General features: G+C 72.0%; 48 protein-coding genes and 1 tRNA gene. 15 read left to right on the top strand and 34 right to left on the bottom strand.

The features are described from left to right. Positions 1-456: 456 nt before the first annotated feature. From tyrS to infC, 15 genes are all read right to left on the bottom strand, one after another. A complete protein-coding gene (gene tyrS / locus HWD93_RS10625; RefSeq protein ID WP_071295802.1) occupies positions 457-1,770 on the bottom strand; it encodes a tyrosine--tRNA ligase in 1,314 nt (437 codons plus the stop codon). 49 nt (positions 1,771-1,819) lie between these two features. Further along, a complete protein-coding gene (locus tag HWD93_RS10620; protein ID WP_071302041.1) occupies positions 1,820-2,515 on the bottom strand; it encodes a DNA-3-methyladenine glycosylase in 696 nt (231 codons plus the stop codon). Continuing rightward, the gene (argH, locus tag HWD93_RS10615; RefSeq protein ID WP_261646801.1) at positions 2,512-3,963 is read right to left on the bottom strand and encodes an argininosuccinate lyase; all 1,452 of its coding nucleotides are present in this window, start codon (positions 3,961-3,963) and stop codon (positions 2,512-2,514) included. The genes HWD93_RS10620 and argH overlap by 4 nt, the downstream gene beginning before the upstream one ends. A 49-nt stretch (positions 3,964-4,012) precedes the next feature. Then, entirely contained in the window at positions 4,013-5,209 is a 1,197-nt protein-coding gene (locus HWD93_RS10610; protein ID WP_071302043.1) for an argininosuccinate synthase, read from the bottom strand. A 15-nt stretch (positions 5,210-5,224) separates the two neighbouring features. Then, positions 5,225-6,208, bottom strand: a complete 984-nt coding sequence (gene argF, locus HWD93_RS10605; protein WP_261646800.1) for an ornithine carbamoyltransferase — start codon at positions 6,206-6,208, stop codon at positions 5,225-5,227. Then, entirely contained in the window at positions 6,205-7,443 is a 1,239-nt protein-coding gene (locus tag HWD93_RS10600; RefSeq protein ID WP_261646799.1) for an acetylornithine transaminase, read from the bottom strand. Before HWD93_RS10600 ends, argF begins: the two co-directional genes overlap by 4 nt. Then, complete coding sequence (argB, locus tag HWD93_RS10595; protein ID WP_261646798.1) at positions 7,440-8,477, bottom strand: acetylglutamate kinase; 1,038 nt, start codon at positions 8,475-8,477, stop codon at positions 7,440-7,442. The genes HWD93_RS10600 and argB overlap by 4 nt, the downstream gene beginning before the upstream one ends. Continuing rightward, positions 8,477-9,676 carry a bifunctional glutamate N-acetyltransferase/amino-acid acetyltransferase ArgJ gene (gene argJ / locus HWD93_RS10590; protein WP_261646797.1) on the bottom strand — a complete coding sequence of 400 codons (1,200 nt, stop codon included), beginning with the start codon at positions 9,674-9,676 and terminating at the stop codon, positions 8,477-8,479. The genes argB and argJ overlap by 1 nt, the downstream gene beginning before the upstream one ends. After that, on the bottom strand, positions 9,673-10,770 hold the full coding sequence (locus tag HWD93_RS10585) for an N-acetyl-gamma-glutamyl-phosphate reductase (RefSeq protein ID WP_071295808.1): 1,098 nt from the start codon (positions 10,768-10,770) through the stop codon (positions 9,673-9,675). Before HWD93_RS10585 ends, argJ begins: the two co-directional genes overlap by 4 nt. A 77-nt stretch (positions 10,771-10,847) precedes the next feature. Then, entirely contained in the window at positions 10,848-13,340 is a 2,493-nt protein-coding gene (gene pheT, locus HWD93_RS10580; protein ID WP_261646796.1) for a phenylalanine--tRNA ligase subunit beta, read from the bottom strand. Beyond that, the gene (gene pheS / locus HWD93_RS10575) at positions 13,340-14,380 is read right to left on the bottom strand and encodes a phenylalanine--tRNA ligase subunit alpha (protein ID WP_070419380.1); all 1,041 of its coding nucleotides are present in this window, start codon (positions 14,378-14,380) and stop codon (positions 13,340-13,342) included. Before pheS ends, pheT begins: the two co-directional genes overlap by 1 nt. Positions 14,381-14,450: 70 nt before the next feature. After that, a complete protein-coding gene (locus tag HWD93_RS10570; RefSeq protein WP_070417881.1) occupies positions 14,451-15,296 on the bottom strand; it encodes an RNA methyltransferase in 846 nt (281 codons plus the stop codon). A gap of 66 nt (positions 15,297-15,362) precedes the next feature. Beyond that, complete coding sequence (gene rplT / locus HWD93_RS10565) at positions 15,363-15,746, bottom strand: 50S ribosomal protein L20 (protein ID WP_022908516.1); 384 nt, start codon at positions 15,744-15,746, stop codon at positions 15,363-15,365. 28 nt (positions 15,747-15,774) lie between these two features. After that, complete coding sequence (rpmI, locus tag HWD93_RS10560) at positions 15,775-15,969, bottom strand: 50S ribosomal protein L35 (protein WP_022903519.1); 195 nt, start codon at positions 15,967-15,969, stop codon at positions 15,775-15,777. Between the two features lie 61 nt (positions 15,970-16,030). Then, the gene (gene infC / locus HWD93_RS10555; protein ID WP_070417880.1) at positions 16,031-16,696 is read right to left on the bottom strand and encodes a translation initiation factor IF-3; all 666 of its coding nucleotides are present in this window, start codon (positions 16,694-16,696) and stop codon (positions 16,031-16,033) included. A gap of 283 nt (positions 16,697-16,979) precedes the next feature. Between infC and HWD93_RS10550 the strand changes: the two genes are divergently transcribed. Beyond that, on the top strand, positions 16,980-17,327 hold the full coding sequence (locus tag HWD93_RS10550; RefSeq protein WP_071295810.1) for a DUF1844 domain-containing protein: 348 nt from the start codon (positions 16,980-16,982) through the stop codon (positions 17,325-17,327). A gap of 102 nt (positions 17,328-17,429) precedes the next feature. Here HWD93_RS10550 and HWD93_RS10545 read toward each other — a convergent pair whose 3' ends face one another. After that, the gene (locus HWD93_RS10545; protein ID WP_261646795.1) at positions 17,430-18,701 is read right to left on the bottom strand and encodes a phosphotransferase; all 1,272 of its coding nucleotides are present in this window, start codon (positions 18,699-18,701) and stop codon (positions 17,430-17,432) included. A 192-nt stretch (positions 18,702-18,893) separates the two neighbouring features. Here HWD93_RS10545 and HWD93_RS10540 point away from each other — a divergent pair, with 192 nt between their 5' ends. From HWD93_RS10540 to HWD93_RS10530, 3 genes are all read left to right on the top strand, one after another. Beyond that, a complete protein-coding gene (locus HWD93_RS10540; protein WP_071295812.1) occupies positions 18,894-20,435 on the top strand; it encodes a CHAD domain-containing protein in 1,542 nt (513 codons plus the stop codon). A 4-nt stretch (positions 20,436-20,439) separates the two neighbouring features. Further along, a complete protein-coding gene (locus HWD93_RS10535; RefSeq protein WP_070417876.1) occupies positions 20,440-20,895 on the top strand; it encodes a MaoC/PaaZ C-terminal domain-containing protein in 456 nt (151 codons plus the stop codon). A 76-nt stretch (positions 20,896-20,971) separates the two neighbouring features. After that, a complete protein-coding gene (locus HWD93_RS10530; protein ID WP_261646794.1) occupies positions 20,972-22,834 on the top strand; it encodes a glycoside hydrolase family 2 protein in 1,863 nt (620 codons plus the stop codon). A gap of 156 nt (positions 22,835-22,990) precedes the next feature. Here the strand turns inward: HWD93_RS10530 and HWD93_RS10525 are convergent, their stop codons facing one another. Then, the gene (locus HWD93_RS10525; RefSeq protein ID WP_261646793.1) at positions 22,991-23,839 is read right to left on the bottom strand and encodes an alpha/beta fold hydrolase; all 849 of its coding nucleotides are present in this window, start codon (positions 23,837-23,839) and stop codon (positions 22,991-22,993) included. 125 nt (positions 23,840-23,964) lie between these two features. Here HWD93_RS10525 and HWD93_RS10520 point away from each other — a divergent pair, with 125 nt between their 5' ends. Continuing rightward, positions 23,965-25,164, top strand: coding sequence for a hypothetical protein (locus HWD93_RS10520; RefSeq protein ID WP_261646792.1), 1,200 nt, complete (start codon positions 23,965-23,967; stop codon positions 25,162-25,164). Between the two features lie 165 nt (positions 25,165-25,329). On the opposite strand, the gene HWD93_RS10515 is transcribed toward HWD93_RS10520, so the two are convergent. Then, on the bottom strand, positions 25,330-26,370 hold the full coding sequence (locus HWD93_RS10515; RefSeq protein WP_261646791.1) for an amidase domain-containing protein: 1,041 nt from the start codon (positions 26,368-26,370) through the stop codon (positions 25,330-25,332). Between the two features lie 73 nt (positions 26,371-26,443). Between HWD93_RS10515 and HWD93_RS10510 the strand changes: the two genes are divergently transcribed. Beyond that, complete coding sequence (locus HWD93_RS10510) at positions 26,444-26,827, top strand: hypothetical protein (RefSeq protein WP_071295815.1); 384 nt, start codon at positions 26,444-26,446, stop codon at positions 26,825-26,827. A gap of 59 nt (positions 26,828-26,886) precedes the next feature. On the opposite strand, the gene HWD93_RS10505 is transcribed toward HWD93_RS10510, so the two are convergent. The 4 genes from HWD93_RS10505 to galU form a co-directional block, all read right to left on the bottom strand. Continuing rightward, positions 26,887-26,959: transfer RNA gene (locus HWD93_RS10505), tRNA-Ala, on the bottom strand. Between the two features lie 51 nt (positions 26,960-27,010). Further along, on the bottom strand, positions 27,011-28,129 hold the full coding sequence (locus HWD93_RS10500; RefSeq protein WP_261646790.1) for a hypothetical protein: 1,119 nt from the start codon (positions 28,127-28,129) through the stop codon (positions 27,011-27,013). A 126-nt stretch (positions 28,130-28,255) separates the two neighbouring features. Continuing rightward, a complete protein-coding gene (locus HWD93_RS10495) occupies positions 28,256-28,915 on the bottom strand; it encodes a GNAT family N-acetyltransferase (RefSeq protein WP_261646789.1) in 660 nt (219 codons plus the stop codon). Between the two features lie 70 nt (positions 28,916-28,985). Next, positions 28,986-29,876 (bottom strand): UTP--glucose-1-phosphate uridylyltransferase GalU, encoded by an 891-nt coding sequence (galU, locus tag HWD93_RS10490; RefSeq protein ID WP_022907539.1) that lies wholly within the window; start codon positions 29,874-29,876, stop codon positions 28,986-28,988. Positions 29,877-29,990: 114 nt separating this feature from the next. Here galU and HWD93_RS10485 point away from each other — a divergent pair, with 114 nt between their 5' ends. From HWD93_RS10485 to mscL, 3 genes are all read left to right on the top strand, one after another. Further along, positions 29,991-30,575, top strand: coding sequence for a 5-formyltetrahydrofolate cyclo-ligase (locus HWD93_RS10485; protein WP_070417869.1), 585 nt, complete (start codon positions 29,991-29,993; stop codon positions 30,573-30,575). Between the two features lies 1 nt (position 30,576). Beyond that, positions 30,577-30,891 carry an FmdB family zinc ribbon protein gene (locus tag HWD93_RS10480; protein WP_261646788.1) on the top strand — a complete coding sequence of 105 codons (315 nt, stop codon included), beginning with the start codon at positions 30,577-30,579 and terminating at the stop codon, positions 30,889-30,891. A gap of 72 nt (positions 30,892-30,963) precedes the next feature. Continuing rightward, positions 30,964-31,467, top strand: a complete 504-nt coding sequence (mscL, locus tag HWD93_RS10475) for a large conductance mechanosensitive channel protein MscL (RefSeq protein ID WP_261646787.1) — start codon at positions 30,964-30,966, stop codon at positions 31,465-31,467. Positions 31,468-31,581: 114 nt separating this feature from the next. Here mscL and HWD93_RS10470 read toward each other — a convergent pair whose 3' ends face one another. From HWD93_RS10470 to HWD93_RS10460, 3 genes are all read right to left on the bottom strand, one after another. After that, positions 31,582-32,169, bottom strand: coding sequence for a CDP-alcohol phosphatidyltransferase family protein (locus HWD93_RS10470; RefSeq protein ID WP_070417866.1), 588 nt, complete (start codon positions 32,167-32,169; stop codon positions 31,582-31,584). A 19-nt stretch (positions 32,170-32,188) separates the two neighbouring features. Then, the gene (locus HWD93_RS10465) at positions 32,189-32,419 is read right to left on the bottom strand and encodes a hypothetical protein (RefSeq protein ID WP_261646786.1); all 231 of its coding nucleotides are present in this window, start codon (positions 32,417-32,419) and stop codon (positions 32,189-32,191) included. 65 nt (positions 32,420-32,484) lie between these two features. Further along, on the bottom strand, positions 32,485-36,351 hold the full coding sequence (locus tag HWD93_RS10460) for an ATP-binding protein (RefSeq protein ID WP_071295819.1): 3,867 nt from the start codon (positions 36,349-36,351) through the stop codon (positions 32,485-32,487). 130 nt (positions 36,352-36,481) lie between these two features. Between HWD93_RS10460 and HWD93_RS10455 the strand changes: the two genes are divergently transcribed. Genes HWD93_RS10455 through HWD93_RS10440 form a run of 4 tightly spaced genes read left to right on the top strand, consistent with a single transcriptional unit; the run spans position 36,482 to position 40,057 of the window. Beyond that, the gene (locus HWD93_RS10455; RefSeq protein WP_261646785.1) at positions 36,482-37,372 is read left to right on the top strand and encodes a CoA ester lyase; all 891 of its coding nucleotides are present in this window, start codon (positions 36,482-36,484) and stop codon (positions 37,370-37,372) included. A 10-nt stretch (positions 37,373-37,382) separates the two neighbouring features. Further along, positions 37,383-37,853: a DUF6264 family protein gene (locus HWD93_RS10450; RefSeq protein WP_070417863.1), complete on the top strand. Its 471-nt coding sequence runs from the start codon at positions 37,383-37,385 to the stop codon at positions 37,851-37,853. Positions 37,854-37,887: 34 nt separating this feature from the next. Next, positions 37,888-39,138: an FAD-dependent oxidoreductase gene (locus HWD93_RS10445; protein ID WP_261646784.1), complete on the top strand. Its 1,251-nt coding sequence runs from the start codon at positions 37,888-37,890 to the stop codon at positions 39,136-39,138. 40 nt (positions 39,139-39,178) lie between these two features. Next, entirely contained in the window at positions 39,179-40,057 is an 879-nt protein-coding gene (locus tag HWD93_RS10440; RefSeq protein WP_261646783.1) for an aldo/keto reductase, read from the top strand. A gap of 65 nt (positions 40,058-40,122) precedes the next feature. On the opposite strand, the gene HWD93_RS10435 is transcribed toward HWD93_RS10440, so the two are convergent. Further along, on the bottom strand, positions 40,123-40,587 hold the full coding sequence (locus HWD93_RS10435) for a hypothetical protein (protein ID WP_261646782.1): 465 nt from the start codon (positions 40,585-40,587) through the stop codon (positions 40,123-40,125). A 108-nt stretch (positions 40,588-40,695) separates the two neighbouring features. Continuing rightward, entirely contained in the window at positions 40,696-41,592 is an 897-nt protein-coding gene (locus tag HWD93_RS10430) for a polysaccharide pyruvyl transferase family protein (protein WP_261646781.1), read from the bottom strand. A gap of 86 nt (positions 41,593-41,678) precedes the next feature. Here HWD93_RS10430 and HWD93_RS10425 point away from each other — a divergent pair, with 86 nt between their 5' ends. Next, a complete protein-coding gene (locus tag HWD93_RS10425; RefSeq protein WP_261646780.1) occupies positions 41,679-42,644 on the top strand; it encodes an NAD(P)H-quinone oxidoreductase in 966 nt (321 codons plus the stop codon). Here HWD93_RS10425 and HWD93_RS10420 read toward each other — a convergent pair. Next, positions 42,641-43,273, bottom strand: a complete 633-nt coding sequence (locus HWD93_RS10420) for a TetR/AcrR family transcriptional regulator (protein ID WP_261646779.1) — start codon at positions 43,271-43,273, stop codon at positions 42,641-42,643. The two genes, HWD93_RS10425 and HWD93_RS10420, sit on opposite strands and share 4 nt — an antisense overlap. Before the next feature lie 80 nt (positions 43,274-43,353). Between HWD93_RS10420 and HWD93_RS10415 the strand changes: the two genes are divergently transcribed. Further along, entirely contained in the window at positions 43,354-44,796 is a 1,443-nt protein-coding gene (locus HWD93_RS10415; RefSeq protein WP_261646778.1) for a DHA2 family efflux MFS transporter permease subunit, read from the top strand. A gap of 39 nt (positions 44,797-44,835) precedes the next feature. Here HWD93_RS10415 and HWD93_RS10410 read toward each other — a convergent pair whose 3' ends face one another. The 6 genes from HWD93_RS10410 to HWD93_RS10385 form a co-directional block, all read right to left on the bottom strand. Continuing rightward, positions 44,836-45,606, bottom strand: a complete 771-nt coding sequence (locus HWD93_RS10410) for an amino acid ABC transporter ATP-binding protein (protein WP_261646777.1) — start codon at positions 45,604-45,606, stop codon at positions 44,836-44,838. Further along, a complete protein-coding gene (locus HWD93_RS10405) occupies positions 45,603-46,481 on the bottom strand; it encodes an amino acid ABC transporter permease (RefSeq protein ID WP_070417856.1) in 879 nt (292 codons plus the stop codon). The genes HWD93_RS10410 and HWD93_RS10405 overlap by 4 nt, the downstream gene beginning before the upstream one ends. 4 nt (positions 46,482-46,485) lie before the next feature. Further along, positions 46,486-47,310 (bottom strand): ABC transporter substrate-binding protein, encoded by an 825-nt coding sequence (locus HWD93_RS10400; RefSeq protein ID WP_261646776.1) that lies wholly within the window; start codon positions 47,308-47,310, stop codon positions 46,486-46,488. A gap of 83 nt (positions 47,311-47,393) precedes the next feature. After that, positions 47,394-47,891 (bottom strand): cupin domain-containing protein, encoded by a 498-nt coding sequence (locus tag HWD93_RS10395; protein ID WP_261646775.1) that lies wholly within the window; start codon positions 47,889-47,891, stop codon positions 47,394-47,396. Next, the gene (locus HWD93_RS10390; RefSeq protein WP_261646774.1) at positions 47,888-49,258 is read right to left on the bottom strand and encodes an amidohydrolase family protein; all 1,371 of its coding nucleotides are present in this window, start codon (positions 49,256-49,258) and stop codon (positions 47,888-47,890) included. Before HWD93_RS10390 ends, HWD93_RS10395 begins: the two co-directional genes overlap by 4 nt. Further along, the gene (locus HWD93_RS10385; RefSeq protein ID WP_261646773.1) at positions 49,255-50,943 is read right to left on the bottom strand and encodes an adenosylhomocysteinase; all 1,689 of its coding nucleotides are present in this window, start codon (positions 50,941-50,943) and stop codon (positions 49,255-49,257) included. The genes HWD93_RS10390 and HWD93_RS10385 overlap by 4 nt, the downstream gene beginning before the upstream one ends. Positions 50,944-51,018: the final 75 nt, after the last annotated feature.

The following is a 51,018-nucleotide window of genomic DNA, read 5'->3' as shown; positions in this document are numbered from 1 at the left end:
AGTCACGGGGTCAATAAATTGGCATTGACAATGTGCACGCTGTTGAGTTCTCAAGGACCAGACGCACTCCCCACTCGACCCCGAAAGAGGTTCCGCCAGAGAGGCTTTCGTTCTTGGTTTGACCACCGGTGTGTCGTCGGACCCTGAGGCCCAGTGGCTCATCCCGTAGGAGAGAACCGGTGGAGTAGTCATCCTAGGCGTCGAAGCGATCCAGCGCAAGGCCAGATCTGAACTTCAGTGGAGGATGGTCCCGCTTGAGGGCCGGCGTGCTCTGGGCTTTCGCTCCAGCCGCTCCGCCGCACCTTTGGGGTGACGAGTAAGAACTATACGCAGCGTTCAGCGGGTGCGCCAAGACGGGCCACATCCCGGGCGTGTCGCGTTGTGCAACACGTGCGGCCCGGACGCAGCGATGCCCGGCTCCCACCAGGGGAACCGGGCATCGACGAGCGGCGACGATCAGGAGAGCGTCACGCCGGCCAGGGTCTTCTTGCCACGACGGAGGACGAGCACTCCCCCGGGCAGGGCCAGGTCGGACAGCGGCGCGGTCGGGTCCTCGGCGCGGGTGTTGTTCACGTACACACCACCCTGGTCGATGGCGCGACGGGCTTCGCCGAGGGACTTCACCAACTCGGTGTCGACGAGCGCTCGGGCCACGTCCGCATCACCGGGCAGCGCTACCGACCCCGGGAGCTCCGCGATCGCCGACCGCAGGGTGGTGGCGTCGAGCGCGCCCAGGTCGCCGTTGCCGAACAACGCCGCGGAGGCATCGATCGCCGCCTGCGTCGCCTCGACCCCGTGCACGACCGCCGTCACCTCGAACGCGAGGGTCCGTTGCGCCTCGCGCCGGAACGGCTCGTCGGCCACGGCCTGCTCGAGCCGCTCGATCTCGGCACGGGACAGGAACGTGAACTGGCGGAGCCGGGCGATCACGTCGGCGTCCGTCGTGTTGAGCCAGAACTGGTAGAACGCGTACGGCGAGGTCATGTCCGGGTCGAGCCAGATCGCGTTGCCCTCGCTCTTGCCGAACTTCGTGCCGTCGGAGTTCGTGATGAGGGGCGTCCCCAGCGCGTGCACCGTCGCCCCCTCGGCACGACGGATGAGTTCCGTCCCCGAGGTCAGGTTGCCCCACTGGTCCGAGCCGCCCGTCTGCAGGGTGCACCCGTACTGGCGGAAGAGCTCGCGGTAGTCGAGGCCCTGCAGGATCTGGTAGCTGAACTCGGTGTAGCTGATGCCCGAGTCGGAGTTCAGGCGCGCGGCGACGGCGTCCTTCTTGAGCATCGAGTTCACGCGGAAGTACTTGCCGATGTCGCGCAGGAAGTCGATCGCGGACAGCGGTGCCGTCCAGTCGAGGTTGTTCACCAGCCGCACGCCGTTCTCGCCGTCGGGGCTGAGGAACCGCGACACCTGGCCCTGCAACCGCGTCACCCACTCCTGCACGGTCTCGCGGGTGTTGAGCGTCCGTTCGGCTGTCGGCCGCGGATCGCCGATCAACCCGGTGGAACCACCGACCAGTGCGAGCGGCTTGTGCCCGGCGAGCTGGATCCGGCGCATGGTGAGCAGCTGCAGCAGGTTCCCGCAGTGCAGGGACGGCGCCGTCGGGTCGAAACCGCAGTAGTACGTGATCGGCTCGCCGTCGAGGGCCTCCTTGAGCGCCGTCTCGTCGGTGGAGACGTGCACCAGATCACGCCAGCGCAGTTCGTCCCAGACCGAGGCGAAGGTCGGGTCGTTCTGCTGGCGCGTCAGGACATCGTGAGCGGATTCACTGGACACCCAGCCATCGTAGCGGCGCACGCGGTCCAGGAGGCGCGGGTCGACTCCGTCAATCGAGGGCACCCTTGTGCCGCCGGTACGCCGACACCGTCGGGTCACCGGTGAGCCAGAAGCGCCAGGGGAAGCGCGCGCCGCCGGCGATGCCGCCGACGCCGGTGCGCGGCCCTCGGGAGATCCGCGGGACCGGACCGGTCGCCGCCGGACCGGGCACGGTCTCGGACAGGAGTTCCTCGACGACGCGCGTCGGTCCGACGGCGGCGAGCCGCGCCTCCAGGCCGGGAGCCAACGTCAGCACGTACGGGCCGGAGCCGTCGAGGAGTCTGCTGCCGTCGTCCTCGCCGAGCACCGCACCGAGCGCGCCGCCGAGGTTGCCGGGACCGCGCGCGAGCGCGACGTCCGTGACGGAGCCGCCGCGTCGGGAACGGGCGGTCTCGAGGCCCTCCACGACCTGCGCGCCCCGCAGCAGCGATCCCGACGACGTGCCCTCCGGCGCACTGACGACGTTGACGCACGTGTGGATGCCGTAGGAGCGGTAGGCGTAGAGCGTCCCGGGCGGTCCGAACAGGTGCCGGTTGCGCGGCGTCGGACCACGGTGGCCGTGCGAGCCGGGGTCGGTGGGGCCGAAGTAGGCCTCGACCTCGGTGATGCGCAGGGTCACGCCCTTGCCCGCGATCGTCGCACCGAGCAACGCCGGCGCCGAGACCGGCGCCGGTTCGGACAGCAGCGCGAGCGTGGGGTCGGTCATCGGGTGAACGGCACGCCCTCCGCCAGGTCGTGGACGCGACGGGTGAGCGACGCGAGCTGTTCGGCGACGCGGTCCGGCGCGGTGCCGCCGATGCCGGCGCGCGACGCGACGGAGCCCTCGATGGTGAGGACGCCGCGGACCTCGGGCGTGAGGTGTTCGGACACCGTCCGGTACTCGTCGTCGGTGGGGTCGTCGAGTTCGATCCCGCACTCCTCGCAGTACCGGACCAGCGCGCCGGACACCTCGTGCGCGTCGCGGAACGGCACCCCCTGGCGGACGAGCCACTCGGCGACGTCCGTCGCGAGCGAGAAGCCCTGCGGCGCGAGCTCGGCCATGCGGTCGGTGTCGAACGAGAGGGTCGCGACCATGCCGGTGAAGGCGGGGAGCAGGACCTCGAGGGTGGCGACCGAGTCGAAGACGGGCTCCTTGTCCTCCTGCAGGTCGCGGTTGTACGCCAGCGGCAGGCCCTTGAGGGTTGCGAGCAGGCCGGTCAGGTTGCCGATGAGCCGGCCGGACTTGCCCCGGGCGAGCTCGGCGATGTCCGGGTTCTTCTTCTGGGGCATGATGCTCGACCCCGTGGAGAACGCGTCGTGCAGCCGGACGAAGCCGAACTCCTTCGTGTTCCAGAGGATGATCTCCTCCGCCAGGCGGGAGACGTCGATGCCGATCTGCGCGAGGACGAAGGCGAATTCGGCGACCACGTCACGAGCCGCCGTGGCGTCGATCGAGTTGTCCGCGGGGCGGGCGAACCCGAGCTCGTGGGCGATCGCCGAGGGGTCGAGGCCGAGCGAGCTCCCCGCAAGGGCGCCGGCGCCGTACGGGCTCACGCTCGCGCGGTCCGCCCAGTCGCGGAGCCGCTCCAGGTCACGGACCAGGGGCCACGCGTGCGCGAGCAGGTGGTGTGCGAGGAGGACCGGCTGCGCGTGCTGCAGGTGCGTGCGACCCGGCATGATCGCGCCGGGGTGCTCGTTGGCCTGCTGGGAGATCGCGTCGACGAGGTCGATGACGAGGTGCCCGATGCGGCGACCGTGGTCGAGCATGTGCATCCGACCCAGCGTCGCGATCTGGTCGTTGCGGCTCCGGCCGGCGCGCAGCTTCCCGCCGAGCTCGGGACCGAGGTCGGCGATGAGGAGTCGTTCGAGGGCGCCGTGCACGTCCTCGTCGCTGTCGGCGGGCTGCAGCGTGCCGTCGGCGTGCGCGGACTCGAGGCGGTCGAGGCCGGCGAGCATCCGCTCGAGCTCGTCGGCCGTCAGGTACCCGGCGGTGTTGAGGGCGCGGGCGTGGGCGCGGGAGCCGGCGATGTCGTAGGGGGCGAGCTGCCAGTCGAAGTGGGTCGATCGGGAGAGGGCGGCGAGCTCGGCGCTCGGGCCGTCCGCGAAGCGGCCACCCCAGAGGGCGCCGGTGTTGGTGGCGTCGGTCTTGGCGGCGGGCTGGTTCGCGTCGGTCATGGTTCTCTCGTCGTCCGGTCGTGGGTTTGGGGGCGGGGTGCCTGGGCGCTCAGTTGGCCAGGTCGCGGCGGGCGGAGATCTTGCTCGGCAACGACCAGATGTCGATGAACCCCTTCGCGTGCGACTGGTCGAAGGCGTCGCCCGTGTCGTAGGTCGCGAGGTCGAAGTCGTAGAGGCTCTGGCTGGAGCGGCGTCCGGTCACGACGGCTCGGCCCGCGTGGAGCCGGAGTCGGACATCGCCGGAGACGTGCTGCTGGGTGTGGGCGATGAAGGCGTCGAGGCTCCGCTTCAGGCCGCTGAACCACAGCCCGTCGTAGACCAGGTCGGCCCAGTCCGACTCGACCTGCCGCTTGTACCGGTTGACGTCGCGTTCGAGGGTCAGGTTCTCGAGCTCCTCGTGCGCGGCGATCAGGGCGACGGCGGCCGGCGCCTCGTACACCTCGCGCGACTTGATGCCGACGAGCCGGTCCTCGACCACGTCGATCCGACCGACACCGTGCTTGCCGGCGAGCGCGTTGAGCTCCTGCACGACGCGCAGCACGCTGAACCGCTGTCCGTCGATGGCGACCGGGACGCCCTGCTCGAAGGTGATCGTCACCTCGTCCGGAGCACGCGGGACGGTCGGGTCCTGCGTGTAGGCGTAGAGCTCCTCCGCCGGGGCGTTCCACGGGTCCTCGAGGTGACCGGTCTCGACCGCTCGACCCCACACGTTCTGGTCGATCGACCAGGGCGAGCGTTCCGACTGTTCGATCGGCAGCCCGTGCTGCTGGGCGTAGGCGATCGCTCGGTCGCGGGTGAGCGCGAGGTCCCGCACCGGTGCGACGCTCGTCAGGTCCGGGGCGAGGGCCGCGACCGCCGCCTCGAAGCGGACCTGGTCGTTGCCCTTGCCCGTGGACCCGTGCGCCACGCTGTCGGCACCGAGCTGCTTCGCCGTGAGCGCCAGGTGCTTCGCGATGAGGGGACGGCTCAGCGCGGAGACGAGCGGGTAGCGCTTCTGGTACAGGGCGTTGGCCTGCAGCGCGGGGACGAGGTAGTCGTCGGCGAACTCGTCCTTCGCGTCGATGACGATCGACTCGACGGCGCCGCAGTCGAGCGCGCGCTGCCGGATCGCCGCCATGTCCTCGCCGCCCTGGCCGACGTCGACCGCGAGGGCGACGACGTCCTTGCCGGTGGCGTCACGCAGCCAGCCGATGCCGACGGACGTGTCGAGTCCGCCGGAGTACGCGAGGACGACGCGGTCTGCCACGGTGGTCTCCCTGTGTCAGGCGGACGCGGGGGCGCCGGTCGTCGCGGGGGCGCCGGTCGCGGCGGGAGCGCCGGTCGCGTTCGCTGCGAGGAGCCAGGCGAGCAGCGCCTTCTGGGCGTGGAGACGGTTCTCCGCCTCGTCCCAGATGATGCTCCGCGGACCGTCGATGACCTCGGCCGTGACCTCGAACCCACGGTCGGCGGGCAGGCAGTGCATGAACACGGCGTCGTCGGCGGCGTGCGCCATCATCGCGTCGTCCACGCGGTACCCGTTGAAGGTGTCGAGCCGCGCCTGCTTCTCGTCCTCCTTGCCCATCGACACCCAGGTGTCGGTCACGACGACGTCCGCTCCGGCGACGGCGGCGACCGGGTCGGTCACGACGAGCACGGAACCGCCGGTCACGGCAGCACGACGCTCGGCGTCGGTGACGACCTCGGCCGCTGGGGAGAACTCGGCCGGTGCTGCGACGCGGACGTGCATGCCCGCGGTGGCCCCGGCGAGCAGGTAGGACTGCGCCATGTTGCTCGCGCCGTCGCCGATGAAGGCCACGGTCTGCCCGGCCAGGGTCCCGCGGTGCTCGCGGATGGTGAGCAGGTCAGCGAGCAGCTGGCACGGGTGGAAGTCGTCCGACAGGGCGTTGACGACTGGGACACTGGTGTTCGCCGCCATCTCCTCGAGCCCGGCCTGGCCGTAGGTGCGCCACACGATCGCCGACACCATGCGCTCGAGGACGCGTGCGGTGTCGGACGGCGTCTCCTTGCCCCCCAGCTGGCTGTTCGCCGTCGAGATGATGAGCGGGCTGCCGCCGAGGTCGGAGATGCCGACATGGAAGGACACCCGCGTGCGGGTGGACGACTTGTCGAAGATCACGGCGACGCTCTGCGGTCCGGCGAGGGGCTTGGCACCCCACCGGTCGGCCTTCATCTGCTCGGCGAGGTCGAGGATCGCGGACTGCTCCGCCTGGCTGAGGTCGTCGTCGCGGAGGAAGTGGCGGGTCATGCGGAGGTCTCCTGGGTGGTGGTGCCCTGCTCGGCGGCGACTGCGGCCAGGCTCTCGCTGAGGATCGACACGAACTCGTCGATCTCGGCGTCGGACACGACGAGCGGCGGCGCGATGCGCAGGCTCGACTCGTTCGGGGCGTTGATGATCAGGCCGCGCTCGAGCGCGGCGGCGTTGACGGCGGCGGCGACCGGGCCGGCCAGACCGACCCCGATGAGGAGGCCGGTGCCACGGACCTCTTCGACGAGGGGCGAGCCGATGCTCGCGATCCCCGCACGGATCCGCTCCCCCTTCGTCACCGCACCGGACACGAGGTCAGCCCGCTCGATCTCGGCGAGGACGGCGTTCGCCACCCGGGTGCCGAGGGGGTTGCCACCGAACGTCGAGCCGTGCTGGCCGGCCGAGAACAGTTCGGACGCCCAGCCGAAGGTGACGAGGGCACCGATCGGGAACCCGCCCGCGATGCCCTTCGCGATCGTGATGGCGTCCGGCTCGAAACCGTGGCCCTGGTAGGTGAACCAGTTGCCGGTCCGGCCGACGCCCGTCTGGATCTCGTCGAGGATCAGCAGCGCGCCGTGTTCCGCGGTCAGGCGGCGAGCGGCGAGCAGGAACCCCTCGGGCAGGTCGACCACGCCGGCCTCGCCCTTGATCGGTTCGACGATGAGCGCGGCGACGGTGTCGTCGATCGACTCCTCGAGCGCGGCGACCGTGGAGTCGATGTGTTCGACCCCGGGGACCATCGGCAGGAAGTCCTCTTGCAGGGCGGGCTTGCCGGTGAGCGCCAGCGCGCCCATCGTGCGGCCGTGGAAGCCCTGCTTCAGCGCGAGGATGCGGGTCTTCTGCCCGTCGGCGCCCTTGTTCAGCCGTGCGAGCTTGAACGCGGCCTCGTTGGCCTCGGCACCGGAGTTGCCGAAGTACACGCGGCCGGCCTCACCTGCGCCGGTGATGCGCTTGAGCCGCTCGGCGAGCTCGAGCTGCGGCGGGGTCGCGAAGTAGTTCGAGACGTGCACGAGCTTGGCGGCCTGGTCACTGATCGCCTCGACCAGCGCGGGGTGCGCATGGCCGAGCGAGTTGACGGCGATGCCGGCGAGGAAGTCGAGGTACTCGTTGCCGTCGACGTCCCAGACGCGACAGCCTTCGCCGCGCTCGAGCATGATCTTCGGCGGGGTCAGGGATCGCATGAGCGACGCCCCGAACCGGTCGTTCCAGGTCTCGGTCTGCGTCTCGGTGCTCACTGCGGCTGTCCCTTCTCGGTCGTGCTGGCCACGTGTTGACCGGTGGTGCTGCTCGTCGACGGTGCTGCGACGCGTCGGCCGATCTCGGCGTGGGTCATCTGGTTCTCGGTGCGTCGGCTCGGGTCCGGGATCACCTCGGTGCCCGCGCCGCGCAGGGTGAACACCTCGAGCAGGATCGAGTGCGGGATCCGCCCGTCGATGATCGTCGCGCCGCCGACCCCGCCGACCACGGCGTCGAGGCACGCGGTCATCTTCGGGATCATCCCCGACTCGAGCGACGGCAGGAGCGCGCGGAGCTCCTCGACCGCGATGAGGTCGACGATCGAGTCGCGGTCCGGCCAGTTGCGGTACAGGCCGGGGACGTCGGTGAGCATCATGAGCTTCGACGCATTGAGGGCGATCGCGAGCGCGCCCGCCGCGGCGTCGGCGTTCACGTTGAGCGCCTGGTCCGGGTGGGCGTCGTCGATGGCGATGCTCGACACCACGGGGATGCGGCCGGCCTCGATCGCGGCGAGCACACCGGAGGGGTCGACGTGCGTGATGTCGCCGACGTGCCCGAGGTCGAAGTGCTCGCCGTCGACGACGACGCCCTTCTTCTCGCCGGTGAACAGCGAGCCGCCGTCGCCGAAGACGCCGACCGCCAGGCCCTCGCCGTGCTCGTTCACCAGGTCGACGATCTCGCGGTTGACCTCGCCGGCGAGCACGTCGCGGACGACCGTGATCGCCTCGGTCGTGGTGACGCGGTAGCCGCCGCGGAACTCGGACGCGATGCCCTGTTCCTTCAGCGCCGCCGAGATCTGCGGGCCGCCGCCGTGCACGACCACCGGGTGGAGGCCGGCGTACCGGAGGTAGACCATGTCCTCGGCGAACGCGCGCTTGAGGTCCTCGTTCACCATGGCGTTGCCGCCGAACTTGACGACGACGATCTTGCCCGAGAACCGCTTCAGCCACGGCAGGGACTCGATGAGGGTCGCGGCCTTGACGGTCGCGAGCTCGTGCTCTTCTTCCTTCGAGAGGATGCTGTCGTCGGCCATCAGCTGGAGTACGCGCTGTTCTCGTGGACGTAGTCGTGCGTGAGGTCGTTCGTCAGGATCGTCGCCGAGAACGGTCCGACGCCGAGGTCGATGAGGACGTCGGTGTCGCGCGGCGTCAGGTCGACGCGGGCGCTCGGCTCGTCCGGTGCGCCGGCGTGGCAGACACGGACCCCGTTCATCGAGACGTCGACGGCGTACGGGTCGAACTCGGCGTCGGTGGTGCCGATCGCCGCGAGCACCCGGCCCCAGTTCGGGTCGTTGCCGAACACCGCGGCCTTGAACAGGTTGTTCCGGGCGACGCTCCGGCCGACCGTGACGGCGTCGTCCTCGGTCGCGGCGTTCACGACGTGGATCGCGATGTCGTGGCTCGCGCCCTCGGCGTCCTGCTGCAGCTGCCGTGCGAGGTCGGCGCAGACCGCGGTCAGGGCTTCTTGGAAGTCGCCGACCTCGGGCGTGACGCCGCTCGCGCCGGAGGACAGCAGCACCACGGTGTCGTTCGTCGACATGCAGCCGTCCGAGTCGACCCGGTCGAAGGTGACGCGGGTGGCTGCCCGGAGCGCCTGGTCGAGCTCGTCCGAGCCGACGACGGCGTCCGTGGTGATCACGACGAGCATCGTCGCGAGCCCGGGTGCGAGCATGCCCGCGCCCTTGGCCATGCCGCCGACGGTCCAGCCGTCCTCGGTCACGACCGACTGCTTCGGCTTCGTGTCGGTGGTCATGATGGCGGTCGCGGCGTCCGGACCACCGTCGGCCGACAGTGCCGCACTCGCGAGGTCGACGCCCCTGAGGACGTTGTCGCGGAACGTCTGGTCGCCGACCCCGATGAGGCCGGTCGAGCAGACGACGACGTCGCCGGCGCCGATGCCGAGCGCCTCGCCCACGGCTTCGGCGGTCATGTGGGTGGTCTGGAAGCCGAACGGACCGGTGAAGCAGTTCGCGCCGCCGGAGTTCAGGACGACCGCTCGGGCGGTGCCGTCACCGACCGCCTGGCGCGACCAGATCACGGGGTGCGCCTGGGCACGGTTGCTGGTGAAGACCGCGGCCACTGCGGCGTCCGGCCCGTCGTTGACGACGAGGGCCACGTCGGGCTTGCCGCTCGACTTGAGACCGGCGGTCACGCCGGCCGCGCGGAAGCCCGCTGCCGCGGTGACGCCCTGGAGGCCCGGGTCGGTGTGGGTGGGCTGGCTTGCGTCGGTCACGGTGCGACTCCGTCCACGCTGAGGCCGAGGGTCTCCGGGAAGCCCAGGGCGATGTTCGTCGACTGGACCGCGGCACCGGCGGTGCCCTTGGCCAGGTTGTCGAGGGCGCTCACCGCGACGACGCGACCGGCGGCCTCGTCGACCGCGAGCCCGATCAGTGCGGTGTTCGCGCCGATGGTGTCGGCGACCCGGGGGAACTCGCCCTCGGGCAGGAGGTGCACGAACGGCTCGTCGGCGTACGCCTGCTCCCAGGCGAGCCGGACGTCACGGGCGCTCACACCGGGCGCGAGCTTCGCGGTCGTCGTCGCCAGGATGCCGCGGGACATCGGGACGAGGACCGGCGTGAACGAGATCGTCACGTCGGACGCGCCGGCGACCACGAGGTTCTGCTGGATCTCCGGGATGTGGCGGTGCTTCCCGCCGACCGCGTACGCGCTCGCGGAGCCCATGATCTCGGAGGCCAGGTACGTGTTCGCGAGCTTCTTGCCGGCACCGCTCGGGCCGACGCTCAGCACGGCCACGAGGTCGTCCGACTCGATCAGCCCGGCCTGGATGCCCGGCTGGATGCCGAGCGTGACCGCGGTCACGTTGCACCCGGGGACGGCGATCCGCTTCGTCCCCACGAGCGCCGCCCGCTGCCGGCTCTGCGTCTGGATGTCGTCCACGTCACGCCACTCGTCCGCCGACCCGGGCGTCGGCGCCGCGTGCAGCAGCTCCGGCAGCCCGTAGGTCCACGCGCCGTGGTAGTCGCCGCCGTAGAACGCTTCCCACGCCGCCGGGTCGGTCAGCCGGTGGTCCGCGCCGCAGTCCACGACGAGGGCGTCGTCGCCGAGCTCCGCGGTGATGGCCCCGGACTGGCCGTGCGGCAGCGCGAGGAACACGACGTCGTGTCCGCGCAGGTTGTCCGCCGTCGTCGGCTCGAGGGTCAGGTGCGACAGCGAGCGGAGGTGCGGCTGCGTCGCGATGAGCGGCTGTCCGGCGTTCGAGAACGCCGTCACCGTCCTGACGTCGAACTCGGGATGGGCGGAGAGCACGCGCAGGAGCTCACCGCCCGCGTAGCCGGAGGCTCCCGCCACGGCGACGGATACGGACATGGGATTCCACCTTTGGTCGGACTGGTCGTCGAGAGAGTCGGAGGCGGCGGCCCCGGGCGGTGCTGGTCCCGATGGGATCAGTCGCGCAGGGTCGCCCCGAATCGCTCGCCGGCACGTCGGACGGCGCCGTCACGGGCCTCAGTGGCCTCGGCAGCGGTCAGCGTGCGGTCCGTGGCACGGAAGCGCAGCGCGAACGTCAGGGACTTCTGTCCCTCGTCCACGCCGGAGCCCCGGTAGTCATCCACGAGGCGAGCATACTCCAACAGCTCTCCGGCACCAGTGCGCACCGCATCCAGTACGTCACCCGCCGGTACGTCGGCATCCACCACGAGGGACAGGTCCTGCGTCGCCGCCGGGTAGGACACGATCGGTGCCACCGACACCAGCTCGGGCGCCGCCCGGACCATGGCGTCGAGGTCGAGTTCGACGACCGCGACGACGCGCGGCAGGACCGCTGCCTCGGTCAGCTCGGGCAGGAGTTCCCCCGCGACGCCGACGACGGTTCCGTCCACGAGGAGCGATGCCGCGCGGCCCGGGTGCAGGGACGGGTGCGTCGTCTGCGCCACCGTGAGCTCGACCCCGACCGCCCACGCGACGGCGCGCGCGACGTCGAGTGCGTCCGCGATGCCGTACGGCTCGGGCTGTACGCCGGGCTGCTTCACGACCCGGTTGCCGGTGAGCAGCGCTGACACGTGGAACGGCTGCGGCGGCAGGGACGCGTCGAGCGCGGCGAGGGTGTCGCGGTCCGGGAGGACGGCGCCGGCCGGGACCGTGTCGGTGCCGAGCGTCTCGCCCGCGACCGGCAGGAACACCCGCGAGGTCTCGTAGAGCGCGACGTCGAGGAGGCCGCGCGACACGTTGCGGCGGGCGGCGTCGACGAGTGCCGGCACCCCGCTGCGTCGGAGGAGGCTCTGCTCGCTGTCGAGGGCGTTCGCGAGGACCACGCTCGGCCCGCCGGCACCGTCGATGCCCGGGTAGGCGTCCTGCGTGGCCTGCGACACGAAGGGTGCGGTGACGACCTCGACCAGGCCGTCGGCGGCGAGTGCAGCGGCGACGCGACGACGCGCCTGCTGGTGACCGGTCAGCCCACGGCCGGGCGGCGCGACGGGGAGGACGCTCGGGATGCGGTCGTAGCCGACGATGCGCGCGACCTCTTCGACGAGGGTGGTGTCGTCGGTGAGGTCGGGGCGCCAGGTCGGCGGCACGACGGCGAGCGTGTCCCCGTCGACGTCGACCGACGCACCGATCGCGCGCAGGGTGTCGATGACCTCGGCGTCGGTGTAGTCGACGCCGACGAGCTCGGCCGGACGGGCGATGCGCATCGTGACCGTCGGACGGGGCTCGGTGTCGACGAGCGTCGAGCCGAGGGGGTCCGCGGTGCCGCCCGCGAGCTCGACGAGGAGCTCGACCGCACGGTTCGCAGCGGCCTCGGCCACGAGCGGGTCGACACCGCGCTCGAAGCGTCGGGATGCCTCGCTCGGGAGCTTGTGCCGACGCGCGGTCCGGGCGATGGAGGTCTGGTCGAAGCCGGCGGCCTCGATCAGGACGTCGGTGGTCGCGTCGGAGATCTCGGTCCGGGCGCCGCCCATCACGCCGGCGAGGCCGACGGGACCGGAGTCGTCGGTGATGACGAGGTCTTCCGGGTCGAGCGTCCGTTCGACGTGGTCGAGGGTCGTCAGGGTCTCGCCGGCAGCAGCACGACGGACACCGAGCCCGCCCTGCAGCGTCCGGAGGTCGTACCCGTGCAGCGGCTGACCGAGCTCGAACATGACGTAGTTCGTGATGTCGACGGGCAGCGAGATCGACCGGACACCGGCGAGGGCGAGGCGCGAGACCATCCACGCCGGGGTCTTCGCGGTCGGGTCGATGCCACGGACGACACGGGTGACGAACGTGTGCGCGCCGACCCGGCCACGCACCGGGGCCCGGTCGTCGATCACGACCGGGAAGCCCTCGGCGCTGCGGGGGGTGACCCGCTCGACCGGGTCGTGGAAGGTCGCGCCGGTGGCGTGGGCGTACTCGCGAGCGACGCCGCGCATGCTCAGCACGTACCCGCGGTCCGGGGTCACGTTGATCTCCACCGCGGCGTCGTCGAGACCGAGGAGCGCGATGGCGTCCGCGCCGACCTCGGGCTCCATGCCGAGGTCCGCGAAGCGGAGGATGCCGTCGTGCTCGTCGCCGAGACCGAGCTCGCGTGCCGAGGCGATCATGCCGTCGGACACGTGCCCGTAGGTCTTGCGCGCGGCGATCGGGAACGGCCCGGGCAGGACGGCGCCGGGGAGCGTGACGACGACGAGGTCGCCGACGTCGAAGTTGTGCGCGCCGCACACGATGCCGCGGGGCTCGGGCTCGCCGACGTCCACCCGGCACCAGTTGATCGTCTTGCCGTTCTTCTGCGGCTCGGGCTCGCGCTCGAGCACGCGGCCGACGACGATCGGGCCCGTGAGGTCGTAGGTGTGGACGTCCTCTTCCTCGAAGCCCACCGACACGAGCGCCGCGTGGACGTGCTCGAGGGTGACGTCGTCGGGGAGGTCGACGGACTCGCCGAGCCAACGGAGTGGGACGCGCATCAGACCACCGTTCCGAACTGCTGCGAGAAGCGGATGTCGCCCTCGAGGAAGTCACGCATGTCGTTCAGGCCGTTACGGAACTGCAGTGTCCGCTCGATGCCCATGCCGAACGCGAAGCCCTGGTACTCGGCCGGGTCGATGCCGGCGGCGCGCAGGACGTTCGGGTTGACCATGCCGCAGCCGCCCCACTCGACCCACCGAGCGCCGCCCTTGGCGTTCGGCTGCCAGACGTCCATCTCGGCACTGGGTTCGGTGAACGGGAAGTAGTTCGGGCGGAGACGGATCTGCGCCTCGGCCCCGAACATCTGGCGCGCGAAGTGCTCGAGCGTGCCGCGCAGGTGCGCCATCGTCAGGCCCTTGTCGATCGCGATGCCCTCGACCTGGGTGAAGACCGGCAGGTGCGTGGCGTCGAGCTCGTCGGCGCGGTACACCCGGCCCGGCGCGATGACGTAGAGCGGCAGGTCGCGCGAGAGCAGCGACCGCACCTGTACCGGGGAGGTGTGCGTGCGCATGACGAGGTGGCGCTCGACCGGCTCGACGAAGATCGTGTCGGCCATCGCCCGGGCCGGGTGGTCCGGGTCGAAGTTCAGCGCGTCGAAGTTGAACCACTCGTGCTCGAGCTCGGGGCCTTCCGCGACTTCCCACCCCATGCCGACGAAGATGTCGGCAACGGTCTCGTTGAGGAGCGACAGCGGGTGCCGCGAGCCGGGCGCGCGGCGGACCGGGAGCGCGGTGACGTCGACGCGCTCGGCGTCGAGACGTGCACGTTCCTCGGCTTCGGCGAGCACGGACTCCTGCTCGGCGATCGCCGCGTTCACCTGCCCACGGGCCTGTCCGACGAGCTTGCCCGCGGCCGCCTTCTGCTCCTTCGGCACGCTGCGCATCGACGCGTTCATCCGCGCCAGCGCGGACTGTTCGCCGGTGTGCTCGGCCCTGGCCTGCTTCAGCTCGGCGACGGTCGTCGTGGCGCGGACCGCCGCGAGGGCCCGGTCCACGGCGTCGGCGACGGCCGATTCGCTGATCTCGAGAGGTTCTGACACGAGACCCAAGCCTACCGGCCCGTGGGATACCGCCGTCCGGTACCGGACGGTCTGGGGAGGAGTCGCCCGATCAGTCGCCTGTGGAGGGACGAGCCGTGCGCTGCGCGAACGCCGACTCGTACAGGCAGACGGACGCGGCCGTCGCGAGGTTCATCGACTCCGCCTTGCCGTAGATCGGCACCTTCACGGCGCGGTCGACGAGGGCGAGGTCCTCGGTGGTCAGACCACGTGCTTCGTTGCCGAACACCCACGCGGTCGGACCGTCGAGCATGCCGTCGGCGCGGACCTCGGGCAGGTCGTCGCCCGAGACGTCGGCGGCCAGGATCGTGTACCCGAGGCCCCGGGCACGGGACACCGCGTCGGCGAGCGTCACGCCGACCGACACCGGCACGTGGAAGAGCGAGCCCGTGGTCGACCGCACGACCTTCGGGTTGTACGGGTCGACGCTGCGCCCGGTGAGGACCACCGCGTCGGCGCCGGCGGCGTCGGCCGCACGGATGATGGTGCCGGCGTTGCCCGGATCACGCACCTCTTCGAGGATCGCGACGATCCCCGGCAGGCCGCCACGCGCCTCCTGGGCGGCACCGGCGTCGGGGAAGACGTCCTTCACCGACGTCGGGAACTGCTGGCACACCGCGACGACGCCCTGCGGCGTCACGGTGTCCGCCATCGCGTCGAGGACCTGTTCGGTCACGAACCACGTGTCGACCGGCGCGTCGTCGAGGCCGTAGCGCGCGGCCGCCGTCGGGGTCACGTAGAGCTCGCGGAGGAGCTCCGGGCGGTACTCGATCGCCTCGCGCACCGCCTGCGGCCCTTCGAGCAGGAACAGGCCCGTGTCGGCGCGCACGTCCTTCTTCGACAGCGCTGCGACGGCACGGACTCGGCCGGCCTTGGGGTTCTCGAGGAGATCGCTCACGGGACAAGTCTAGGAACGACGAAACCCCCGCCGGACCGGCGGGGGTTTCGTGAGCAGAAGAACTGACTACGCAGCCTTCGGGGCCGAGGTGTCGGCCGGGAGCGCCTTCTTGGCGGTCTCGACGAGCGCCGCGAACGTCTCGGGGTTGTTCACCGCGAGGTCCGCGAGGATGCGACGGTCGACCTCGACGCCGGCAAGGCCGAGGCCCTGGATGAGGCGGTTGTAGGTCAGGCCGTTCGCACGCGACGCGGCGTTGATGCGCTGGATCCAGAGGCGACGGAACTCGCCCTTCTTCGCGTGACGGTCGCGGTACGCGTAGACGAGGGAGTGGGTGACCTGCTCCTTGGCCTTGCGGTACAGACGCGAACGCTGACCGCGGTAGCCCTCGGCGCGCTCGAGGATGACGCGGCGCTTCTTGGCGGCGTTGACCGCTCTCTTTACTCGTGCCATTGATCTATTCCTTTACGTTCTGCGGGGCTCAGTGGCCGAGGAGCTTCTTGACGTTCTTCGCGTCAGCCTTGGCGAGGACCTGGTCCTCGTTGAGGCGGGCCTTGCGCTTGGCGCTCTTGACCTCGAGGTTGTGACGCATACCGGCCTGCTGCTTCATGATCTTGCCGCTGCCGGTGACCTTGAAGCGCTTCTTCGACCCGGAGTGGGTCTTCTGCTTGGGCATGGTGGTGCCTTTCCGTGGGATGGATGGGGAGCCGCGTCGTTGCGGGATCGGTCGGTGGGACCTATTCGGCGGGAGCTTCGGCCTGCGCGGGCTCGGGAGCCACGTCGGTGGTCTCGTCCTTGCCCTTCGCAGCGTGCTCCGACGCACGACGCTCGGCCTTCTGAGCAGCGCGCTTGGCGTTCTGCTCGCCCTTGACGTCGGACTTGTTCTTGAGCGGGGCGATGATCATCGTCATGTTGCGGCCGTCCTGGGTCGGACGCGACTCGACGACACCGAACTCGGCGATCTCCTCGGCGAACTTCTGGAGGAGACGGACACCCTGCTCCGGACGCGACTGCTCGCGGCCACGGAAGAGGATCATCGCCTTCACCTTGTCGCCACCGAGGAGGAAGCCCTCGGCGCGCTTGCGCTTCGTCTCGTAGTCGTGCACGTCGATCTTCAGGCGGAAACGGACTTCCTTGAGGTCCGTGTTCACCTGGTTGCGACGCGCTTCCTTGGCCTTCTGAGCGGCCTCGTACTTGAACTTGCCGTAGTCCATGATCTTCGCCACGGGCGGCTTCGAGTTCGGCGCGACCTCGACCAGATCCAGCTCGGCTTCCTGCGCGAGGCGCAGTGCGACGGCGATGGGGACAACGCCGACCTGCTCGCCCTGGGGGCCGACGAGTCGGACCTCGGGGACGCGGATTCGGTCGTTGGTACGGGGATCGGGAATGCGGAGCTCCTTCAATCAGGTGGTGGCCGTCCGGGGCGTTTGCCCTGGACGACGGCACGAGAGAGGAGATCTGACGCACGGATCGTGACCCGTTCGGCAGCCGCCCGACGCCGACCCCTGCGGGACGGCCGACCGACGCGGACGCCGGTGGAGCGGTGTGGACCCGGTAGCCTGTGGTGCGCGGCCGCGGGTGGGAGAGACTCCTCTTTCGTGACGCTGCGGGAGTGATCGGCCTCGTTCGCACGAGTCCGGGCACACTGACAGCATCTGCCGCGGACGAGTCTAGCAGAGGAGCACCGTGACCGACACCCCATCCCCCGAGCCCGACGAGGCCGCCCGCGACATCTCGGAGGTGCCGGCCGTCGAACTCATCAACACCGTGGCGGTGCACCTCCTCAGCGCGGCCGCCGTCAAGGTGGGTCTCGCGGACGACCCCGAGCAGCAGACGGACCTCGACGAGGCGCGCAAGCTCATCACGGCGCTCGCGGGGCTCGTCACCGCCGCGGCGACGGAGATCGGGGACCACCACGCCCGCCCGCTGCGCGACGGACTCCGTTCGGTGCAGCTCGCGTTCCGCGAGGCGTCGAGCATCCAGGACGCGCCGGGCGCCGGACCGGGTGAGAAGTACACCGGACCCGTCAACTGACGGGCGTCACCCGATGACGGACGGGAGGCGCGGTGCCGGCTGGCACCGCGCCTCCCGTCCGTCATCCGGTCCGGTCCAGGGCCGCAGCCCTCGGTCCGTCGGTCAGGCCGCGCTGCGCGCGACCAGGCGCGTGACCGCGGCGAGCGGGATCCCGACCCAGTCGGGACGGTTCCGGGTCTCGTAGACGACCTCGTAGACGGCCTTGTCGAGTTCGAACGCGTCGAGCAGTTCCCGGTGGGCACGCAGGTCCGATCCCGTCCCCTGCTGGTAGCCGTCGAGGAACGCCGACCGGGCGTCCTGTGCCCACTCCCCCGCGTCGACGGGTTCGGCGTCCTGGGCGAGCGAGCCCTGGACGTAGTCGAACGAGCGCAGCATGCCGGCGACGTCCCGGAGCGTGACGTCCGGCAGGGAGCGCTCGGTGAGCGGCCGGAGCGGCTCGCCCTCGAAGTCGAGGAAGACCCAGCCGCGGGGTTCCGGAGCGGCGAGCACCTGTCCGAGGTGCAGGTCCCCGTGGATGCGCTGCAGGTCGGGCCAGTCGGCGTCGGCGGCCCGGGCGTAGACCGCACGGACGGCGTCGACGTGCGGGGCGATCGCCGGGGCCTCGCGTGCCGCGGCGTCGAGCCGGCCGTGCATCGTCGCGATCGCGGCGGCACGGCGGTCGTCGTCGGCGGGCTCGGTCGGCAGGGCCTCGGCGAGGGTGCGGTGCACCTCGGCGAGCGCGAGCCCGAGCCGCTCGGCGTCGGATGCGAAGGGGATGCCCTCGCGGGCGTCGCCGAGCGCCACGCGCCAGGCGTCCTGCAGTCCCGGCAGGAACTCCTGGGCGAAGGCGAGGTGCCCGCTCGCGGTGCCGTCGGAGCGCCCCGGGTCCGGCCAGCTCCCGCGGAGCGCGCCGTACACGCGCGGCACCCGGGCGCTGCCCGCGGCCGAGAGGGCGAGCTGCGTGGTGACGTCCGGGTTGTCGCCGTGGTGCAGCACGCGGAAGACCTTCACGATGACCTCGGCGCCGGTGTCCGTCTCGCAGATCACCGAGGTGTTCGACTGTTCGCCGCTGAGCACCCGGGACCGCCGGACGGTGCCGATCGGGACGAGGCTCTCGTCGTCGGCGTCGATGCGCGCGGCGAGGGACCGGATCCAGTCCGGATCGGCGGTCGCGTCGTGCACGGTCCCGGTCGCGTCGGGGCTGACCGGCGCCTGGTAGAGGACGGGGCCGGTCGGGGCGTCGTCGAGGACGAGGCGGGTACCGGCGGGCTGCGCGAGGGTGCGCAGCCGCGGGGTGGAGCCCTTCGCCGTGTACCAGCGCTGGTGGGCGATCCAGCCCTCGAGGGTGCGGTCGGTGGGCTCGCCGGGGGCGGGGACGGGTGCCTCGTCGCTCATGGGGCGAACCGTACGCGCCGGGGGCTGAGGGTGGTGCGCTGGATCGTGGGGCGCTGGGCGCTGGGCGCTGGGGTCGTGGGGCGCTGGGTTCGGGTCGTCCGCTGTCCTCCACAGGGCGTCGCTCCGGGTGCGGCATCCACAGAACGCGGCAGGCCCGGTGACGAGGGCCCCGGGGCGGACGACACTGACGGCATGCAGACCCCGCACCCGGAGCCGCTCGGCCGCACCGACCCCCGTCGCACGTGGCGCATCGCCGACGACCGGCGGCTGCCCGCCCTCGAACCCTTCGCCGACCGCGTCCTCCGGCACGGTCCCGTGGTGCTGCGCGAGCACCTGTGGGACACCGACGACCGGGCCCTCGCGGCCGAGGGCGTCGAGCTCCTCCGGTCGGACGCCGGGTGGAGCGTCGACCGCGGTGACGGACCGGTCGAGGTGCCCCCGGACCTCGACGGCGGCGACGACCACGATGCGGACCACGTACCGCGCGACGTTGTCGAGGTCTTCCTGCGCGGCCGCCCGGTCCGGGTCGTCCGGGTGCGGGACACGGCGACGACCCTCGTCGAGCTGCGCGGGCGGGACGGGCGGCTCCGGGCCGAGGTGGCCGACGTCCGTGTGGACGAGGGCGAGCCCGACGCCGCGGTGCTCCGGTCGGCTCGGTGGTGGGCGCTGAGCGACGACGGGCGGGGCGGGACGGTGTCCCGGGCTGCGGAGCGGGCGCTGGCGGACGCGGCGGAACCCGGGGTGGGTGGTGGCGCCCGGGGTGGGGCCGGGCGCGCTGGTGGTGGGGCCGGGCGGGCTGGAGGCGGGGCCGGGCACCCTGCGCTCCGTGCCGCACCCGAGCGTCGGAAGGGAACGGCGGGACGCCCGCGACGCGGTTCGGCGGCCGCTGCCCTGCGAGCGGTCCTCCGGTCGTTGCGCGCCGACCTCGTCGCGGTCGACCCGAGGGTGCGTGCCGACGAGCACGGGTCGGTGCACGACCTCCGGAAGGTCCTGCGTCGGCTGCGGAGCGTGCTGGCCGCGTACCGCGGTGCCCTCGACCGCGACGCCACCGAACCCCTGCGCGCCGAACTGGCCGAGGTCTCGCGGGTGGCCGGTGTCGCCCGCGACGCCGAGGTCCTGCGCGACCGGTTGCTCCGCACGGCCGGCCGCGCTCCCGAGGGCTTCGTCGACGCCCAGACCCTCGACCGGATCGGTGCGCACGTCGCCGAGTCCCGCGCGGCGGCGGCCGCCGACCTCCGACACACCCTGCGCTCGGCGACGTGGTTCCGGGCACTGGACCGCCTCGACGACCTCGTCGCCCGGGTGCCGCGGGGACCGCACGCCGACGACGACGCCCAGGCGTTCACCGTCCGCCGGATCGCGCGCGAGCGGAAGCGGGTCGCGAAGGCGATCGACGGCGGCACCGAGACGCTCGACGACCTGCACGAGGTCCGGAAGGCGGCGCGGCGGCTGCGCTACGCCCTGCAGGCCGCCGACGAGGCGACGGACCTCGGGAAGCGGCACCTCGGGTTGCTGCGGCGGGTCCAGGACAGCCTCGGCGAGGTGCTCGACGCGGCGCACGCCACCGCGGCCCACCGGGAGCTGGCGACCCTCGCGGCGAGGAGCGGGGCGGACACGTTCGGCGCCGGGGTCCTCGCCACGACCGAGCACGCCGTCGTGGAGCGCGAGCGGGACCGGGCCGAGCACCTCGTCGCCCGCCTGCGGTCGCGCGTGGCGACCGGTCTGCGAGGATGACCGGGTGCCGCACTACCTCGAAGACCTCGCCGCCGGACAGACCTTCACGACCCCGGGCCGGACCATCACCGAGGCGGACGTCGTGTCGTTCGCCTCGTGGACGAACGACAACAACCAGGTCCACACCGACGTCGAGTTCGCAGCCAGGACCCGCTACGGCCAGCGGGTCGTGCACGGGCTGCTCGGCACCTCGCTCTGCCTCGGCCTGATCGCCCGCACCGGGGTGTTCGAGGGCTCGGCCGTCGCGCTGCTCGGCATCGACCAGTGGCGCTTCACGGCGCCGGTGTTCATCGGGGACACCCTGACGTGCGAGGTCGAGATCCTGTCGACGCGGCTCACGAGCTCCGGGACGACGGGCATCGTCGAGCGGACGGTGTCGCTCCGGAACCAGCGGGGCGAGACCGTGCAGCAGGGGCGCATGGACGTCATGGTCCTGACGCGGGACGCCGCGATCGCCTGACAGGCCGGGCGGGCACTCGCCCGGAATCGTTGCCGCGCTCTTTACAACGATGTACCAGCCGCGCCAGCATGGAGGCATGAGCACGCTCGACGGCATCGTCGCCGCACCTGACACCGCTTCCCCGCAGGCCCTCCCGCTCGCCTCCCGGCAGGACGGCACGTACCCCCGGCCGCAGATGCTCCGCCCGCAGTGGGCCGACCTCGACGGCACGTGGTCCTTCCGCAACGACGGCGACGACCCCGCCTGGCGGACCGGCTTCCCCGACGCACGGGACATCGTCGTCCCGTTCCCGCCCGAGTCCGTCGCGTCGGGCATCGACGAGCCGGGCTTCCACCCCGTCGTCTGGTACTCCCGCACCATCGGCCGCGCCGAGCTCGAGGCCGCCGGACACGGCGTCGCGGCACCCCGGCTCCTGCTGCACTTCGGCGCGGTGGACCACCGTGCCCGGGTCTGGATCGACGGGCAGTTCGTCGGCGAGCACGAGGGCGGCCACACGCCGTTCTCGTTCGACGTGACCGACGTCCTGACTGACTCCGACGCCGTGCACACCCTCGTCGTCCGCGCCGAGGACGACCCGCACGACCTCACCCAGCCCCGCGGCAAGCAGGACTGGCACGAGGACCCGCACGCCATCTGGTACCGCCGCACCACCGGCATCTGGCAGACCGTCTGGCTCGAGGCCGTGCCGACCACGTCGATCGAGTACCTCCGCTGGACCAACCTCGACCACCAGACGCTCCGCCTGACCGTCCGGCTCGCCGGGGCCCGGACCGGCGGCGAGCGCCTCCGCGTCGACGCCCGCTGGGACGAGCGCGACGAACACCTCGCGACGATCGAGACCACGCTCGGCGCGACGGCGAACGAGTTCGACGTGGTCGTCCCGATCGCCCGGCAGGCGAACGGGCAGGCCGAGGACGAACTGCACTGGTCGCCGGAGGCACCGCGGCTCGTCGACGCCACGGTCACCCTGCTGGGATCCGGCAGCGATCGCACCCCGATCGACGCCGTCGCGTCCTACTTCGGCGTGCGCACCGTCGGCGTCGACGGTGGCGCGTTCCTCCTCAACGGCCGGAGCTACGACGTCCGCAGCGTCCTCAACCAGGGGTACTGGCCGGACTCGCACATCGCAGCCCCCTCCCGCGAGGCGCTCCGCCGCGAGGTCGAGCTCATCAAGGAGCTCGGCTTCAACGCCGCACGCAACCACCAGAAGATCGAGGACCCGCGCTTCCTCTACTGGGCGGACCGGCTCGGCATCCTCGTGTGGGGTGAGGCGCCGGGTGCGTACGCGTTCTCGCCGCGGGCCGTGCAGCGGCTGATGCGCGAGTGGATGGACGCCGTCGAGCGCGACGCCTCGCACCCGTCGATCGTCACGTGGGTCCCGGCGAACGAGAGCTGGGGCGTGCAGCACATCGCGACCGACCCCGCGCAGCAGGCCTACGCGCGGTCGTTGGCCGACGTCACGCGGGCGATCGACCCGACACGGCCGGTGATCTCGAACGACGGGTGGGAGCACCCGGACTCGGACATCATCACGATCCACGACTACGAGGGCGTCGGGCCCCGGCTCGCGGCGACCTACGCCGACGACGCGGCGCGCACGGCACTGTTCCACGGCATGGGCCCGTCCGACCGCTGGGTACTGGTCGGCGGGGCGGTCGACCGCGGGCAGCCGGTCATGCTCACCGAGTTCGGCGGCGTGAACTACCAGCCCGGCGCCCAGCGCGAGGACGGCTGGGGCTACACGACCGCGGCCGACGGCGACGACTGGATTGCCCGGATCACGGCGCTGTACGACGCGATCCGCGCGAGTTCGTTCCTCGCCGGGTCCTGCTACACGCAGCTCACGGACACGATGCAGGAGACGAACGGCCTGCTGAACGCGGACCGCACCCCGAAGGTGCCGATCGAGCAGATCCGGCGCGCGGTCACCGGTCGCTGACGCGACGCAGGAGCCGGGAGGCACGTCCTCGGTGAGCAGGAATGGTCGGGTCCGACGAACGGACCCGACCATTGCTGCTCACGAGACGCGGAGATCGGTGCGAGACCGACGCAGCGTCTCGGCGCGGATCAGGAGGCGCGGATCGGGAGGCGCGGGTCAGGAGGCGAGGAACCGCAGGACGGCCTCGTTCCACTCGTCCTTGTGCGATGCCAGCACCCCGTGCGGCCCGCCCTCGATGACGTGGGTCTGCGCGTTCGGGATCGCCGCAGCGGTCCGCTTGCCGGACACCTCGAACGGCACGATGCCGTCGGAGTCGCCGTGGATCACGAGCGTCGGCACGTCGATCTTGGTGAGGTCGTCGCGGAAGTCCGTCGTGGCGAACGCGACGGTGCAGTCGAGCGTGCCCTTCGGCGATGCGAGCTCGGCGATCGCGAGGTCGTACGCGCGCTGGTCGCCCGACACCAGGGGCTTGTTCACGAGCGAGGGCTTGCCCGCCGTGTAGAACAGGTCGACGAACTCGTGCAGGAACGCGGGGCGGTCCCCGGTGATCCCGTTCGAGAACCAGTCGGCGAGGTCCTGGTCGACCCCGCCGTCGGGGTTGTCGTCGGACTTCCAGAGGTACGGCGGCACCGCGCTCGCGAACACGAGCTTCTTCACCCGGCCCGTGCCGTAGGTGGACACGTAGCGCGCGAGCTCACCGCCACCCATCGAGAACCCGATCAGCGTGACCTCGGTCAGCCCGAGCTGGTCGAGCAGGGTGTCGAGGTCGGCGGCGAACGTGTCGTAGTCGTACCCGCCCCACGGCTGCGACGACTGCCCGAAGCCACGACGGTCGTACGCGACGACACGGTGCCCGGCCTCGACGAGGGCCGGGATCTGGCCCTCCCACGAGCGGCCGGACAGGGGCCAGCCGTGGATGAGGACGACCGGGTCGCCCGATCCGAAGTCGTCGTAGTGCAGGTCGATGTCGTGCCCGTTCTCGGCTCCGACGGTGATGAACGGCATGGTGCCTCCAGTGGTTGCGTCTTCCAGGGAACGCCGACCATGCAACGCCGTGGGCCCGCACCGAGGCTGGAACCGTACGCCTTGCGGACACCGGTGACGTGCCGTGGACGTGCGAGGATCGGGCGGTGACGAGCGCCGGGGAGACGAGCCGCGCCTCCAGGCCGGCCCTGGAGGCGCGCCACAGCGGCTGGACCACTCCCCTGCTCCTGTGGTTGGCCTCGCGCGTGGTCAGCACGGTCCTGCTCGCGACCGTGTACGTCGTGGCGACGGCGAACGGCTGGCCGTTCGCGTCGTCCCGACGCGATCCGTCCTTCTTCACGTTCTCGGGGTCGTGGGACGCGTCCTTCTACCGGATCATCGCGGAGCACGGGTACCCGACGACGCTGCCGCTCGATGACTCGGGGCACGTCCTCCCGAACGCCTGGGCGTTCCTGCCGGTGTTCCCGACGCTCGTGCGCGCGGTCATGCCGCTGACGGGCGGGTCGTTCTGGGTCGCGGGCGTGCTCGTCGCGACGCTCGCCGGGGCCGGGGCGTGCGTGCTGCTCTACCGGCTGGTGCTCGCCGTGGGCTGCTCGCACCGTGCGCGGTGGGCGACGGCGCTGTTCGCGTTCGGTCCCACCGCGTTCCTGCTGCAGGTGGCCTACGCCGAGAGCACGTTCCTGCTGCTGCTGTTCGGGGCGCTGCTGGCGCTCGTCCGTCGGCGCTACTGGTTGGTCGCGCCGCTCGGGCTCGTGGCCGCGTTCACGAAGCCGGGGGTGCTGGCGTTGGCCGTGGCGCTCGCGGTGCACCTCGTCGTGCGATGGGTGCAGGAGCGTCGGGCGCTCCCGGTGCGGGACGCCGTGGCGATCGTCGTGTCGGGGCTGGTGGTGGCTGCGGCGGGGCTGGCGTGGCCGGTGATCGCCTCGGCCGTGACGGGTCGGCCGAACGCGTACCTCGACACCGAACTGTCGTGGTGGGTGGGGTTCGTGGGGCGGCAGCACTTCGCGCCGCTCACGCCGTGGTTCACGATGGCGGGGACGTGGCTCGGGCCGCTCGGGATCGTGCTCGTGGTCGCCGTGCTCGCGGGGGCGGTGTGGTTCTGGACGCGGAGGTCGGTCCGGGCCCTCGGGGTGGACGTGTGGGCGTTCACGGCGGCGTACGCGCTGTACCTCGTGGCGGTGTTCCTGCCGCAGCAGTCCCTGCCCCGGTTGCTCATGCCGACGGCGCCGCTGCTCGGGTCGGACGTGTTCGTGCGGACGCGGCGGCGGGCGGTCGTGTGGCTCGTCGTGGGCGTGTGCCTGCAGCCGGTCGCCGTCGTGCTGCTCTGGTTCCTCGGGTACCCCTGACGAGCGGCGCGGCCCGGCGCGGAGCGGCGCGGCCCGGCGCGGCGGGCCGACGTCGAACCACGGAACCGACACCGAACCAGCGCGGGTCGGTGGTTCGGTGTCGCCTTCGTGGTTCGACGCGAACGCGAACGCGGCCCCGCGGCGCGCCGCCGGCGCGCGCCGGCGCTACGCGTCGAACGTGTGGAACCAGGCGGTCCCGCCCGGGTGCTGCACGGTGATCATCTCGTCGAGGTCGCGGTACGGCCCGTCCTGGTTGTGGCTCGCCGACTTGATGCGGACCGTGCCGTCCGGCTCGGTGAACACCTCGGACACGATCGTGGTGTGGTCCGGCGAGTCGTTGTCGTTCCAGTCGTAGAACACGATGTCGCCGACCTTGACCTTGTCGCGTTCGTCGAGGGAGCGGCGGGTGAGCCCGAACTCCGCGGCGTTCGCGGTCAGCCACGGGTCCATCGTCGGGCAGTAGGTCCACGTCGCCGAGTGCTCCGCCCCGGCCGAGCGGTTGTACCAGTCGGAGCGCTGCTGCCAGCCTCGGGCGATCAAGGTCTGCGACACGTAGTTCGCGCAGTCGCCGCCGATGGGGTTCATGGTGCCGTACTCGGCGAGGTTGTAGTCCTTCCAGTGCGCCATCGCGTACTCGAGCTGCCGGTCGACGTCGGTCAGTGCCGCGTAGGCCAGGGTCGAGGTCGCGACCGCCGTCGAGGCGTCCGGGACGGGCGCGGTGGTCGGTGTCGGCGTGGCCGTCGCGGAGTCCTGCGTCGCCCCGGTCTGCCCGTCGTTCGCGGCGCTGCCGTTGCCGTCCGAGGACTGGTTGGCGGACGGTGACGGCTCGATCGCGGTCGTGAACAGCGCGACGTCCGCCGAACCCGCCGTGTACATCGCCTGGTGCGGTGCCGTGAAGGTCACCTTCGTGGCGGTCGCCCGGACGTCCCGCGCGGCGATGCCCCCGACCGTGACGCCCGCGACCGCTGCCAGCCCGGAGCCGCCGACGGTGATCGTCACACCGCCGGCGAGCGGGACCTGCGCAGGGCTGAGCGACTTCGCGACCGGCTTCGCGGTGGGCGTGGACGAACCGCCACCGTTGCTCGTGTCCCCACCGGACCCCTTGCCCGTTCCGCCGTCCCCCGACGAGCACGCGGCGACGGCGAGCCCGATGCCGGTCACGCCGGCGAGGGACAGCAGGGAGCGGCGCGTCAGGGAAGCAGTCATGGTGCTTCCCAGGGTAGGCGACGACACGGCATGATCTCTGGCAGGAACCACCGTCGAGAGGATCAGACCACCCATGCCCGAGAGCCACGACTTCTTCGTCGCAGCCGCCCCCGACCACGTCCGCGCACTCGTCCGCGGCGCACTCGTCCGCGAGGGCTACACCGTCGACGACGGCGACCAGGGAGCCCTCCGCGCCACCCGCGGCAGCATGGGCCTCACGCTGCTCATCGGCGGCATGGCGAACGACCGGACCTTCCACACCCGCCTCGACGTGCAGATCATGGTCACGCCGGACGGTCGGACGGTCGCGCGGCTCCTGCGCGGTGCCGGCAAGTCGGCGCTCAAGGGCGGCGCGCTCGGCATCTCGCGCGGCAACCGCGCCTTCGAGCAGGCCGCCAACGCGATCCACGGCGAGCTCGCCCAGGCCGGGATCCTGACGGAGAGCGTCCCCGGCTGACGCGGGCCCGCCCCGGGAACGACGAAGGCCACCCGATCGGGTGGCCTTCTGTCTCGGAGTGGAGCTAAGGGGATTCGAACCCCTGACCTTCTCATTGCGAACGAGACGCGCTACCAACTGCGCCATAGCCCCGAGAACGCGTCCACACTAGCACCCGCGTCGGCCCGATCCGAAATCGAGCGATCAGACGGCGCGGCGGCGACGCATGATGGCGTCGAGGTCCGCCTGCTCGTACGCGTCCTCGCCGAGGACACCCATGCCGGCCCACTTGCTCGGCGGCGCCGAGGGCGCGGCGGGAGCGGCGGGAGCAGCGGGTTCCGGAGCGGGAGCGGCCTGCGCAACCGGGGCTCCCGGCCCGGCCGGCGCGCGCAGACCCAGCCGTTCGGCGAGCCGCCCCTGGTCGTGGGCGGAGAGCGACGCGACGGCCTCCTCGACGTCCGGGCGCATGGGCGACACCCGCGCGAGCGACGGGTCGGTCTCGGCGGCACGGATCGCGGCCGCCTCGGCCTCGGCTTCCGCCTTGGCCGCGGCGACCCGCTCCTTCAGGCGGGCGGCGAGCTCCGCCGAGGACTCCGGCGTGGCCGCCGGGACCTTCGGGCGTTCGACGTACAGCGGCTTCGGGACGCGGTTCGGCGTCCAGCTGCGGTCACGAGCGGGCTGGGCGGGCTGCTCGGTCGACAGCGGCGGCGCCGGGTCCGTCCACTCGCTCGCGGGCCTGGAGGCGCGGCTCGACTCCGGCACGACCGTCGCGGTCCGGGCCTTCCGCGCCTTCGCCACCTGGTGCAGCTGGGCGAGGACCGCTGCGGACCCACCGGCGGCGACGAGGCCGGCGACACCGACGAGCCAGGCGGCGGGGGCCGCGACGAACACGACGACCGCGACGACGAGGCCGAGCGTGCCGAGCAGGGTCGCCCCCAGTCGGGACCGACGCATGCGCATCGCGGTGAGTGCCGGGACCGCCGAGGCCCGCTCGAGCACGGGTGCCTGCTCGGCCAGTCGACGGGTGATCTCCCGCTGCCGGGCGGCCTCGTGGGCGCGGACGATCGCGGTGCGCTTCGCCTCCTCCGACTTCGCGACCCGCTGGGCCTCGGCGAGGGACTTCGCGTTCATCTCGATGCGGACCTCGTCCGGCAGCTCGGCGGTCTGCGCGAGGATGCGGAGGGTCTGCTGCAGCCGGATCGCGTTCCGCTCGGTGGCGAGGTACTGCCGACGGGCCGCCCAGGACGGCATGAGGTAGACGAGCCAGAGCACGGCCGCGATGAGCAGGACGATGCCGCCGCCCCAGGAGCCGATACCTGCCATGGGGACACGGTAGGGGTGGGCGTTCCCCCGGCCGGTGATTGCCGGACGCGTGTTGCGCGTGTCGCGACGAAATCGCCGGGGTCGAGCCGCGCCTCCCGGGCCGCTCGGACGGACCGGACCCGCGGGTCAGACGCGGGGCGTCGTGTGCAGCGGCATCGCGGCCTCGTCGCGTGCCGCGAGGGGGACCGAACCGACGCCGGGCGGGACCTGGCCGCGGACCCAGCGTTCGAGGACGCCCTCGCGGACCTCTTCCGCGACGAGGGCGAAGCAGAAGTGGTCGCGCCAGTCGCCGTTGATGTGGATGTAGCGGCGGCGGAGCCCCTCGTACCGGAAGCCGAGCTTCTCGACCACCCGCAGCGACGGGGCGTTCTCGGGACGGATGCAGATCTCGATGCGGTGGATGCCGACGACGCGGAAGCAGTGGTCCACCGCCATCGCGACGGCGATCGGCGTGACGTTGTGGCCGGCGGCGTCCTCGACGACCCAGTAGCCGATCGAAGCACTGGCGAGGGAGCCGTACGTGATGCCGGAGACGTTGAGCTGCCCGACGAAGCGGCCGTCGAGCTCCATCGCGAACGGGAGTCCGAGCCCCGCGCGGGCGTTGGCCTGGAGCGCGCGGATGCTGCCACGGATGTCGGTGGAGACGTGACCGGAGGGGTTCGTGGCCTCCCACGTGCGGAGCCACGAGCGGTTGCTCGCGAGGGCGACGTCGAGGTCGCGGGTGTCGCGGAGTCGGAGGGGCCGGATGGTGACCCGCCCGTGGGACAGGGTCGGGATCGTCGTCATCGCGCTGGTTCCTCCGGGAGCGTCGAACGGGCCCGGGGGTGTTCCCCGGACCCGTTCGGCGACGGGTCGTCTATTCGCCCGCGTTGAACTCCTTGAGCCACGACTTGAGGTCGGGGCCGAGGTCTTCGCGGTCCGAGGCGAGCTGGACGATCGCCTTGATGTAGTCGAGTTTGTCACCGGTGTCGTACCGGCGTCCACGGAACACGACGCCGTACACGCCGCCGGTCCACTCCTCGGCGTTCGCCATCTTCATGAGCGCGTCGGTCAGCTGGATCTCGCCGCCCTTGCCCGGCTCCTGCTTCTCGAGGACGTCGAAGACCTCGGGACGGATGACGTAGCGGCCGATGATGGCCAGGTTCGAGGGCGCCTCGCCCTGCGGGGGCTTCTCGACGAGGCCGGTGATCTTCACGACGTCGTCGGTGTCGGTCTCCTCGACCGTGGCGATGCCGTAGAGGTGGGTCTGCGACTCCGGGACCTCGAGCAGGGCGACGACGGTGGCGTTCTTCTCGCCCTGGACCTCGATCATGCGCTTGAGCAGCGGGTCGCGGGCGTCGATGATGTCGTCACCGAGGAGCACGGCGAACGGCTCGCGGCCGACGTGCATCTTGGCGCGGAGCACGGCGTGGCCGAGGCCCAGCGGGTCGCCCTGGCGGACGTAGTGCATGTCGGCGAGGTCCGTGGACTGGTTCACCTTCTGCAGCTTCTCGTGGTCGCCCTTCTTCTTGAGGGTCTCCTCGAGCTCGGACACGTGGTCGAAGTGGTTCTCGAGCGCGTTCTTGTTGCGGCCCGTGATCATCAGCACGTCGGTGAGCCCTGCGCCGACGGCCTCTTCCACCACGTACTGGATGGCCGGCTTGTCGACGACGGGGAGCATCTCCTTCGGCATCGCCTTGGTGGCGGGGAGGAAGCGCGTGCCCAGGCCTGCGGCGGGGATCACGGCCTTCGAAATCTGGAAGCCCATGCCTGGACGGTATCGGATGACCCCTGGAGGGGGCATGTCGTCGCTACGGAGGACACGGCTTCTCGCGCTCGGCGGCGGAAAGCCGCAAGACGTGCCCTCGGTAGACTCCTCGGCATGATCGCCGATCTCGGGAACGAGAAGCGCGCCCTGCGAGCCGAGCTCCGGCAGCGGCGGCGCACCCGGACCACGACCGAACGCGAGACCGACACCGCGGCGCTCACCGCGACCCTGCAGCGCTTCGCCGAGGAGCGCCAGGTCGAGTCGATCGCGCTGTACCTCTCCGCACCCGAGGAACCCGACGTCCGCCCGTTCCTGAACTGGGCGTTCGAGCGCGGCATCCGGGTGCTCCTGCCGATCACCCGCGAGGACGGCCTGCTCGACTGGGCGGTCGGCGACGGCGCCTCCGAGGCCGAGGGGCTGGCCGGCGTGCCTGAGGTCGTCGGCGAGGTGCTCTCCCCCCTCGCGATCAACGACGTCGACGCGATCCTCGCCCCCGCCGCCGCGGTGGGACACGACGGCGTCCGGATGGGCTGGGGACGCGGCTACTACGACAAGACGCTCGGGTCGATGGCGAACCGCCCGCCCGTCTATGCTGTGATCTTCGACGCGGAGTACCTCGACGAGGTCCCGCGCGAGACCCACGACGAACCCGTCGACGGCATCATCACGCCGTCGCGCATCATCACCTTCCGGAGCTAGGGTGCCCACCTACTCGTACCGCTGCACGGAGTGCGGCAACGCCTTCGACATCAAGCAGTCGTTCTCCGACGCCACGCTCACCGAGTGCCCGGCGTGCGGCGGGGTGCTGCGCAAGGTCTTCTCGCCGGTCGGGGTGACGTTCAACGGGGGCGGCTTCTACCGGACCGATTCCCGGGCGGCGCCGAAGGGCTCGTCGGAGTCGTCGGGCTCGTCCGGCTCGTCGGAGTCGTCGTCCTCGACGCCGGCGAAGACCGAGTCGAAGCCCGCAGCCGCGAAGCCCGCTGCCTCGACCACGCCGAAGCCCGCCGGGTCCTGACCGGGGTCCGGACTCCTCGGTAGGTTGATGGGGTCGCCGTCCGGCGGCCGTCCTCGACCCGGAAGGAGTCCCGTGAAGGGCTTCAAGGAGTTCCTGCTCCGCGGCAACGTCATCGACCTGGCCGTCGCAGTCGTCATCGGTGCAGCGTTCACCGCCATCGTGACCGTCATCGTGAACGCGATCATCAACCCGGCGATCGGCGCGGTGTTCAACGCGTCGAGCCTCGACGACGCGCTCAAGGTCGACATCCCGACCGTGGCGGGCGGCAAGCCGGCGACCCTCATGTTCGGCTCGGTGATCGGCGCGGTGATCAACTTCGTCATCGTCGCGGCCGTCGTGTACTTCGCCCTCGTGCTCCCCGTGAACCACCTCAAGAAGGTCGCGTTCGAGCGGGTCAAGAACGACGAGGAGCAGACGCCGCAGGACGTCCCGCCGACCGACGTCGAGGTGCTGCTCGAGATCCGCGACCTGCTCCGCTCGCAGAACGGCGTGGCCGCGAACACCGGTGGCGGTGCACACGTGGCGCCGTCGACCGCTCCCGAGGGTCCCGGTATCGGCGGCACGACGAAGCTCTAGCTGCTCCCGCACAACCGAAACCCGCCCGAACCACGCGATCACGTGGCTCGGGCGGGTTTTGCTTGTGCGAACGGCCGGCGTCAACGCGCGGCCGGCGCCAGCGCGGGGCCGGCGTCAACGCGCGGCCGACACCTCGCGCCGCTTCGCGAACATCGCGATCGCGTACTGGACGCCCGCCAGCACGTGCCCGGCGGTCCCGAGGTAGACGAACACGAGGGCGACGACACGGACCCACGGCGCGTTCTCGTCGACGGTGTGCACGGCGGAGAACAGCAGCACCGGCAGCCCGACGAAGAGCAGCGCCGACCGGATCTTGCCGGTCCACGTGACGTCGAGGTCCGGGTTGCCGTGGAACAGCACGCTCGAGAGCACGACGAGCACCAGGTCGACGAGCACCACGACGGCGACGACCCACCACGGCAGCAAGCCGGTCAGCACGAGCGACAGCACGATCGCGATGATCGCGAGTCGGTCGGCAACGGGGTCGATCGCCTTGCCGAGCTTCGAGCCCTGGTCGAACTTGCGAGCGATGAAGCCGTCCGCCCAGTCGCTCACCCCGATGACGACGAGCGCGACGAGCGCCCAGCCGGGGTGTCCGGCGACGACGAGCCACACGAACACCGGGATCAGCAGCAGCCGGAACAGCGAGATCAGGTTCGGCCAGGTCTGCCAGTCGGGGCGCTCCCGCACGGTGTCAGTCATCGCAGGACAGGCTACCTGCTCACCAGTGCGGCGGGACGTCGCGCCGGAGCTGGTCGTCGTTCTCCCCGTCGCGGTGGCGGGCCGGTTCCGGCGGCGCCACCGGGTCGTAGCCCGGCACCGGCTGGGTGGTGACGCGCCTGCGGGGGCGAGCCGCGCCTCCCGGCTGCGCATGCGCCTCACCGTCGTCGGTCGCCGACGGGACGGGAGGCGCGGCTGACGACGCGTCGTCGGCCCGCGTCCACGTGCCCACCAGCTGGTCCGTCTCGGGCGTCACCGGACCGGCCGGCCGGGAGGCCCGCCGGCTCGGCCGAGGAGTCACCGGCGTGCGGGGATCGGGGGGATCGAGATCTCCTGCGTGGCACCGCGATCGACACCGAGCACCGCGGCGACGGTGTTCGCGACGCGGTCCGGGTCGGAGAAGAGCTGGAACGCGTGCACGCGCACGTAGTGCCACCCGAGTCGGCGGAGCACCTCGGGTCGGAGCCGGAGCGACTCGCGGAGCGACCCCTTCACGAGCGTCGCGTCGGTCTCGATCGTGACGCACACCCCACCGTGCGCGGCGACCAGGCCGAGCTTGCCGCGGTGGCCGAGCGCGACGGGGATGCCGCGCATCTCGAGGCGACGGGCGAGGTCGACGAGCAGCGGATCCGAGTCGTCCGGGACGTACTCGGCCGTGGTGCGCGCACGGACCTCGGCGAGGATCTCGGCGAGGGCGACGGTGCCGTGGCCCATCCGCTCGGCCTCGATGTCGGACGGCTGGAAGCAGGTGACGATGACCATCGAGCGACGTGCCCGGGTCATCGCGACGGCGAGCAGGCGCTCCCCACCGGGCTTGCCGAGCGGACCGAAGTCGCGCAGGACACGGCCGTGCGGGGTGCGGCCGTAGCCGATCGAGAACACGACGCGGTCGCGGCTCTGGGCGACGGACTGCTCGAGCGTCGCGACGATGAACGGCTCGGCCCGGTCGCCGATGACGAACTCGGTGAGGTCCTTGTGCCCCTGGGCCGCGGTGAGCACGGCCTGCTCGACGCGGACGGCGTGCTTCGCCGAGGCGGTGATGACCATGAGCGACTCGGTCGGACGGGTGCGGGCGTGGTCCATGACGAGCCGGACGACGCGGTCCACCTCGGCGTCGACGCTCTCGACCGCCCCCGACTCGGGGTCCGGCACGGCCTTGCCGTCGCTGACGTAGTCGAGCGCGATCGAGCCGTGCCCGAGGAACGAGCCGGCCCAGGGCAGCGACTCGATGCGTCCGCCGTAGAAGCGACGGTTGACGAGCTCGGCGAGGTCCTCGCCGCCGGCGCGGTACGAGCGGGTGAGCGACAGGGTCGGCAGCAGCGTGGAGAGCTTCGCGAGCGCGGAGTCGGCGTGGAAGGCGTCGAGCGTGCCCTCGTCGACCTGCAGCGCGCGGTGCGCCGGGTCGACCGCGATCCGGAACGGCGACGGGGTCTGCGTGACCGGGTCGCCGAACACGACGGTCTGACGGGCACGGCGGACGGCCCCGACGGTCTCGGCGATGGTGACGGCGCCCGCGTCGACGAGGATCACGGTGTCGAAGGGCATCGTGTCGGCGATCTGCGAGACCTCGTACGGCGACGCGAGCCACACCGGTGCGATCGACCGGGACAGGTGCGGCGCGGAGTCCTGCAGCAGACGCGAGGTGATCGCGCCGTCCCGCAGCTGGGTCTTCAGCGCGGTGGCCTCGTCCGGCCAGTCGACGAGTCCGACCTTCCAGTTCTCGGCCAGCTGCCACGCCAGGCCCTGGGAGACCCCGGCCGCGTGCGCGTCGTCGACGAGCCGGAAGTCGGCCTCGACCCGGTCGAGCATGTCGGTGTTCGCGCCGAGCAGGGCCCGGTCGGACTCGAGCATCGTCTCGAGGGCGGACTGCCACCACGCGAGCTCGAGCTCGGCGGGGACGTGGGTGTCCGGCACGTGCCGGTTCGCCAGGTCCGTGATGAGCGGTTCGAGCTGCAGGTCGCGCAGGGTCTGCATGAGCTCCGTCCGCTCCTGCAGGTTGTGCAGGACGTCGGACTCCTCGGCGAGGCGGGCGATCGTCGGGACGAGCTCGTCGATCGGCACGTTCGCCAGCTGGGTCTCGCGTGCGGTGCGACCGAGCGGCTCGTCGAGGCGCGCGAGGTCCTCGACGACGTTCGAGAACAGGACCTGGACGTCCGCGATGCCGGTGGGCACCTCGGGGTTCACGCCGGCGGCGACGTAGCGCTGCCAGAGGACGCGCTGCTGCTGGACGCGGGTCAGTGCCTCGTGCAGGTCGGACACGTGCACACCGGGGCGGACGTACTCGCGGGCGAGCTTCTTCAGCCGGCGCCGGTTCGTGCTCGACATCGGCGCACCCTCGCCGCGCGGGGCGGTGGCGGCCACGAGCTCGGACACCGAGCGGTCGAAGACGACGGGCAGGAAGCGGTCGAGGGTGTCGCGGATCTCGGTGAGCAGGCGCAGGTAGATGCCGAGCTCGTTGATCGTCGTGAACTGCCGCATGTGCGTCGTGGCGACGAGGTCGTGGGCACGGCGGAGCAGGGTCGGCAGGCCGTCGGCGTCGAGGTCCTTCGCGATCCGGTGGGCGCGCTGGGCACCGTCGCTCGAGGAGAACTTCGCGCCGTACCAGGGCGAGTCGTCCGGGCCGTAGCGGAACTCGCCGAGGTTCGCGGCGCTGACCATGGTCTCGGCGACGCGCGAGCGCCCCTCGACCATGCTCGTCACCGAGGTCTTCGACAGCCGCGCGGTCGTCGACGGCGGGACGGGCAGCAGCGACAGGCGCGACAGCTCGACGAGGCAGTCGAGCACCGAGACGCGGAAGTCGGGGTCGACCCGCGTCAGCGAGCCGCGGTAGTCCTTGAGGACCTTGCGGAGCCGGACCAGGGCGTCGTCGACCTCGCGCAGGTTCGGACGTGAGGCCTTCTCGTTGCGCGCGATCGCACGGACGACGTCACGACGGAGGGTGCCCGGGGTGACGGCGACGCCGGGGAGCTGCACCTCGGAGAACCGCGCTGCGATGCCGCGCAGGGTCGCACGGCGCGGGCTCACCACGAGGACGCGCTTGTTCGCCGCGACGAGGCCGCCGAGCGCGTTCACGATCGTCTGCGTGCCACCCGTGCCGGGGAGGGTCTTCACCACGATCGAGTTGCCGGCCGTGATCTGCGCGATCACGTTCTCCTGCTCGTCGTCGGCGTCGAGCAGGAGCGTGTCGGTCTCCGGGCTCCGCTCGTCCGACGGGGTCTGCTCGACCGGGTGGTACGACTGCTCGACCTGCCACTTGGCGCTCGGGTTGCCGGCGAGGGCGTCGAGCACCGGGTGGGACAGGTCCTCGGTGTCCTCGACCATCCCGGTCGCGACCTCGGCGAAGGTGGACACGACCAGGCGTGCGTGCACCGAGAAGCCCGGGATGTGCGCGGTGAGCCCGCGGAGTCGGTCGATCACCGGGTTCGGGGTGAAGGAGCCGTCCTGCTGCGCGAGCGCCACGAAGGACTGGGCGTCGAGGATGACGCCGAACTGCTCGTGCAGCGCGTCGGCGAGGCCGGGGTTGAGGACGGGCTCGCCGAGCAGGCGGACCTCGAAGTCGCGGCCGTGCCGACGGATCGCGAGCGGGCGCAGCAGCACCGGGCCGCGGAACTGCTCGTCGCCGTGCTGCCAGTCGGCCATGCCGATGCCGAGCTTCACGGCGTCGATGCCGCGCACGGTGGACAGCTCGGTGCCCTTGGCCTCGACGTGACCGGCGGCGATGCGGGCGGCCCGGAGTGCCACCTCGTCACGGATCAGGCTCGACAGCAGCGTCGTCTTGCCGGTGATGAACTGCGCGAGGCCACCCGGGTGCGTCGTCGAGAGCTCGATGCGGGCCCGGGGGTGGTCGGCGAAGTGCGTGAGGGGGCTGGTGCCGCCGACGCCGGTCAGCTGCTTGCGCCAGACGTCCCAGGCGGGCTCGGCGGCGTTGCCGGCCTGGAGGCGCGGATCACCCAGGCTGATCGCCTGCGGACTCGTGAGCTGCAGTTCCGGGCGCAGGGTGCGGTCGGGTTCGTCCGTCACGGCGGTCTCTTCCTGCTGCCCCCGTCGGTCCTGCTCCCCCTGCTGTCCGTCGCGTCCGTCCTGCTGTCCGTCACGCCCGTCCGCGGGCGCGTCGGCGCCCTCGACGGGGACGTCGTCGTTCACGTCGTCCTCGCCGTCGGTCACCCTGTCCGCTCGCCACACATCCGACACTGTAGGCGGAAGCGGGCTGGCACTCTGGCAATGAACCGAGGTTTCGGACTTTCCGGCACCCACCGACGCGCGACCGGGCGCGCCGGTGTGGTACCAACGGGGCATGGCCATCGACGACCGCACCGCTCCCCCCACCTCCGCGCCGGAGTCCGCTCCCGCACCGAACCGGCGTCGATCGGTCCCCGCCGAGATCTCCCGTTCGTGGCTCCTCGTCTCCGGCACCGCGACCGATCGGTTCGAGAAGTCGCAGCGGTCCCGTGCCGACCAGATCATCCTGGACATCGAGGACGCGGTGGACCCCGCCGCCAAGCCGTCGGCCCGCCAGGGCGTCGCCGCGTGGCTGGCCGGTGGCGGCGAGGCCTGGGTGCGGATCAACGACGTGACGACGGACTTCTGGGCGGACGACGTCGAGGAGCTCCGCGGACTGCCCGGGCTGCAGGGCGTCATGCTCGCGAAGACCGAGTCCCCGGCGCAGGTCACCGACACCTGGCACCGACTCGGCGGCCAGACCCCGGTGATCGCCCTGGTCGAGTCGGCCCTGGGCATCGAGGAGTCGGTGTCGATCGCGAAGGCCCAGGGGGCGTTCCGGCTGGCGTTCGGCTCGGGCGACTACCGGCGGGACACCGGGACGAGCGCGGACACGCTCGCGATGGCGTACCCGCGGTCGAAGCTCGTCGTGGCGTCCCGCGTGGGCGACCTGCCCGGCCCGATCGACGGCCCGACGGTGGGGTCGTCGCACCCGATCCTCCGCGAGCAGTCACAGGTCGCGGTCTCGCTCGGGCTCACCGGCAAGCTGTGCCTCGACACCGAGCAGCTGCCCGTCATCAACGAGGTCATCTCCCCCACGCCGACCGACGTCGCCTGGGCGCAGGACTTCCTCGACGACTTCGAGGCCCGCGGCCGGGTCATCCGCGACGGCTCCGACCTGCCCCGACTCGGTCGCGCGCAGAAGATCCAGCGCCTCGCACAGGCGTTCGGCGTCGAGGCGCGGTAGGACTGCACCCATGACCTGGTCCAACGTGCCCGGCGGTCCGCCGCAGTCCTCACCCTCCGACCCCACCGGTGCCCAGCGGGCCACGTGGGAGCAGGGCGGCTCGACGCTGTTCCCGCCGGGGAAGCTCGCCGACCGGATCTCGACCGTGCTGCTCCTGGCGTTCGGCGCCGTCATGACGGTCGTCACCGCGGTCGTCGGGATCATCGCCGTCATCTCGGCGACGGCCACGTGCGACGCCGCCACCGGCTGCACCCCGGGTGGCTACATCGGTGGGACCGCGATCGCGGTCGGCGGTGCGTTCGTGATCGGCGTCGCCACGATCGTCTTGTCGATCGGCGCGTGGATCCGCCGTCGGACGTCGTGGTGGATCGCCGCGATCGGCTTCGTGCTCGCGATCGTGGTCATCACGTGGGGCGGCGTCGTCTTCGCGGGAGCTGCGGACGGCGGCTCGGCGTCCTCGTCGGTCTCCCCCACCGCCTGACGCCTGCGGCCCGGACCGGGGTAGCGTCCGGGGCATGGTGACGGTCTCGCGGACGACGGTCGCGGTGGTCGGTGGCGGCCCCGCCGGGGTCGTCCTCGGTCTGCTCCTCGCCCGTGCCGGCATCGCGGTCCGGGTCGTCGAGAAACACGACGACTTCAACCGGGACTTCCGCGGTGACACCGTGCACGCCTCGACGATCCGGCTGCTCGACGAGCTCGGGCTCGGGGAGCGGTTCGCCGCCCTGCCGCAGTCACGCCTCGACGACTTCTCCCTGCCGCTGCCGGACGGCTCGCGTGCGCTCCTCGGCGACTTCTCGCGCCTGCGCCCGCCGTACGACCACGTGGCGATGGTGCCGCAGTGGGACCTGCTCGACCTGCTCGTCACCGCCGCCCGCGAGGAGCCCTCGTTCGAGATCACGATGGGTCTCGCAGCCACTGGCACGATCGAGGAGAACGGCGTCGTGACGGGCGTGCACCTGGCGCCGTACCGCGATCCGGACGGCGTGACCGAGGAACTCCGCGCCGACGTCGTCATCGCCTGCGACGGCCGTGACTCGGTGCTGCGCAGCGCCGCCGGCCTGCACCCGCGGTCGTTCCCGGTGCCGTTCGACACGTGGTGGTTCCGGCTCCCCCGCGAGCCCGGCGACGCGACGACCGCGCTCGTCCCGGCGTTCTCCGGCACCGACGTCCTGCTCAGCTTCCCGCGGCCGGACTACCACCAGGTCGCGTACTTCGCGCCGAAGGGGTCGGACGCGGCCCTCCGCGCCGCCGGGGTCGAGTCCTTCCGGGCCCGGGTCGCGCGGCTCCGACCGGACTTCGCGGGCCGCGTGGACACGATCGCGTCGATGGACGACGTGCACGTGCTCGACGTCCGGATGGACCGGCTCACCCGGTGGTGGCGTCCGGGGCTGCTCTGCATCGGCGACGCGGCGCACGCCATGTCCCCGGCGGGCGGCGTCGGCATCAACCTGGCGGTGCAGGACGCGGTCGCGACGGCTGCGATCCTGGCGCCGGCGCTCGGACGGGGGCTCCGCGGCGCGGACCTCGACCGTGCCCTCGCCGCGGTGCAGCGGCGGCGCACCCCGCCGGCCGTGGTCGTCCAGACCGCCCAGGCGTTCCTGCACCGCGTGGTGTTCGAGCGGGCCTTCGCCGGGACCCTGCAGGCCGGCCCGCCGCGGCTCCCCGTCCTGCTCGCCCGGTACGTGCCGCCCGTCCGCGGCCTCTACGCGCGCGGGATCGCCTTCGGACCGCTCCCCGAGCACGCCCCCGCCTGGGCACGGCGCTGACCCTGGACACGACCCGTCCCTCCCGGCGCATGCTGGGGACATGAAGCAACGAGTCATCGGAGACGTGTCGGTCAGTGCCATCGGACTCGGCGGGATGCCCATGTCCATCGAGGGGCGTCCGGACGAGCGGCAGTCCATCGCGACGATCCACGCCGCGCTCGAGGCCGGCGTCACGCTCATCGACACCGCCGACGCGTACCACCTGGCCGCCCACGACGAGGTGGGGCACAACGAGTCGCTCATCGCGAAGGCCGTGCGGGAGTTCCACGGCGACACCTCGGACGTCCTCATCGCCACGAAGGGCGGGCACCTCCGGCCCGAGCCCGGCCCGTGGGCGCAGAACGGCCGTCCGGAGTACCTCAAGGAAGCGGCGAAGGCGTCCGCGAAGCGCCTCGGCGTGGACGCCGTCGGGCTCTACCAGTTCCACCGACCGGACCCGGCGGTGCCCTACGCGGACTCGATCGGTGCGCTCGCCGAGCTCCTCGACGAGGGCGTCATCCGGATGGCCGGCATCTCGAACGCCGACCCCGACCAGATCCGGACGGCGAACGAGGTCCTCGACGGCCGACTGGCCTCGGTGCAGAACCAGTTCTCGCCGAAGTTCCGCTCGAGCGAACCGGAACTCGCGCTGTGCGACGAGCTCGGGATCGCGTTCCTGCCGTGGAGCCCCCTCGGTGGCATCGCGAACGCCGCGGAGCTCGGCACCGCGTTCGAGGACTTCGCGTACATCGCCCGCGACCGCGGCGTCAGCCCGCAGGTCGTCGCGCTGGCGTGGGAGCTGCAGAAGAGCGACGTCGTCGTCCCCATCCCCGGGGCATCGCGTCCGCAGTCGATCCTCGACTCGGTGACGGCCGCGACCGTGAAGCTCCGTCCCGAGGACGTGGCCCGACTGGACGCGTCGCAGCCGGCGGCTGCGTAGACGACGCGACCCGCGCCTCCTGGACTGCCCTGGAGGCGCGGGTCGCGATCACGCGTCGGCACGCGTCAGGACTGGCAGACCTCCTGGAAGTCCTTGCCCGTCGTCTCCAGCTTCTGCAGCCCCTCGGTGAAGCCGGAGCTGGACAGCGCGGACGGGTCCTTCGAGGCCGCGAGGTCCTTCGTCATGCCGACGAAGTCCGAGAAGGCGCCCGCGAACGCGTCGGTCTTCGGCTTCACCTCGGTGTTGGTCACCTTGTCGGCGCTGTCCTTGAGCGTGGCGTCGAACTCGTCGAGCTTCGCCATCGCGGCCTCCGGGTCGCTCTGCAGCTCGGTGAGCTGCATCTGCATGCCCTTCGTGGCGTCGGTGACCTCGTTCGTGAACAGCTTGCAGGCCTCGGCCTTGGTCTGCGTCGGGGTCGGCGTCGACTTGGCGGCCGTCGTGGCGTCCGAGCCGGCGCCGCCGGCGGAGCAGCCGGCGAGGAGTGCGACGGCGATGGCGGCCGTGGTGAGCGAGACGAGCTTGGTGCGCATGGTGGTGGGTCCCCCCGGAGTCGTGCCCGCGACCCCGGGACGGGGTGCGGATCCGCGTCGAGGCTACATGGGAGATCCACAGGTGGACCGCGTTCCCGGTGCGGTCGCTCAGTGCCCGCTGCGGAGCGGCGCGGCCGAACGGAAGAGCCCCTCGACGAGTTCGTCGATCCGGGCGTCGGCGATCGCGAGGTCTCGTTCGCCACGTTCCCTCGCAGCGTGACGCCCGTCGGCGTCCAGGACGCTCGTCCACGGGGTCGGGTGGACGTCGAGGCCGACGGACTGGTGGTAGTCGCGGTACTTGAAGGCCGCTTCGGTGGCGGCGGGCGACTTCAGCGAGACGAGGGTCGCGGGCGTCCGCAGCGCGTGCGCGAGGATCACGCCGTGCATGCCGGAGCTCATCACGTGCTCCGCCGCACCGAGCTCGGCGAGCATGTCGGCGGGCGTCAGGGTCGCCGGGAGGAGGCGCACCCCGGTCGAGCAGATCGCGGAAATGGTCCGCCGCTCGATCGCGGTCATGTGGGACGTGAAGTGCGTGACGAGCACTGTGCCGCGACGGCGCTCCCGGGGCAGGCCCGGACGGAGCGACCGGACGAGGAGTCCCGGGTCGCCGATCTGGGTGGACTCCGGCAGGCCGAGCGCCGCCCGCGCGAGCGGTCCGCGGATCGCGAGGACGCGGTCGCGGACGGCAGCCGCACGGTCTGCGGGGATGTCCGGCGTGTGCAGGCCGGTCCCCCAGATCTGGCCGACGCCACCGCGCGTGAGGTACGGCACGATCGCGCTGCCGATCGCGACGACGTCCTCACGGCCGAGTGGTGCCCAGCGGACGCGCCGTCCGAGGGCCTCTGTGAGGACGAGCTCCGAGAGCTCGTCCCCGTGGTTCGTGAACGCTCGCCCGCGCCCGAGGGCAAGCCTGGACCACGCGGGGGCGTGGTCACGGAGTTCGTGCGCCAGCGTGCGGAGATCCCGACGGGGAGACCACCAGAAGGCGTTGATCGGTGTCGTCATGTGCTCTCTCTTCTACGCAAGTGCAATATAAGCATATCACATGCTAGAGGTTCCTCACCCTGCTCGTGACGCGTAACGTCGGGGGCATGCGAGCGATCACCTCCGAGAACGGCACCCTCGACCTGCACGACCTCCCCGACCCGGTCCCCGGTGCCGGCGAGGTCCTCATCGAGGTCGCGGCCGCCGGGGTGAACAACGCCGACCTGCAGCAGGCGGCCGGCAACTACCCGCCGCCTCCCGGGGCGTCGGACGTCCTCGGCCTCGAGGTCTCCGGCACCGTCCGCGCACTCGGCGACGGCGTCGAGGGGTTCGCCGTCGGTGACCGGGTCTGCGCGCTGCTGTCCGGCGGCGGCTACGCGGCACTCGTCGTCGCCCCGGAGACCCAGGTGCTGCCGGTGCCGGAGGGGATCGACCTCGTCGAGGCCGCGGGGCTGCCGGAAGCCGCGTGCACGGTGTACTCGAACGTCGGCATGCTCGCCGGGCTCCGACCCGGACAGACCCTGCTCGTGCACGGCGGCACCGGCGGCATGGGGTCGCACGCGGTGCTCTGGGCGAAGGCGCTCGGAGCGACCGTGATCGCGACGTCCGGGGGCGAGCGGAAGGTGCAGGCCTCCCGGGAGCTCGGCGCGGACCTCGTGGTCGACCACCGCTCGGAGGACTTCGTCGCACGGGCGCTCGAGTTCACCGGGGGCCGTGGCGTGGACGTGGTGCTCGACGTGGTCGGGCCGGACTACCTGGCGCGGAACATCGAGGTCCTCGCGCCGAACGGGCACATCGCCGTCATCGCCTCGGGCAGCGGCCGCACCGGCGAACTCGACCTCGGCGGGATGATGCGGAAGCGGGCGACGATCAGTGCGACGACCCTGCGTGCCCGGCCGCTCGACGAGAAGGCCGCGATCGTCGAGGCCGTCCGGTACAACGTCTGGCCGTTCGTGGCGGACGGTCGGGTGCGCCCGGTCATCGACTCGGTCCTGCCGCTCGCCGAGGCCGCCGAGGCGCACCGGCGGGTCCGGGACGGCGAGGTCGTCGGGAAGGTGCTGCTGACGCCCTAGGCACCCGCGGCCCGCTGGCCCCGGACGAGGTCGAGCACCTGCCCGCACTTCGCCCCGAACGTCGCGCGGAGCAGGTCGGCCGCGTCCGGGTCCTCGTCGAACCGCGAGGGCATGTCGATCGCCAGCATGATCGCGAAGATCATGCCGCTGCCGAGGAACCCCTGGACCTGGTCGTCGGCGATCCCGGCCTCGTCGCGCAGGAACCGGTAGATCTCGAGGAACCCGGCCCGGGCCGCGGCACCGATCGCCGGTTCGGCCCCGGAGACGAAGCCCTGCAGCAGGAGCGTGTGCAGTCCGCGCTCGGCGGCGAGGTCGACGAACTGTTCGCCGATGACGTGCGCCGGGGTGTCGTCGGGCCCGAGGTGGGCGAGGGTCTCGCGCCAGGCGTCGAGCAGGATGTCGAGGGTGTCGCGGAACACCTCGAGGAAGAGCGCCTCCTTCGAGCCGAACATCCGCACGACGTACGGCTGGCTGATGCCGGCTGCCGCCGCGATCTGGTCGGTCGTCGTGCCGTTGTAGCCCTGGCTGCCGAAGAGCCCGCGTGCCGCTTCGAGGATCATCGCGCGACGCTGCGCAGCGGGCATGCGGACGGCCGTCGCCGGTGCCGGTGCAGATGCCGGGGAAGTCATGGTTGACAGGTTATCAGTCGATTACTACAGTCGCCCTTCGTAAGTAATCATCCGATTACCAAACGGAACGGATCCCCACCATGGAACGACGCATCCCGGTCTGGCTCGCCATCGCAGCCGCATCCCTCCCGATGTTCATGGCGACGCTCGACAACCTCGTCGTCACCAGCGCGCTGCCCGCCGTGCACGCCGACCTCGGCGCCTCCGTCGAGGAGCTGCAGTGGATCACCAACGCCTACACGCTCGCGTTCGCCGCGCTGATGCTCTTGGCCGTCGGCCTCGGCGACCGGCTCGGCCGCCGGCACCTGTTCGTCGCCGGCATCGCCGTCTTCACCGTCTCCTCCGCGTTCGCCGCCGTGAGCACCGACCCGACCTCGCTCATCGTCTGGCGTGCGATCGAGGGTGCCGGCGCCGCCGCGATCATGCCGCTCTCCCTCACCCTGCTCGTCGGGAGCGTGCCCGACCGGCTCCGCACCGTCGGCATCGGCGTCTGGGGCGGCATCTCCGGCCTCGGCGTCGCCCTCGGCCCGCTCATCGGGGGCGCCGTCGTCGAGGGCTGGAGCTGGGAGGCCATCTTCTGGCTCAACGTCCCGGTCGGCATCGTCGCGATCCCGCTGGCCCTCTTCGCCCTGCCGAACACTCGCGGAGCCCGTGTCCGCGCCGACGTCGTGGGCGTGCTGCTCGCCGGCCTCGGCGTGCTCGGCGTCGTCTTCGGGGTCGTCCGCGGCAACGACGCCGGCTGGACGAGCGGCGAGGTGCTCACCGGCCTGGTCGGCGGCGGTGTCCTGCTCGTCGCGTTCGTGCTCTGGCAGGCCCGCACCAGCGCTCCGCTCCTGCCCCTCCGGTTCTTCCGCGACCGGAGCTTCGCCCTCGCCAACGTCGTCGCGATGACGTTCTCGTTCGGCGCGTTCGGTTCGGTGTTCATCCTCATCCAGTTCCTGCAGGTCGTGCAGGGTCGGACCCCGCTCGAGGCCGGCGTCTGGACGATGCCCTGGACCCTCGCGCCGATGGTCGTCGCCCCGCTCGCGGGCATCGTGGCACCCCGGGTCGGCACGCGGCTGCTCATCACCGGCGGCATGGTGTTCCTCTCCGCCGGGCTGTTCTGGATCGCCGGGACGATGGCCGCCGACGTCACCTTCACGACGCTGCTGCCCGGCTTCCTGCTCGCGGGCATCGGGATGGGCGCCGTGTTCGGTCCGATCTCGACGGCGGTGCTCGCGCGGATGCCGCAGCACGACCACGCGAAGGCCTCCGGCGCGAACTCGACGCTGCGCGAGATCGGCGTCGCGCTCGGGATCGCCGTCCTGACCGCCGTCTTCACGGGAGCCGGCGGCGAGCTCACCCCCACCGGCTACGTCGACGCGGCCCAGCCCGCCGTGCTGGTCGGTGCCGCCGTGGTCGCGGTCAGCGCGGTCGTCGCGGCGTTCCTGCCCGCTGGACGCTCGGCACACGTCCCCGAGACGGTCGCCGACGACGGCCTGGAGGCGCGGCTCACCCCCGCCGCGCCGGCCCCCGTCGCGTAGGCGGTCGCGTTCGCGGCCTGCGGGCCCCGGGCGGGCGCGTCAGGCGTGGACGCGGGCGAGGAACTCGACGAGCGCGGGGTGCTGGGGGGCGTCGAGGACCTCGGCCGGGGCACCCTGCTCGACGACCTCGCCCTGGTGCAGGAACACGATCCGGTCGGCCACGTTCCGCGCGAAGTGCATCTCGTGCGTGGTCATCAGGATCGTCGAGCCCTGCCGCTTCAGCTCGGTCACCAGGTCGAGCACCTCGCCGACGAGCTGCGGGTCAAGGGCACTCGTGACCTCGTCGAGCAGCAGGAGCTCGGGGTCGGACGCGATCGCCCGCACGATCGCCACGCGCTGCTGCTGGCCGCCGGAGAGCCGGTCCGGGTAGGCCCCGGCCAAGTCCGCGAGGCCGATCCGCCCGAGGAGCCGCCGGGCGGTCTCCTCTGCCTGCGCCCTGCCGACGCCGTGCACCTGCCGGGAGGCGAGGGTCACGTTGTCGAGCACGCTCATGTGCGGGAACAGGTTGAACTGCTGGAACACGACGCCGATCCGGGCCCGGGTGGCGTCGACGTCGATGCGGGGATCGGCGATGTCCGTGCCCTGCAGCAGGATCTCGCCGTCGTCGATGCCCTCGAGCAGGTTCACCGTCTTGAGGAGCGTCGACTTGCCGGAGCCCGAGGCCCCGATGACGCAGATGACCTCGTGGCGGTGCACCGTCAGGTCGATCCCGCGCAGGACCTCGTGCTCGCCGAACGCCTTGCGCAACCCGCGCAGCTCGAGGACGGCGGCCGACGTGTCGGGGGTGAGCCGCGCCTCCTGGCCCGTCATACGGTCCCTCCGATCTGCTCGCGCCGCTGCTGGCGACGCGCGATCGCGTCCGTGACGCGGATCAGCGGCAGGCTGATCACGACGAAGAGCAGTCCGGCGACGAAGTAGGGCGTGAAGTTGTAGGTCTCGGCCTGGGCGATCTGCGCGGAGCGGACCGCGTCCACCGCGCCGAGGATCGACACGAGACCGACGTCCTTCTGCATCGACACGAAGTCGTTCATGAGCGCGGGCGTGACCTTGCGGATCGCCTGCGGCAGCACGACGAGGCGCAGGGTCTTCGCGTGCGACAGCCCGAGCGACCGGGCGGCGAGGCGCTGCGAGGGGTGCACGGCCTCCATGCCGGCGCGGAGCACCTCGGCGATGTACGACGAGTACGTGAGCACGATCGCGATGGTGCCCCAGACCTCGGCGGGGAGGCGCGGGAAGACCCCGAGCCCGGGGATCCCGTAGCCCACCAGGTACAGCACGATGATGAGCGGCAGACCGCGGAACAGGTCGGTGTAGCCGGTGGCGAGCATCCGCAGCGGGAAGAACACGGGGCTCCGCAGGCCTCGGACGACCGCCAGCAGCGTGCCGAACACCGCGACGCCGATGGCGCTGAAGAACAGGATCCGGATGTTCAGCCAGAGGCCCTCGAGGATCGACGGGAACGAGTCGATCGCGGTCTGCGGGTCGAAGAACGACTGCTGGACCGCGGCCCAGCCGGGGGTGTTCACGACGCCGAAGTAGACGACGGCGATCACGACGAGCGTCGACGCGACGGACACCACGATCGACCGGCGTCCGCGCTGCCGACGGTAGAGCCGACGCTCCAGCTCGACCTGGCTCGGCGCGGCTGCGGCCACCGGGGTGCCGGCGCCTGCTGGAACGGTCATGCGGCTACTTCAGGACGGGGGTGTCGGTCTCCGAGGAGAGCCACTTGGTCTGCAGGTCCTCGAGCGTGCCGTCCGCCTTGAGGGACTTGATCGCCTTGTCGACCTTGCTCGTCAGTTCGGAGTCCTTCGGCAGCACGAAGCCGAACTGGTCGCCCGTGCCGTCGGACGGGAACTGCGCCGAGACCGTGCCCTTGCCGTCGAGCTGCGCGCCGGACATGTAGAAGGCGGTCGGCAGGTCGGTCACGATCGCGTCGATCTGGCCGGACTTGAGCGCGAGGACGGCGTCGTCGTTCGAGTTGAAGACCTGCGGGGTGACCCCGAGGACGTCCTTCACGCTCTGGATGCTCGTCGAACCGGTCGCGACACCGATCGCGTCCTGCTTCAGGGCCGCGATGGTGGTGTCGTCGGCGGCCTTCGAGGACTGCGTCGTCACGACCGCCTGGGTCGTCGTGTAGTACGCGCTCGACATGTCGACGGCCTTCTTGCGCTTGGCGTCGATGGAGAACTGCTGGACGTTGAGGTCCCAGTCCTTCGGGCCGGGAGCGATGGCGCTGTCGAAGGTGCTCCGCTTCCAGACGACGTCGGACTCGTCGTAGCCCATCTCCTTCGCGACGGCGTAGGCCACGGCGGCCTCGAAGCCCTTGCCGGACTGCGGCTTGTTGTCCTCGACCCAGGGTGAGTACGCGGGCTGCCCGGTCGCGATGGTGAGCTTGCCGTCGGTGACGGTGCCGTCGGCGTTGCCGCTGCCGCCCGCCGAGCAGGACGAGAGCGCGAGTGCGGCGACCGCAGCGGTCGCGACGGCGATGGTGAGACGGAGGGATCGGGTCACGGTCGGGCCTTCGTGCGAGGGGGTGGGGGCAGGACGAAGTGTACTTCGCGCTGGGATACCAACGCGAAACGGATGTCTCGCGACTACTCGGCGAGCGTGAAGTCGTCGAACGAGAACCCGGGCGACACCAGGCAGCTCAGCAGCACCTCGCCGTCGCCCGGCAGGGTCCGCTGCCACACCCCGCCGCGCACGAACGCCTGCGCGTCGTTCACCCGGTCGCGCCCGGCGTCCGGGCCGAGCGTGATCGTCGCACCGGGCTCGGGCTGCTCGCCGTCGCCACCGAGCTGCAGGTCGACGCTGTCCGGCCCGTGCCACATCCAGATCTCGTCGCTCGTGACCCGGTGCCAGGCCGAGGCCTCACCAGGGGGCAGCAGGAAGTGGATCAGGGTCGCGGCGGTCCGGTCGCCCGCCGGCGTCGACACCGTCGCGGGCGAGGTCCAAGTGCGGACGTACCAGCCGCCCTCCGGGTGCGGCTCCATGCCGAGGGCGACGGCGCGCTTCGGCACGTCGAGCCACTCGATCAGGGTTCCGTCGACGGTGCGACGGGCGGCCATGCCCGGGCGGGGTGCGGTCTCGGTCATGATTCCTCCAAGGAACGATCAGGTGGGGCGGGCGGGCCGGTCAGCGCACCGTCGACGGCCCGGACGACACCGCGGACCACGGTCGCGACGGCACGGCCGGCACCGTCCTCGACGAGTTCGGCGAGGGCGTCCGGCACGGTCCGGGCGTCGACGTCGAAGACGGCCAGGTCGGCGCGTGCCCCGACGGCGAGGTGCCCGATCCGGTCCGGCCCGACGGCGAGCCCCATGGCGTGCGCGCCGCCGAGGGTCGCCGCGGCGAGCAGTCGTTCGTGCAGGTCGCGGTGCCCGTAGCCCTGCGACCGGGCGATCCGGTGCAGCGCGGTGACGTCGGCCATCAGGTCGAGGGACGGCGACGACGACAGCGAGTCCGTGCCGATCGCGATCGGGCTGCCCTCGCGCAGGTAGTCGGCGACGGGTGGCGGATCGAGCCCGATGACGGCGTTCGAGCGCGGGCAGAGCGCGACGGCGGTCCCCCGCGCGCGCAGCAGTGCCCGGTCGGCGGCGGTCATGTACACACCGTGCGCGATGTGGCAGTCGGGGCCGAGCACGCCCAGCCGGTCGACGAACGCGGTCGCGCTCGCACCGAAGCCGAGCGCGCGCATGGCCCGGAACGACGGCACGTTCGCCAGGTGCCAGTCGTTGCCGTGGCCGACGCCGTCGACTCCCTCGAGCCCGGGCACCGGCCCCAGGGCGACGCGCTCGCCCTCGAACGCTGCCTCGCCGAGGTGCAGGTGCAGCCGGAGACCGCGCTGGCGCACGATGTCGGGGAGTTCGAGCAGCGGGGCGACGTCGAGCGAGTACGGCGCGTGCGGGGAGAGCCCGGCGCCCGGGTCCGTCGGGATCCGCTCGAGTTCGGCGAGGACCTGGTCGCGGCCGTGGGACTGCCAGGCCGCGTTCTCCCAGTCCATGACCTCCCAGTAGGCGATGCCGCCGAGGCCCGCTTCGGCGAGCACGGTCGACGCCTCGATGTCCGTGACGACGTCGGCGATGCTCGTCACACCGGCGAGGATCGACGACGTCGCGCCCGCTGTCGCCTCGGCGTGCCAGTCGTGCGGCTCGGCGTAGTCCTCGTTGAACGCGCGGGCCCAGTCCTCGAAACCGCTGTACTGCCGCTGCCCGACACTGGCCATGCCGGTGTACTGCAGGTGCGAGTGCGCGTTCACGAGACCGGGGAGGAGGGCACCTCGCCACGGCCGTTCGGTGAAGGGCACGCCGGAGCCCGCGAGCTGGTCGACGACCCACGACCGGTCGCCGACGTGCAGGATGCGGCCGTCCTGCACCGCGACGGCGCCGTCGGCGATGGGCGGCGCGGTCATCGGCACGACGATGCGCGCCGAGTGGACGGTGACGGGGTGCCCGGCGGTCACGACGGGTCTCCGAAACGGCGGGTCCGGACGTCGGGCTCACGGTCGGCGGGGTGCTCGGCGAGGGGCACGGGAGGCGCGGCTGGCGCTCCGAACGCGGCGAGCGCCGCGCGGGCGGTCGCCTCGTCCACCGCGGGGTCGATCGGCACGACGGCACGGTCGAGTTCGTCGCCCCGTTCGAGGAGCATCCGGACGGCGCCGAGCTGTGCGGCGAAGGACAGGTCCATGATCTCGATCGGGTTGCCCTCGGCAGCGGTGATGTTGATGCAGCCGCCGCCGTCGAGCACGATCGGGCCGCCGTCCGCACCGGGGAACACGAGTCGCTCGGCCTTCGGACCCACCGGGACCCGCTCGGCGCCGGCTGCTCGGGCGTCGTCGAGCGCCACCTCGTGGTCGACGCCGCCCGCGACCGCGACGACCGTGCCGTCCGCGCACGACCGCAGCGCGCGGAGGTCGATCGTGTCGGCGGCCCCCGTGGCGCTCATCACGAGGTCGGCGTCCTGCACCGCCTCGGCGAGGGGTGCGACGGCGTAGCCGGCGAAGAGCGCCTGCAGGGCGCGGACCGGGTCCGTCTCGGCGACCGTCACCCGCAGACCGAGTGCCGTGAGCACCAGGGCGACCCCCTCGCCGACGTGGCCGAACCCGGCGACGACCGCCGTGCCTCCCGGGAGCACGCGGTGCGTGCCGGACGGGAGCCGGTCGAGCAGGTCGAGCACCGCGAACACCGTCGACTGCCCGGTGCCGTACCGGTTGTCGAAGAAGGTCTTGGTGCGGGCGTCGTTCACCGCGACGACGGGGATGCCGAGCTCGCCGCGCGCCGCCATGGTGCGGAGCGGGCGGAGGCCGCTCGTCGTCTCCTCTGCCGCGCCGAGCATCGTGGGCAAGAGGTCCGGCCGCTCCTGGTGCGCGAGACGGATCACGTGCGAGCCGTCGTCGAGCAGGACGTGCGGCCGGGTGTCGAGCATCGCGAGGGCGAGGGCCCGCTGCTCGGGGAGCGAGGCGGCACTGCTCGCGTACACGGTCAGCCCGGCTGCTCGGAGCGCGTCGGCCACGGCGTCGTCGGTCTCGTCGGCGTGGGCGTAGACGACGACCTCGGCGCCGGCGTCGCGGAGGAGCAGGCTCAGCACGGCGGTCTTCGGCTCGAGGAACATCGCGACGCCGATCCGGGTGCCACGGAGGAGTCCCCCGTCGCGGAGCTCGGCGGCGACCGCTCGCGACACGGGCATCGACCGGCGGGCCCAGCGCAGGCGGGCCTCGGCGGCGGGGTCGTCCTCGGGGTCGCGGCCGGTGGAGACGAGGAAGACGTCGTCGGAGGTCATCGGCACCGCGAGGACCCCGGGGCGGGCGATCGTGACCGGGCCGAAGGCGTCCTCGTCGACGGCGGGGAGGTGTCGTCCGGCGTCGACCACGACGAGGGTCGCACCCCGGGGACGGTCGGCTTCGCGCTCGATGACCGGCGTGGAGTCCTCCGGCGAACCGGCGCACCACAGCTGGTCGACGGGTTCGTGGGGCAGCGCCTCGCGGGCGCCGAGCCCCGTCAGCAGGGAACGCAGCGCCGCGGTGTCGCGGGGGTCCCCGCCGACGATGCGGAAGCGGCGCGCGGCGACGAGGAGGTTCGTCGCGCTCGCGAAGCGTCGGACGGCCGCCGAGGCCCAGGCGCGGGTCTCGGGGTCGGCTCCTGGCGGCATGCCCCAATCGTAGGGCGAGCGGGTGGCGTGCCCGTGTCCGGCGGGTGGCCGGGTGGCGCGCCCGCGTCCGGCGGG

It is taken from the genome of Curtobacterium sp. C2H10, assembly GCF_025407985.1.
Lineage (GTDB): Bacteria > Actinomycetota > Actinomycetes > Actinomycetales > Microbacteriaceae > Curtobacterium.
Note: the sequence above shows the minus strand (reverse complement) of the source record. Positions and strands in the feature narration are given on the sequence as shown.

Bases quoted from the DNA above. Each gene is read 5' to 3' on its own strand.
- rplT (WP_022908516.1), bottom strand. From the start codon at position 15,746: ATGGCACGAGTAAAGAGAGCGGTCAACGCCGCCAAGAAGCGCCGCGTC.
- HWD93_RS10510 (WP_071295815.1), top strand. From the start codon at position 26,444: ATGCCCGAGAGCCACGACTTCTTCGTCGCAGCCGCCCCCGACCACGTC.
- HWD93_RS10620 (WP_071302041.1), bottom strand. From the start codon at position 2,515: ATGACCGACCCCACGCTCGCGCTGCTGTCCGAACCGGCGCCGGTCTCG.
- HWD93_RS10545 (WP_261646795.1), bottom strand. From the start codon at position 18,701: ATGAGCGACGAGGCACCCGTCCCCGCCCCCGGCGAGCCCACCGACCGC.
- HWD93_RS10385 (WP_261646773.1), bottom strand. From the start codon at position 50,943: ATGCCGCCAGGAGCCGACCCCGAGACCCGCGCCTGGGCCTCGGCGGCC.
- HWD93_RS10450 (WP_070417863.1), top strand. From the start codon at position 37,383: ATGACCTGGTCCAACGTGCCCGGCGGTCCGCCGCAGTCCTCACCCTCC.
- HWD93_RS10530 (WP_261646794.1), top strand. From the start codon at position 20,972: ATGAGCACGCTCGACGGCATCGTCGCCGCACCTGACACCGCTTCCCCG.
- galU (WP_022907539.1), bottom strand. From the start codon at position 29,876: ATGGGCTTCCAGATTTCGAAGGCCGTGATCCCCGCCGCAGGCCTGGGC.
- HWD93_RS10420 (WP_261646779.1), bottom strand. From the start codon at position 43,273: ATGACTTCCCCGGCATCTGCACCGGCACCGGCGACGGCCGTCCGCATG.
- HWD93_RS10525 (WP_261646793.1), bottom strand. From the start codon at position 23,839: ATGCCGTTCATCACCGTCGGAGCCGAGAACGGGCACGACATCGACCTG.
- HWD93_RS10455 (WP_261646785.1), top strand. From the start codon at position 36,482: ATGGCCATCGACGACCGCACCGCTCCCCCCACCTCCGCGCCGGAGTCC.
- HWD93_RS10445 (WP_261646784.1), top strand. From the start codon at position 37,888: ATGGTGACGGTCTCGCGGACGACGGTCGCGGTGGTCGGTGGCGGCCCC.
- argH (WP_261646801.1), bottom strand. From the start codon at position 3,963: ATGACCGACGCGAACCAGCCCGCCGCCAAGACCGACGCCACCAACACC.
- rpmI (WP_022903519.1), bottom strand. From the start codon at position 15,969: ATGCCCAAGCAGAAGACCCACTCCGGGTCGAAGAAGCGCTTCAAGGTC.
- HWD93_RS10470 (WP_070417866.1), bottom strand. From the start codon at position 32,169: ATGACTGACACCGTGCGGGAGCGCCCCGACTGGCAGACCTGGCCGAAC.
- HWD93_RS10485 (WP_070417869.1), top strand. From the start codon at position 29,991: ATGATCGCCGATCTCGGGAACGAGAAGCGCGCCCTGCGAGCCGAGCTC.
- HWD93_RS10515 (WP_261646791.1), bottom strand. From the start codon at position 26,370: ATGACTGCTTCCCTGACGCGCCGCTCCCTGCTGTCCCTCGCCGGCGTG.
- argB (WP_261646798.1), bottom strand. From the start codon at position 8,477: ATGGCCGACGACAGCATCCTCTCGAAGGAAGAAGAGCACGAGCTCGCG.
- HWD93_RS10410 (WP_261646777.1), bottom strand. From the start codon at position 45,606: ATGACGGGCCAGGAGGCGCGGCTCACCCCCGACACGTCGGCCGCCGTC.
- HWD93_RS10425 (WP_261646780.1), top strand. From the start codon at position 41,679: ATGCGAGCGATCACCTCCGAGAACGGCACCCTCGACCTGCACGACCTC.
- HWD93_RS10500 (WP_261646790.1), bottom strand. From the start codon at position 28,129: ATGGCAGGTATCGGCTCCTGGGGCGGCGGCATCGTCCTGCTCATCGCG.
- HWD93_RS10395 (WP_261646775.1), bottom strand. From the start codon at position 47,891: ATGACCGAGACCGCACCCCGCCCGGGCATGGCCGCCCGTCGCACCGTC.
- HWD93_RS10415 (WP_261646778.1), top strand. From the start codon at position 43,354: ATGGAACGACGCATCCCGGTCTGGCTCGCCATCGCAGCCGCATCCCTC.
- HWD93_RS10585 (WP_071295808.1), bottom strand. From the start codon at position 10,770: ATGTCCGTATCCGTCGCCGTGGCGGGAGCCTCCGGCTACGCGGGCGGT.
- HWD93_RS10435 (WP_261646782.1), bottom strand. From the start codon at position 40,587: ATGCGCACCAAGCTCGTCTCGCTCACCACGGCCGCCATCGCCGTCGCA.
- argF (WP_261646800.1), bottom strand. From the start codon at position 6,208: ATGACCCGCCACTTCCTCCGCGACGACGACCTCAGCCAGGCGGAGCAG.
- HWD93_RS10430 (WP_261646781.1), bottom strand. From the start codon at position 41,592: ATGACGACACCGATCAACGCCTTCTGGTGGTCTCCCCGTCGGGATCTC.
- pheT (WP_261646796.1), bottom strand. From the start codon at position 13,340: ATGCGCGTCCCACTCCGTTGGCTCGGCGAGTCCGTCGACCTCCCCGAC.
- HWD93_RS10440 (WP_261646783.1), top strand. From the start codon at position 39,179: ATGAAGCAACGAGTCATCGGAGACGTGTCGGTCAGTGCCATCGGACTC.
- HWD93_RS10405 (WP_070417856.1), bottom strand. From the start codon at position 46,481: ATGACCGTTCCAGCAGGCGCCGGCACCCCGGTGGCCGCAGCCGCGCCG.
- HWD93_RS10540 (WP_071295812.1), top strand. From the start codon at position 18,894: ATGCAGACCCCGCACCCGGAGCCGCTCGGCCGCACCGACCCCCGTCGC.
- HWD93_RS10495 (WP_261646789.1), bottom strand. From the start codon at position 28,915: ATGACGACGATCCCGACCCTGTCCCACGGGCGGGTCACCATCCGGCCC.